Origin of the sequence: Pseudomonas sp. NPDC096925, assembly GCF_044762545.1 — a bacterium.
GTDB lineage: Bacteria > Pseudomonadota > Gammaproteobacteria > Pseudomonadales > Pseudomonadaceae > Aquipseudomonas.
The window spans coordinates 55,904-111,176 of sequence record NZ_JBIWEM010000008.1; the positions used below are offsets into that span (position 1 = coordinate 55,904).

Below are 55,273 nucleotides of genomic sequence, written 5' to 3' on the forward strand. Positions count from 1 at the left end.
TGGTGCTCAAGCCTGCCTCGCAGACCCCATACTCCGCCCTGGCTCTGGTCGAACTGGCCCACCGTGCCGGCATCCCGGCTGGCGTGCTGAGCGTGGTTACCGGCAGCGCTGGCGAAGTTGGCGGTGAACTGACCGGCAACTCCCTGGTTCGCAAGCTGTCCTTCACCGGCTCGACCGAAATCGGTCGCCAGCTGATGGAAGAATGCGCCAAGGACATCAAGAAGGTTTCCCTGGAGCTGGGTGGCAACGCCCCGTTCATCGTGTTCGACGACGCCGATCTGGACAAGGCGGTCGAGGGCGCGATCATCTCCAAGTACCGCAACAACGGTCAGACCTGCGTCTGCGCCAACCGTATCTACGTGCAGGACGGCGTCTACGACGCGTTCGCCCAGAAGCTGGCTGCCGCGGTTGCCAAGCTGAAGATCGGTAACGGCCTGGAAGAAGGCACCACCACTGGCCCGCTGATCGACGGCAAGGCTGTCGCCAAGGTCCAGGAGCACATCGAAGACGCCGTTGGCAAAGGCGCCAAGGTCCTGTCCGGTGGCAAGATCATCGAAGGCAACTTCTTCGAGCCGACCATTCTGGTCGACGTACCGAAGACCGCTGCCGTCGCCAAGGAAGAGACCTTCGGCCCGCTGGCGCCGCTGTTCCGCTTCAAGGACGAGGCCGAAGTCATCGCCATGTCCAACGACACCGAGTTCGGCCTGGCCTCGTACTTCTACGCCCGCGACATGAGCCGTGTGTTCCGTGTTGCCGAAGCCCTGGAATACGGCATGGTGGGTATCAACACCGGCCTGATTTCCAACGAAGTAGCACCGTTCGGTGGCATCAAGGCTTCGGGCCTGGGCCGCGAAGGTTCCAAGTACGGTATCGAGGACTACCTCGAAATCAAATACCTGTGCATCAGCGTCTGATCGCACGGTAACGGCTTTACCTCTGCCAGCGGGGCGCGAGAGCGACGTCTCGCTGGCCTTTTTTACATCGCAGTACCTGGTGGCCAGGGCGTTCACGGCAGTCGATCAACGAATACTGTTCGCGAGCACTCCCAGCCACCCCCGAATAAAAGCGCCACTCCAGACCGGCGCAATGAGGGCATTATGAGCAAGACCAACGAATCCTTGATGCAACGTCGTGTCGCCGCCGTCCCACGTGGCGTTGGCCAGATCCACCCGATCTTCGTCGATACCGCGAAGAACTCGACCGTGATCGACGTTGAAGGCCGCGAACTGATCGACTTCGCCGGCGGCATCGCAGTACTGAACACCGGCCACCTGCACCCGAAAGTGGTTGCGGCCGTGCAAGAGCAGCTGACCAAGGTCAGCCACACCTGCTTCCAGGTGCTGGCCTACGAACCCTATGTAGAGCTGTGCGAAAAGATCAACAAGCTGGTCCCTGGCAACTTCGACAAGAAGACCCTGCTGGTCACCACCGGCTCCGAAGCCGTTGAAAACGCCGTCAAGATCGCCCGTGCCGCCACTGGCCGCGCTGGCGTCATCGCCTTCACCGGCGGCTACCACGGCCGTACCATGATGACCCTGGGCCTGACCGGCAAGGTCGTGCCGTACTCCGCTGGCATGGGCCTGATGCCAGGTGGCATCTTCCGCGCCCTGTTCCCGAGCGAACTGCACGGCATCAGCGTTGACGACGCCATCGCCTCGGTCGAGCGCATCTTCAAGAACGACGCCGAGCCGCGCGACATCGCCGCGATCATCCTCGAGCCGGTACAAGGCGAAGGCGGCTTCCTGCCAGCGCCGAAAGAGCTGATGCAGCGCCTGCGCGCCCTGTGCGACCAGCACGGCATCCTGCTGATCGCCGACGAAGTACAGACCGGCGCTGGCCGTACTGGCACCTTCTTCGCCATGGAACAGATGGGCGTTGCGCCTGACCTGACCACCTTCGCCAAATCCATCGCTGGCGGCTTCCCGCTGGCCGGTGTGTGCGGCAAGGCCGAGTACATGGACGCCATCGCTCCGGGCGGCCTGGGCGGCACCTACGCCGGTTCGCCGATCGCTTGCGCCGCGGCCCTGGCCGTGATCGAAGTGTTCGAAGAAGAGAAACTGCTGGACCGCAGCAAAGCTGTGGGTGAGCGCCTGACCACTGGCCTGCGCGAAATCCAGAAGAAGTACCCGATCATCGGTGACGTCCGTGGTCTGGGCTCGATGGTCGCTGTCGAAGTCTTCGAGAAAGGCACTCACACCCCGAACGCTGCTGCTGTTGGCCAGGTTGTCGCCAAGGCTCGCGAGAAGGGCCTGATCCTGCTGTCCTGCGGCACCTACGGCAACGTCCTGCGTATTCTGGTTCCGCTGACCGCTGAAGACGCACTGCTGGACAAAGGCCTGGCTATCATCGAAGAGTGCTTCGCTGAAATCGCCTGATGTGATGTGCTTCAGAAAAAACCCGCTTCGGCGGGTTTTTTTTGTGCCCAGACATCCCACCTGGCGCTATCGTTGTGGCAGGACTCGCTTAGGAAGCTGCGACGGACTGCGTGTCAGGGAATTTCAGGAGTTGGCGATGAGCGCTGCAAACCCCACCCCACCAAGCGTGCTGATTGTCGAAGGCGACCCCTGGGTACGTGACATGCTCAGCGAAATGCTGCTCAGCGTGCGCTGTGATGCCCGCCTGCAGGTCTGCGCCGACGGTTCGCAGGCGCTCAGTGCCTTGTCCAGCAAACCCGACCTGATCATCGCCGCCCGCGAGCTGCCCGGCGTCGATGGCCTCGACCTGCTGCGCAAGGTGCGCGCCAAAGGCTCGGGTTTGCCGTTCATCCTCATGAGCAACCGCAGTGACAGCGCCAGTGTGCGCGAGGCGCTGCCCCTGCACCCCACGGCCTACCTGAGCAAGCCGCTTGACCTGGATAACCTGCGCAAGCGTCTGGAAGAGCTGCTGCTGGCGGTTGGCGAAGAGATCGCTTGCCCGGCACCGGCCTTGCAACCAGGCGCCAGCCTGCCGGCCTATCTGGAACAGCGCCGAGCCAGCGCCGATGGTGGGCCGCTGCTGGCCGATGTGCAGGTGGCGATCAAGCGCGCGCTCAACCCCCACGGCCTGAACCTGAGGGTGCTCGAAGAGGAAGTGCAGGAGGACCCGCAGATCACCGCCGTCCTGATCGCTGCGGCCAACAGCGCAGCGCTGCACCGCGAAGTACCGGTGCAGACGTTGTTGCAGGCCCTGAACAAGCTTGGCAGCACCCAGAGCATGAACCTGATCCTGGGCATGACCCTCAAGCGCAGCGCACGCCTCAGCGACCCGCTGCTGGCCGAGCATGCGGCCCGTTACTGGGACCTTTCGCTGCACGCTGCCGAATATGGGCGGACCTTGGCGCGCATGCTTGAACTGGATGAGGGACGTTGCTACTGCGCAGGACTGCTGCATTGCCTGGGCGACCTGGCGGTGCTGCGCTGCTTGCAGGAATGGCGACTGGCCGGGGGCGAACTGGATGAGGACCAGGTTCAGCTGTCGCTCAACGAGTTTGGCGCTGCGTTTGGCTCGGCGTTGCGTACGCGTTGGCGGCTACCGCTGGGATTGCGCGAGTTGATCGCGGCGATCTACCAGTTGGGCGGTGGGGTTTACTCGCGGGAGATCCTGGCCATGAACCTGGCCGGGCAGCTGTCGCGGCTGCCGGCTGGGCAGGGGCTGGAGAAGGTGGCCAGCAGCAAGACCGCGCGCCTGCTCAAGCTTGGCCTGCCGGAGCTGAGCCGGTTGCGTAAGGTGGAGAACCCGGAGGTGAAGCCGCAGGAAGAGCCGCCGGTAGCCGAGGCCGAGGTTTCCAGCTGAGATCCAGGGGCTGCTTTGCAGCCCTTTCGCGACACAAGGCCGCTCCCACAGGGACCGTACAGGCCAGCAAGTACTGTGTAAGGCAGTCAGCCGCGGACGATCTGGTTCTTGCCCTGTCGCTTGGCCTGGTACATCGCCGCATCGGCCCGGGCATACAGGGTGTCCAGCGCCACATCCTCGTCAGTCAGGCCGGTCACCCCTTGGCTCACCGTCACTCCGTAAGTCTGCTCCCCATGGCTGAAGCTCAGCCGCTGGATCTGCCGTTGCAAGCGCTCGGCAATCTGTTCCGCCACCTGGGCAGTGCAGCCCGGGAACACAGCCGCGAACTCCTCGCCACCAATGCGCCCGAACAGGTCACCACGCCGTAGCACGGCCTTGCCGCTATCGGCGATTTGCTGCAACACCTGGTCGCCTTCCTGGTGACCGTAGCTGTCGTTGATGCGCTTGAAGTCGTCGATGTCCAGCAGCAGGAAGGCCAGTGGCGTACCGTCTTCGCGGGCGCTGTCGAAGGCTTGCTGGGCGCACTCGAAGAAGTGACGGCGGTTGCTGCTCTGGGTCAGCACGTCGGTGGTGGCCAGGCGCTGCAGTTCGCCTTCGAGCTGCTTCTTCTCGGTGATGTCTTCGGCGATACCGACGATGATCACCCGGTCACCATCGCGTTGCTGGTTGATGTAGCACTTGTCGCTCAGCCAGCGCAGCTGGCCGTCGGCATTGAGGATGCGGTACTCGCGGTCTTCCACCGAACCCTTCAGCAGTACCTGGGCCAGGCTGCGCTCGGCGAACTCCAGGTCGTCTGGGTAAATGCTGTCGCGCCACTCGTTGTAGTCAGCCAGTACCAGGCTGGCCGGGCGACCGAAGATGCGCTCGTAGGCGGGGCTGACGTACAGCACCTGGCGGGTTTCCCAGTCGAAGGCCCACAGCACAGCGTTGACGCTGTCGAGCAGGGAGCTGAACAGCTGCTCGCGCTCGCTCAGGCGGGCAACCTCGCCCTGGGCGTGGAGCAGCGCAAGCAAGGTCTGGGCGGCCTCCGGAGGGGGGGTGCCAGGCAGTGTCGTTGGAATGTTCTTGGCCATGTGCACGGAGCGGGTCTCGGCGTGTAAGCGTGCGGCCAGCATCTGGCCCGCCACGCGGGCGATGTGCCGAGTTTGAGTGTAAACGAAGGGGCGAAGTTCCGGGCGGCACGCCCCGCCAAGGGGGCGTGCCGATCAACGGCGGTCAGGCGGCGGTCGGGCGCAGGGAGTAGGTCTTCAGTTGTGCCGCGAAGTCGCGCAGGGCTTGGATGCCGCTGGTTTCGGCCTCGTGTACCCAGTCCTTCATGGCGGCCAGCATGTCGTGGCCGTTGGCGCTGGTGCGCGCCCAGATCTGCTGCAGGGCCAGGCGTTTTTCGTAGATGGTCTTCAGCGCCTGGCTGTGGGCGAGCATCGACTCGATGCGCACATGATGACGGTCTTCCAGCAGGCTGGTCTCGCGTGACAACAGGCGCTTGGCGCGGCGGAAGTGGTGGCGCAGCGAGGCATCGACGCGGGCCAGCTCCTGCTTGACCAGCGGCCCGATCACCAGCTTGCGGTACTGGGCCATGATCTGGAAGCGGTTGTTGAGGATCGCCATGGCAGTGTCCATGTCCAGGCTTGCCTTGCCGGCCATCCGGTGGGCGATGGGGGCCACGCGCTGCACCTTGGCCAGGCGCAGCAGGCAGAACAGGCGGATCCACGCCCAACCCATGTCGAACTCCCAGCGCTTGACCGACAGCTTGGCCGAGTTGGGGTAGGTGTGGTGGTTGTTGTGCAGCTCTTCACCACCGATGACGATGCCCCACGGCACCAGGTTGGTGGCGGCGTCGCGGCACTCGAAGTTGCGGTAGCCGAGGGCGTGGCCCAGGCCGTTGACCACGCCGGCGGCCCAGAACGGAATCCACATCATCTGCACCGCCCAGATAGTGATGCCGATGGTGCCGAACAGCAGCAGGTCGATCACCGCCATCAGTGCGATGCCGCCCAGCTTGTAGCGCGAGTAGAGGTTGCGCTCGATCCAGTCGTCCGGGCAGTTCTTGCCGTAGATGCGCAGGGTTTCGGGGTTGCGTGCCTCTTCCCGGTAAAGCTCGGCACCTTTGCGCAGCACCGTGCCCAGGCCCTTGTACAGCGGGCTGTGCGGATCATCGGGGGTTTCGCATTTGGCATGGTGCTTGCGGTGCACGGCGGTCCATTCGCGGGTGTTCTGTGCCGTGGTCAGCCACAGCCAGAAACGGAAGAAGTGCTTGAGCGCGCCATTGAGTTCCAGGGCCCGGTGCGCGGAGTAGCGGTGCAGGTAGACCGTGACGCTGACGATGGTCACGTGGGTCATCAACAGGGTGATGCCGACCAGTTGCCAGGCCGACAAGTCGAGCAGGCCGTTGTACCACATAGGTGTAAATACCCTCGGAATGCAGGAGGAGGGGCTGATTATCCCTTGAGCGGGAAATAAATACAGTCACCCGTTCAGATAGGAGGTCACGACATGTTTCAGCCTTTATAATGCCCCATCACTTTCTATGGGCAATTGCACCCGACATGTCTGTTTCCGTTCGCGACGCCTTGCGCATGGCTGCGCTGTATGTGGTGCTCTCGATCCTCTGGCTGACGCTGGCCGAGGTGGTGCTGCGCGGCATGACTGACGACCCTCTGGCTCTGAACGTGGGCCGGCAGATCAACGTGGTGGTCTGGGTGCTGTTCAGTGCCTTGCTGATCTATGTGTCGCGGGTGCGTCTGCTCAATTTCATCGGCCGTGGCGCGCGTTTGCGTTGCGAAGACCGCGAACGGCTGCGTATGGCTGCCGCCGTGTTCGACAGCACCCTCGAGGGCGTGCTGGTGACCGACCGCCAGGGCCTGATCGTGCACGTCAACCGTGCCTTCATGCGTATTACCGGCTATCAGCAGGACGAGGTCATCGGCCAGCGCCCGAGCAAGTTCAAATCGGGCCGCCATGGCCTGGCGTTCTATCAGCAGATCTTCGCCACCCTGGCGGAAAGCGGCGAGTGGAGCGGTGAAATCTGGAACCGGCGCAAGAGCGGCGAAATCTACCCACAGTGGCAGACCATTTGTGCCATTCACGACGACGAAGGTGAGCTCAGCCATTACGTGGCAGTGTTCAGCGACATCAGCGCGATCAAGCATTCGGAACAGGAACTGGCCTACCTGGCCCACCACGACCCGCTGACCGGTCTGCCCAACCGCCTGCTGTTCACGGACCGGGTCGAGCAGGCCCTGGCCGCAGCCCAGGCCAACAAGCGCGGTTGTGCCCTGCTGTTACTGGACCTGGACCACTTTCAGAGTATCAACGACGGCCTTGGCCACACCATCGGCGACCAGTTGCTGAAGCTGGTCGGCGAGCGCCTGGGTGAAGTGCTGGGCAGCGGCGTGACTCTGGCGCGTCTGGGGGGCGACGAATATGGCGTGCTGGCGGAGAACTGCCAGGAGGTCGGCCAGGCGGGCAAGCTGGCGCAGGGCATCATCGAGCGCATGCGCGAGCCATTTCTGTTCGACGGCAACCGCCTGTTCATCAGTGTCAGCGCAGGCATCAGCCTGTTCCCAAGCGATGCCTTGAGTGCCGAGCAGTTGCTGCGCAACGCCGACTCGGCTTTGTACAAGGCCAAGAGCAGCGGGCGAGCCTGCTATGCGTTGTACACCGAAGAGCTGACTGCCCACGCCCAGCACCGGGTCGAAACTGCCGGCGAGCTGCGCCGGGCCCTGGAGCAGGACGAGCTGCGAGTGTTCTACCAGCCGGTGCACGACCTGGCGACCGGCCGCCAGGTCGGCGTCGAGGCCCTGGTGCGTTGGCAGCACCCCCAGCGCGGCCTGGTACCGCCAGGTGAATTCATCCCGATTGCCGAGCGCACCGGGCTGATTGCCGAGATCGACACCTGGGTATTGCGCCAGGCGTGTCGGCAGATGGTGCAATGGCAGGGCGAAGGCCGGCAGCTGGCCTTTGTGGCGGTGAACATTTCCAGCCGCCTGTTTGGCCAGCACGAGTTGTACCAGCAGGTGGCCGAAGCGCTGCACGACACCGGCCTGGCCCCGGCCTTGCTGGAGCTGGAGGTGACAGAGAGCGCGGTGATGGAAGACCCGGACGTGGCGCTGGAGCAGTTGCATCGCCTGCGTGAACTGGGGGTGACCCTGGCCATCGACGACTTCGGCACCGGGTATTCATCGTTGTTGCGTCTAAAGCGCTTGCCGGTGCAGAAGCTGAAGATCGACCAGGGCTTCGTTGCCGGGTTGCCGCTGGATGAGGACGACATCGCGATCGTCCGGGTGATCATCGCCCTGGCCCGCAGCATGGGCATGCAGGTGCATGCCGAGGGCATCGAGCAGGCAGAGCAGGCCAGCTTCCTGCTGCAGGAGCTGTGTCAGCTGGGGCAGGGCTACTGGTTCGGGCGACCGGTGCCTGCCGGGGATCTTCGCTGGGGTTGAAGGCCCCTTCGCGGGCAGGCCCGCTCCCACAGGGATATCGTTGTATTCAAACCTTGTGCAGTACCTGTGGGAGCGGGCGTGCCCGCGAAGAATTCAACGCTTGTTCAGGCCTTTCGCCAACCGGTCGCCACCGAGCTGGATCAACGCCACCAACGCCACCAGCATGGCAATCACGGTCAGCATGATCTGGCTGTCGAAGCGCTGGTAGCCATAGCGGTAGGCGATATCCCCCAGGCCCCCGGCACCGATCGCTCCGGCCATGGCCGAGGAATTGATCAGGGTCACCAGGGTAATGGTGAAGCCCCCCACGATCCCTGGCAGCGCCTCGGGCAGCAGCACATGCCAGACGATGTGCCAGCGCCGGCAGCCCATGGCTTGCGCAGCTTCCACCAGGCCGTGGTCGACTTCACGCAGGCTGACCTCGGCAATCCGCGCGAAGAACGGCGTGGCGGCAATGGTCAGCGGTACCACCGCCGCCCACACGCCGTAGGTGGTGCCCACCACCAGGCGGGTAAAGGGGATCAGCGCGACCATCAGGATCAGGAACGGGATCGAGCGGAACAGGTTGACGAAGGCGCCCAGCACCCGGTTCAGCAGCGGTGCCTCGAAGATCCCGCCCTTGTCGCTGGTGACCAGCAGCACCGCCATCGGTACCCCCACCAGCAGGGCGATCAGCGACGACACGCCGACCATCAGCAGGGTATCGAGCAAACCTTCCAGCAGGCGATCAAACCACATGGCCCAGTACCTCCACGTCCTCGGCCCAGCGGCGGGCGCGTTCCAGCAATTGATGGGGGTCGTGCGGCGAGTGCTGCACCGACAGGATCAGCTGCCCGAGGGCATGCTCACCAATGGTTTCCACACCGCCCTGCAGCAGGCGCACGCGGCCACCAAGGTCGTTGAACAGGGCAGACAGTTCGGGCTCGCCGAGCAGGGTCAGCCTCAGCACCACGGCACTGTCGCGGCTCGCCGGGCTGGCCCGCAGGCTGGCTTGCAGCGCGGCTGGCAACCTGGCTTGCAACGGCGCGAGCAGGGTGCGGGTGACCTCGTGGCGTGGTGAGCCAAACACCCGCCAGACCTCGCCCTGCTCGACCACTTCTCCGCGTTCCAGCACCACCACCCGGTGGCAGATATCGCGGATTACCGCCATCTCGTGGGTGATCAGCACAATGGTCAGGCCCAGGCGCTGGTTGATGTCGCGCAGCAGTTCGAGAATGGAAGCGGTGGTTTCCGGGTCCAGCGCCGAGGTGGCCTCGTCGCACAGCAGAATCTCGGGGTCATGCACCAGCGCCCGGGCAATGCCCACGCGCTGCTTCTGCCCGCCGGACAGCTGCGCCGGGTAAACGTGGTGCTTTTCCTGCAGGCCGACCAGTTCCAGCAGTTGGCGTACCTTGCGCTGGCGTTCGGCCTTGGCCACGCCGGCCACCTTCAGGGGCAGCTCGACGTTCTGCCACACGGTCTTGGCCGACATCAGGTTGAAGTGCTGGAAGATCATGCCGATGCGCCGGCGCAGGGCCACCAGGTGGTCCTCGTCGAAGGGTGCGATGTCCACCTGGTCGATCAACACCCGGCCCTGGCTGGGTTGTTCCAGGCGGTTGATGGTGCGCAGCAATGATGACTTGCCGGCGCCGCTGCGGCCGATGATGCCGAAGATCTCGCCACGGCGGATGTTCAGGTCGATGCCTTGCAAGGCCGGTTGCGCCTGGCCCGGGTAGGTCTTGCCCAGGCCGATGAAGCGCACGTGGGCTTCATTGACCTCCGGGCGCAGGGCCTGCTCCCTGGCCGTTGACGGCAGTGGTTGTAAGGTGGGCGCCCGGAGCGCGCTGGCCTGGCTCATGTCAGCCCTCCCAACCGGCCTGGTAAAGCTTGCCGTGGGCTTTGTCCAGGGCTGCGCGCACCGCTGGCGAGTGCTGGTAGATGTCGACGAACCTGGCCAGGCGCGGATCGTCCTTGCTTTGCGGGCGAATGACGAACTGGATCACGTACTCCTTGTTCTCCAGGCCGTCGAACAGCAGGGCCGAGCCTGCGTCGAAGCTGTTGGCCAGGCGGATGTAGGCCGGGTAGCCCTGCACTAGGTCGGCGTCGTCATAGGCACGTACCAGCTGCACGGCCTCCACCTGAAGAATTTTCAGCTTTTTCGGGTTGGCGACGATGTCGTCCTCGGTGGCCTTGTAGCCGACCCCCGGCTTGAGGGTGATCAGCCCGGCCTTGGCCAGCAACTGCAGGCCACGGCCGCTGTTGATCGGGTCGTTGGCGATGGCCACGCTGGCGCCTTCGGGCAGGTCGGCGAAGCTTTTGTACTTTTTCGAGTACAGGCCGACGTTGTTGATGATGCCCGGGGCGTAGGGCACCAGGTTGAAGCCCGCCGCCGCCTTGGCGTTTTCCAGGAACGGGATGTGCTGGAAGTAGTTCACGTCGATGTCGCCGCTGTTGAGGCTGACATTGGGCGCGATCCAGTCGCTGAACTCGACCAGCTTCACTTCCAGGCCTTGCTTGTGCGCTTCTTCCACTGCGGCTTCCAGCGGGATGGCAAATGCGGCGGTGGTGCCGATCTTCAGCGGTTCGGCAGCCAGGGCGCTGGCGGACAGGCCGAGGGTGAGGGCAATGGCCGCGACGGGCCGGAACAGTTTATCAAGCATGGTGCAGGGCTCCAGTCGGGGTAGAGGTATAGCGGTAAGCCGAGCCAGGGTGGTCGGCAGGCAGGTGCGGGTGGTCGGCCTGGAACAGTTTTTCGCGCAGGGTGCCTTCGGCGTAGGCGGTCTTGTAGCGGCCACGCTGTTGCAACTGCGGGATGACCAGGTCGATGAAGTCCTCGAAGCTTTCCGGGGTAACGGTGCGGGTCAGGTTGAAACCGTCCAGGCCGGTTTCATCGATCCAGGCGATCAGCTGCTCGGCCACCTGTTCGGGCGCGCCGACCAGGGTCACGTAGCGGCCACCCAGGGCGTGCTGCTGCAGCAGGCGCCGGCGGGTCCAGGCGTTGTCCTGCAACTGGCGCGTGGCGGACTGGATGGCGTTGCCCTGGCTGAAGGCAATCGGCTCGTCCAGCGCGTAGGCGGCGAAGTCGATGCCGGTGGACGCGGCGAAGTGCGCGACCCCGGCCTCGGCGCTGGCGTGGCGCAGGTACTCGGCGTGCCTGGCCTGGGCCTGCTGCTCGGTGGCGGCGACGATCACCGTGATGCCCATGAACACCTTGACCGCCTGCGGGTCACGGCCAGCGGCCTGGGCGGCGGCGCGCACCTTGTCGACCTGGGCACGGGTGGCGGCCTTGTCCTGGCCACTGATGAACACGCATTCGGCATGGTTGCCGGCGAAGGCCAGACCACGCTGCGAGCTGCCGGCCTGGAACAGTACCGGGGTACGCTGCGGCGAGGGTTCGCACAGATGGTAGCCGTCGACCTTGTAGAACTCGCCCTGATGGTGGATCTTGCGCACCTTGTCGGGCCTGGCATAGACGCGCTGCTGGCGGTCGGCGACCACGGCATCGTCGGCCCAGCTGCCTTCCAGCAGCTTGTACAGCACCTGCAGGTACTCGTCGGCCTGGTCGTAGCGGCGGTCATGCTCCGGTTGCTGCGCCAGGCCCATGGCCCGGGCGGCGCTGTCGAGGTAGCCGGTGACGATGTTCCAGCCCACCCGGCCATTGCTCAGGTGGTCCAGGGTGGAAAGGCGCCGGGCGAACAGGTACGGCGCCTCGTAGGTGAGGTTGGCGGTGAGACCGAAACCCAGGTGGCGGGTGACGGCGGCCATGGCCGAGACCAGCAGCAGCGGGTCGTTGACCGGCAGCTGGATCGACTCCTTGAGGGTGACGTCCAGCGACTGGCCGTAGATGTCGTAGGTGCCGACGATGTCGGCGATGAACAGCCCGTCGAACAGGCCGCGCTCCAGCAGGCGCGCCAGGCTGGTCCAGTAGTCCAGGGTCTTGTACTGGGTCGAGGTGTCCCGTGGGTGGGTCCACAGGCCGTGGTTGATGTGCCCGACGCAGTTCATGTTGAAGGCATTGAGCAGGATCTGCCTGGCCATCAGATAGTCCCCCGGCGTGGTGGGTTGGCATCGTTGAGGTAGTAGTTGCCGATGGCGTGGTACTTCCAGCGCACCGGGTCGTGCAGGGTGTGCACGCGGGCGTTGCGCCAGTGGCGGTCGAGGTTGTGTTCGGCCAGGGTGGCCTGGCTACCGCCCAGTTCGAACAGGGTGGTGCCGGCTGCGAGGGAAATTTCGGTGCTGATGGCGCGGGCCTCGGCCACCGCGATGGATGCGGCTGCCACGTTGTCGGCAGTGCTGTCGTCGCGGGCACGGTCCAGGTATTCACCGGCACGCTCCAGCAAGGCTTCGGCGGCATGCAGGCGGATCGCCAGGTGGCCGAAACTCTTCAACGTCAGCGGGTCATCGCTGGCTTTGTCCAGGCCGGAGTCGACCCAGGGGCGGCTGCGGGTGCGCACGAAGTGCAGGGCATCATCAAAGGCGGCGCGGGCGATGCCGGTGTCGATGGCAGCATGAAGGATCTGCGCCAGCGGGCCGACCGGGGTGGGGCGTTCGAAGGCGCTCTGGAAGGGCACCACGTCGGCGGCGCTGACGTATACGTTGTCGAACACCACCGAGCCGCTGCCGGTGGTGCGCTGGCCGAAGCCGCTCCAGTCGTCGATCACCTGCAGGCCCTTGCTGTCGGCCGGGACGAAGGCCAGGTGCTGTACGCCATGCTCATCGACCACCGATGTGGGAATGCGCTGGGCGTAGATGGCGCCGGTGGCGTAGAACTTGCGGCCATTGATGCGAAAGCCATCGCCGTCGCGGGTCAGGCGGGTGGTGCGCTCGTTGGCGGTCTTGGTGCCCAGTTCGGCCAGGGCGTTGCCGAAGCGCTTGCCCGCCAGTACTTCGGCGTACAGGCGCTGTTGCTGTTCGGGCGTGCCGTTTACCCGGAGTACTTCCAGGGCGTAGAAATGGTTTTGCGGGATCTGCCCGAGGGAGCCGTCGGCCTGGGCGATGCGGGCGATGACCTTGGCCAGGGTGACGTTGGACACGCCGGCGCCACCGAAGGCCTTGGGCACGCTGATGGCCCACAGGCCGGAGCGGGTGAACAGCTCGAGCTCGGTGTGTGGCAGGCGGCGTTCGCGGTCGCGCAGGGCGCTGTCGCGGCGCAGTTGTTGGGCGACTTCTTCGGCAACGTTCAGGGCTTGGGTGTCGTCGGTAATGATGCTTGTAGTCATGGTGTTCTCCGGGGGCCGCTGCGCGGCCCTTCGCGGGCTCGCCCGCTCCCACAGGTAAAGTGATGCCTGTTCAGGCGGTGGTTATCCTGTGGGGGCGGGCGAGCCCGCGAAGGGCTGCGCAGCAGCCCCAAAGGCAGCAAGTCAGATCCAGGAATGCCGCGCTGGCAAGGTGCCGTTAAGGTGGTAAGCGCCGACCGCGTGGTACTTCCAGCGCACCGGGTCATGCAGGGTGTGCACCCGGGCATTGCGCCAGTGGCGGTCGAGGTTGAACTCGGCGAGGGTGGCGCGGCTGCCGGCCAGCTCGAACAACTTCTCGCTGGCTTGCAGGGCAATCTCGGTAGTCAGCACCTTGGCCTCGGCCACCGCGATCGAGGCCCGCGCCGCGCTTGCTGCATCGATCGGCGCGGCATTGACCTCGTCGAGGACCCGCGCGGCCTTGCGCAGCAGCGCTTCGGCGGCGTGCAGCTCGAGCTTCAGGCGGCCAATGTCGGCGATTACATAGGGGTCGTCGCTGGCGCGGTCGACCTTGGCCTCGATCCATGGCCGGGCCTTTTCGCGCACGAAACTGATGGCATCTTCGATCGCCGCTTCGGCAATGCCGGCATCGATCGCCGCCTGGATCAGCTGCGAGGCCGCGCCCTGGATGTTGGGAGTGTCGCGCTGGCGCCAGTTGTCGATCACCAGGTCGGCATCCACCGGTACCTGGTCGAGCAGTACGGTGCCGCTGGCAGTGGTGCGCTGGCCGAACCCCGACCAGTCATCGACGATGCGCAGCCCCGGGCTGCCCCGGCGTACGAACGCCAGGCGCTGGCGGCCTTCGTCGTCCAGTGCCTTGACCGCCACCCAGTGGGCGAACAGGGCACCGGTGGAATAGAACTTCTCGCCGCTGATGCGATAGCTGTCACCGACGCGGGTGATCCTGGCCTTGAGAGTCAGGGTGTCCTTGGTGCCGCGCTCGGGGCCGGCATTGCCGATGCGCCAGCCGTCGAGCACGCTGCGGAAGATTACCGCCTGCTGTGCCTCGGTGGCGGTCAGGCGCAGCAGTTGCAGCATGCCGAACTGGTTCTGCGGGATTTGCCCCAGGGCCGGGTCGGCGGCGCTGATCAGGCGGAACACTTCGGCCACGGTCTCGAACGACACATCGGGGCCACCGTGGGCCTTCGGTACGCTGATGCTGCCCAGGCCGCTGCGGGTGAACAGTTCGATTTCGGCCCATGGCAGCTTGCGTTGCTGGTCGCGGCGGGCTGCCTGCTCGCGGGCGACCTCAGCCAGTTCGCGGGCCGCTTGCAGGGCTTCGGCGTCGTTGCGCAGTACCTTGGCCGGCAGCAGCAGGGGCGAGCTGTCGAGATCGCTGTGGAATTGGGTATTGGCTTGGCTGGACATCAGTACCGCTCCTTGGCTGCACTCAATGCCCTGGCGTTACGCACTGGGGTGATTGTGATCCTGACCATTCCTGACCTCACAAAAAAGTAATGCCGCTACAGCTGATCGCGGCAGATGTGTGCTGGTCCGGTGGTCCGGTATATATACCCTAATGCTTTATAAAAAGTTTATGAACTAACTCTTTGGAATATGTATAGAAGGAGGTATTTGCTCTGGATGTGCCGGCCTCTTCGCGGGCACGCCCGCTCCCACAGGTACAGCACAGATCTTGAAATCGGTGCCCCACCTGTGGGAGCGGGCGTGCCCGCGAGGAGGCCGCAACAGGTTTACTCGGAGGCAGCAGTCCCCAGGAACTTGCGCAGGAACTGCCGGGTACGCTCTTCCTTTGGCGCTGCAAACAGCGCCTTGGCCTCGCCCTGTTCCACGATCACGCCCTTGTCGAAGAAGATCACCCGGTTCGCCACATCCCGGGCAAAGCTCATCTCGTGGGTGACGATGATCATGGTGCGCTTCTCCTCGGCCAGGCCGCGGATGGTCGCCAGCACTTCACCCACCAGTTCGGGGTCCAGCGCCGAGGTCGGCTCGTCGAACAGGATCACCTCCGGCTCCATGGCCAGGGCGCGGGCGATAGCCACCCGTTGCTGCTGGCCACCGGACAGGCGCCGCGGGTAGGCGTCTTCCTTGCCTGCCAGGCCGACCTTGGCCAGCAGGCGCCGGCCCAGTTCGATGGCCTGCTCGCGGGGCGTCTTCTTGACGATCACTGGTCCCTCGATCACGTTTTCCAGAGCGGTGCGGTGAGGGAACAGGTTGAAGTTCTGGAACACGAACCCGGCCTGTTGGCGCAAACGGCGGATCGCACTTTGCTGGCCACCCAGCGGGCGGTTGGCGTCGATGCTGATGTCGCCAATCTGGATCTGCCCGGCATCGGGTGTTTCCAGCAGGTTGAGGCAACGCAGGAAGGTAGTCTTGCCCGAGCCACTGGGGCCGATAATGGCCACCACTTCGCCGGGCTGCACGGTCAGGTCGATACCGTCGAGCACGGTCTGGCCCTTGAACCGCTTGGTCAGGCCTTTGACTTCAATCATGCTCAATGCTCCTGGTCATGCTGGTTGACGCGCGCTTCCATGCGGTTCTGGAAGTGCGCGAGGATGCTGCACAGCACCCAGTAGATGACCGCCACCGCCACGTACATGGTGAACACTTCGAAGGTGCGCGCGGTAATCAGCTGGGCCTGGCGGAACAGCTCGGGCACCTGGATGGTCGCCGCCAGGGCGGTGTCCTTGACCAGCGAGATGAAGCTGTTGCCCAACGGCGGCAGGGCGGTGCGCAAGGCCTGGGGCAGGATCGCCCGACGCATGGCCTGGACGCGGGTCATGCCGATACTGGCGGCGGCTTCCCACTGGCCACGGTCGATCGAGGAAATCGCCGCGCGCAGGATCTCGCAGATATAGGCGGCCATGTTCAGCGACAGGCCGATCAGCGAGGCCGGGATCGGGTCGAGCTCGATACCGATCTGCGGCATGCCGAAGTAGATGACGAACAGCTGCACCAGCAGCGGCGTGCCGCGGAAGAACGACACGTAGACCCGCGCCAGCCAGTTCAGCGGCAGAATCTTCGACAAACGCATCAGCGCCAGGGCGAAGCCCAGCAGCAGGCCGAAGAACATGCCGCCAACACTGAGCAGCACTGTATAACCCGCGCCCTTCAGCAGGAAGGGCGTGGAGTCGACAACGAGTTGCAGGCTTTCAGCGATCATTTGGTGACATCGGCACCGAAGTATTTCTCGGACAGCTTGGCCAGCGTGCCGTCAGCCTTGAGCTTGTCCAGCGCCTTGTTGATCGCTGCCAGCAGTTCCGGCTCGCCCTTGCGCAGGGCTACGCCGCTTTCCAGGCGCGAGAAGGCATCGCCGGCCAGTTCGGTGTCCTTGGCTTTCTGTGCGTATTCCAGCGCAGCAAGGCGGTCGATCAGGATGGCGTCGATGCGGCCGTTGCGCAGGTCGGCGAACTTGCTCGGGTCGTCTTCATAGGTGCGCACATCGGCTTGCGGCACGTCCTGCTTGACCCACTGCTCGTAGTTGGTGCCCAGGCCTACGCCGACCTTTTTGCCGGCCAGGTCGGCAGCCTTGTGGATGTTCAGCTGCTCGGCCTTCTTCTTCAGGATCAGCGCCTGGATGCCGGAGATGGTGTAAGGCTCGGAGAAGTCGTACTTCTTCTTGCGCTCTTCGGAAATGGTCACCTGGTTGATCACCACGTCCAGGCGCTTGGATTCCAGTGCGGCGAGGATGCCGTCCCACTTGGTCGGCTGTACCTTGGCCTTTACCCCCAGCTCTTTGGCCAGCAGTTCGGAAAGCTCCACTTCGAAGCCGGTCAGCTTGCCGTTTTCGTCCTGGAAGCTGAACGGTGGGTAGGTGCCTTCGAGGCCGACGTTGATCACGCCTTTTTCCTGGATGGTCTTCAATTGCTCGCCGGCGAAGGCCTGGCTGAGCAGGCCGGCACCCAGCAGGAGTGCCAGGCTGGCGTTGAGTAGCGGTTTGGCGAATTTCGACATGACAGAGCCCCGCGCTTGTTGTGGAAGTAGTGGGTGGCGAATATAGAGTTGGCTGCTTAGGCCAGGAAATACTAAAAAATTATTTTGTTATTTCCTTTTTGGTTTTTGCCAGTTGCTGGCTGCTTTGAGGGTAGGCGAGGTTGCCTGCTCCGTCATCGCGGCTTATGCCTGACTTAGCGCAGGATGGAATAAAGCGTTGTTTTTTCCAAGAGACGGATTTGCCGTAGAGTGGATTACATGTAAGCAGGTCCGGCCCTTACGCGGGTGAACCCGCCCCCACAGGGACTACACAGATCTTGAGCCTTGTGGTGTACCTGTGGGAGCGGGTTTACCCGCGAAGAGGCCTGACCTGCCGATAAAAAAAGTTGGCCTCTTCAGGCAGGAGAAAACCGTGAGCGAACAACCTTCATCCGGGCACTGGCAGTTGCAGAGCATCGTCACCGGCCTGCGCGGTGCCCGTGAACAATGGCGTACCCGCAATGGCCGCAGCATTGGCGAGCAGGGCGGGCGTGAGCTGCCTTCGCGCGAGGCGATGCGGCAGATTCTGGAACAACTGTGCGGCGCGCTGTTTCCCATGCGCCTTGGCCCGGTCGACCTGCGCGAAGAAAGCGAAGACTTCTACGTTGGCCATACCTTGGATGCCGCGCTGACTGCCTTGCTGGCCCAGGCCCGCCTGGAGCTGCGCTACGCCGCGCGGCAAAGCAAGGGCGACCTGGCCGGCGTCGATGCCCATGCGCTGAGCCTGGTGCAGGGCTTCGCCGCCGCCCTGCCGGGCCTGCGCGTGCTGCTCGACACCGACGTGCTGGCCGCCTACCACGGCGACCCGGCGGCGCGCAGCGTCGATGAAGTGCTGCTGTGCTACCCGGGCATCCTGGCGATCATCCACCACCGCCTGGCGCACCACCTGTACCAGGCCGGCCTGCCGTTGCTGGCGCGGATCAGCTCGGAGCTGGCGCATTCGGCCACGGGGATCGACATTCACCCCGGAGCGCAGATCGGCCCGAGCTTCTTCATCGACCACGGCACCGGCGTGGTGATCGGCGAAACCGCGATCATCGGCGAACGTGTGCGCATCTACCAGGCGGTGACCCTGGGCGCCAAGCGCTTCCCCAGCGATGAGTCGGGCACGCTGCACAAGGGCCTGCCACGCCACCCGATCGTCGAGGACGATGTGGTGATCTATGCCGGGGCCACGGTGCTGGGGCGGATTACCATCGGCAAAGGCTCGACCATTGGCGGCAATGTGTGGCTGACCCGCAGTGTGCCGGCCGAGAGCAACATTACCCAGGCCAACCTGCAGCTGGATTGCCAGGACAAGAACTGATCTAGCATCTCTTTAGCCTGTACTGGCCTCTTCGCGGGCTTGCCCGCTCCCACAGGAACCCCACAGATTTTGAATCTTGTGCAGTATCTGTGGGAGCGGGTTTACCCGCGAAAGGGCCAGAACAGGAGGGCACCAATCAGCGCCCCAATTCGCATTGAAATCCGATCCATGTTTAACTTGAACGCTTGTTCAATGAAAAACGCTGGTCCGCTGCCGGTGTTCAACAGGAGGATTCCTTTGCTGAACCCGTTCATTCCGAACCTTACGTCATTCGACGAGGTGCACCCCCAATGAGTGCATCGACCTCTTCACTTGCCAACGGCAAGATCCGCATGAACCCCCCGGTGTTCTATTTCGCGGCAAGTTTCATCCTCATCTTCGGCCTGGTGGTCATTTCCTATCCGCAAGCAGCAGGCGACTGGTTGCTGGCGGCGCAGAACTGGGCGGCCAACACGGTCGGCTGGTACTACATGCTGGCAATGACGCTGTACCTGGTCTTCGTGGTGGTCACCGCCTTGTCCGGCTACGGCAAGATCAAGCTCGGTGCCGACCACGACGAACCCGAGTTCAGCTACCTGTCGTGGGCCGGCATGCTGTTCGCCGCCGGCATCAGCATCACCTTGTTCTTCTTCTGCGTTTCCGAACCCTTGACCCACATGCTGCAGCCGCCCCAGGGCGAAGCGGGCACGGCCGAGGCCGGGCGCCAGGCGATGCAGATCCTGTTCCTGCACTGGGGCCTGCATGGCTGGGGCGTGTTCGCCTTCGTCGGCATGGCGCTGGCCTACTTCGCCTACCGGCACAACCTGCCGCTGGCCTTGCGTTCGGCGTTGTACCCGCTGATCGGCAAGCGCATCAACGGGCCGATCGGTTATGCGGTGGACGGCTTCGGCATCATCGCCACGGTGTTCGGCCTGGGTGCCGACATGGGCTTTGGCGTGCTGCACCTGAACGCCGGCCTCGACTACCTGTTCGGCATCGACCACAGCCAGTGGGTGCAGGTACTGCTCATCACCCTGATGATGGGCGCGGCGGTGGCCGTGGCCGTCGCCGGGGTGGAGAAGGGCGTGCGGGTGATGAGCGACATCAACCTGTTCCTGGCCTGCGCGCTGTTGCTGTTCGTGTTGTTCGCCGGGCCTACCCAGCACCTGTTCAACACGCTGATCCAGAACCTCGGCGACTACCTGGGGGCCTTGCCGCGCAAGAGCTTCGACGTCTATGCCTACGGCGAGAACCGCGACTGGCTGGGCGGCTGGACGGTGTTCTACTGGGCCTGGTGGATTGCCTGGGCGCCGTTCGTGGGCCTGTTCATCGCCCGCATTTCCCGTGGCCGCACCATCCGCGAGTTCGTCTTTGGCGTGCTGTTGATTCCGCTGGGCTTCACCTTGGCGTGGATGTCGATCTTCGGCAACAGCGCCCTGGACCAGGTCATCAACCACGGCATGACCGCGCTGGGCCAGTCGGCGCTGGATAACCCGTCGATGAGCTTGTACCTGCTACTGGAGACCTACCCCTGGAGCAAGACGGTGATCGCCGTGACGGTGTTCATCAGTTTCGTGTTCTTCGTCACCTCGGCCGACTCGGGCACCGTGGTGCTGTCGACCTTGTCGGCCAAGGGTGGTGACACCGACGAGGACGGGCCGAACTGGCTGCGCATCTTCTGGGGCGCGATGACGGCGCTGATCACCAGTGCGTTGTTGTTCGCCGGTAGCATCGATTCGCTGAAGTCGGCGGTGGTGCTGACCTCGTTGCCATTCTCGCTGATCTTGCTGTGCATGATGTGGGGGCTGCACAAGGCGTTCTACCTGGAGTCGCAACGGCAGATCGCGCAGATGCATTCGCTGGCCCCGTTCGCCCAGTCACGCCGCGGCCGTGGTGGCTGGCGCCAGCGCCTGAGCCAGGCGGTGCACTTCCCGTCGCGTGATGAGGTGTACCGCTTCATGGACGACGTGGTACGCCCGGCGATTGCCGATGTGCGTGAGGTGTTCGAGCAGAAGGGGTTGGTGCTGATTACCCAGGACGACCCGAGCCATGACAACGTCAGCCTGAAGATTGGCCATGGCGAGGAACAGCCGTTCATTTACCAGGTACAGATGCGTGGTTACTTCACACCATCGTTCGCCCTGGGTGGGCTGGGTACGCAGGAGTTGAAGAACCGCCGTTACTACCGGGCGGAGGTGCACCTGAGCGAAGGCAGCCAGAACTATGACCTGGTGGGCTACAGCAAGGAGCAGATCATCAACGACATCCTCGACCAGTACGAAAGGCACATGCAGTTCCTGCATCTGGTCAGATAGTAACCTGTACCGGCCTCTTCGCGGGCTCGCCCGCTCCCACAGGTTCAACACAGTTTCTGAAATCTGTGCCGGACCTGTGGGAGCGGGCAAGCCCGCGAAGAGGCCGGCACTGCTGATGCATCTCTATCAGAAGGGCGCATCCCCGAGGATGGTCGCCCGATGCATCACCCGCCGGTTCGGCCGGTAGTCATCCACGGCAAAATGCTGGGTCACGCGGTTGTCCCAGAAGGCCACGTCATTCTCCTGCCACCGCCAGCGAATACTGAATTCCGGCCGCGTCGCATGGGCGAACAGCAGTTTCAGCAGCGCCTCGCTTTCCAGCTCGCTCAGCTCATTGATGCGCGTGGTAAACCCCTCATTGACGAACAACGCCTTGCGCCCGCTCACCGGATGCGTACGCACCACCGGGTGCGACAGTGGCGGGTTGTTGCGCCGGGTGGCTTCCCAGCGCGCCAGGTCTTCCGGCGTGGTGCCAAAGCGCTCCAGCGGGAACGACTTGGTGAAGTCATGGGTGGCGGTCAGCCCGTCGAGCATCTCGCGCAGCGGCGCCGACAAGGCTTCGAAGGCAGCGATGCCGCTGGCCCACAGGGTGTCGCCACCATAGGCCGGCAACTGCTTGGCGCTGAGCACCGCGCCCAGGGCCGGGGTCGGCAGGAAGGTCACGTCGGTGTGCCATACGGCGTTGTCGCGCACGTCGGTAACCGCCGTGTCGAGGATCAGCACCTGCGGGGTTTCCGGCACATTGGGGTAGATCGGGTGGATGTGCAGGTCGCCGAAGCGGGCGGCAAAACGCGCCTGCTGCTGCGGGTTGATCGGCTGGTCGCGGAAGAACAGCACCTGGTGCTGCAGCAGCGCCTGCTCGATGGCGTCACGTTCTTCGGCGGTGATATCGCGGCTGATGTCCACGCCGCTGATCTGGGCGCCGAGCGCCGGGCTGAGGGGGGTGATGGTCAGGCTCATGTCGGTCTCTTCAATCAGGCGCCAGGCTGCTGGCGTGGTCAACAGGATTCAGTGGCTCTGCCCGTGCCAAGGCACCAGTTTGCGTTGCAGGGCACGCAGGCTCATTTCCAGGGCGAAGGCGATCAGGGCGATCAGCAGAATGCCCAGCACCACCACATCGGTAACCAGGAACTGCGCCGCCGACTGCACCATGAAGCCCAGGCCGCTGGTGGCGGCGATCAGCTCGGCGGCCACCAGGGTCGACCAGCCGACCCCCAGGCCAATGCGGATGCCGGTGAGGATGTCGGGCAGGGCGCTGGGCAGGATCACGTGGCGGATCAGCTGGGCCTTGGTCGCGCCCAGCGACTGCGCGGCACGCAGCTTGGCCGGGTCGACCGTGCGCACGCCGGTGGCAGTGGCAATGGCGATGGGGGCGAAGATCGCCAGGTAGATCAGCAGCACCTTCGACAGCTCGCCGATGCCGCACCAGATGACGATCAGCGGCAAGTAGGCCAGCGGTGGGATCGGCCGGTAAAACTCGATCAGCGGGTCGAGAATGCCGCGGGCCACGCGGTTGTAGCCGATGGCGATGCCCACCGGGATGGCGGTGAGGGTGGCGGCCAGCAGGGCCACGCCGATGCGTCCCAGGCTGGCACCCAGGTGCTGCCACAGGCTGGCATCCATGTAGCCCTGGGTCAGCAGGGTCCCGGCCTTGCTCAGGATATCGGCGGGCGAGGGCAGGAACAGTGGTTCGATCCAGCCGGCCGCGGTCACCAGCCACCAGGCCAACAGCAGGCTGGCCAGGGTCAGGGTGCTGATCCAGCGAGTGGGCAGGGGGCGGCGCAGCTTGGCGGCTGGTCGGTGATGGGCGTTGCGTTTGCCGGTGACCGGCAGGTCCAGGCTGCTCATGCGCGCTCCTGCAGGCTTTGACGTTGAGAGAACACCCGCGCCAGTACATGCTCGCGGGTTTCGATGAAGGCGGGGTCGGATTTGATCGCCCGCGCCGATTCGCCGGCTGCATAGCGTTGGCCGAAGTCCAGTTGCAGGCGCTCCACCACGCGCCCCGGGTTGGGCGCCAGCAGCACCAGCTCGCTGGCGAGGAACACGGCTTCTTCGATGTCGTGGGTAATCAGGAACACCGGCTTGGCGGTGCGCTGCCACACCTGCAGCAACAACTCCTGCATCTGCTCGCGGGTGAAGGCATCGAGTGCGCCAAACGGCTCGTCCATCAGCAGCACCCGTGGGTCGGCTGCCAGCGCCCGGGCCAGGCCCACACGCTGTTTCTGGCCACCGGACAATTGCCATATACGCCGCTCGCCAAACCCGTCGAGGTCGACCAGGGCCAGCATTTCGCGGGCCTTGGCTTCACGCTCGGCGCGTGGCACACCGGCCAGTTCCAGGCCAAAGGCGACGTTGCCCAGCACGTTCTGCCAAGGCAGCAGCGCATCGTCCTGAAACACCACGCCGCGCTCGGCGCCGGGGCCCTGCACGGGTACGCCGTCCAAAGTGATGCGCCCGCCGCTGGGGGCGACGAAGCCAGCGATCAGGTTGAGCAGCGAGGTCTTGCCGCTGCCGGAAGGCCCCAGGGCCACCAGCAGTTGGCGCGGCCCCAGGCTCAGGTTGATGTCGGCCAGTACCGGGGTTTCGGCACCGGGGTACTGTGCGCTGATGCGCTCCAGTTCGAGCAAGGCCATGGCAGGCTCCCGTCGGTTTCTACAGGCTTAGTTGGGGAGGTACTGGGCGCTGACGTACGGCGAGTAGTCCGGCAGCACCGCGTCGACCTTGCCTTGCTGCTTGAGGAAGGTGGCCGTGTCGGTCAGCGCCTGGGTGGTCGGTGCGCCCAGTGCGTTGGCCTGGTCGGCGGCCAGCGGGTAGACGTTGCCCTGCAGCAGCACCGGGATGTCGGCAGGCTTGGCGCCCGACAGTTTGGCCAGCTTGCTCACGTTGTCGGGGTTGGCCAGCCAGGCTTGCGGGTTCTTGCGGTAGTCGGCGTAGGCATCGAGGGTGACCTTGGCAAAGGCCTTGACCACGTCGGGGTGCTTGGCGGCGAAGTCCTTGCGCACGATCCAGGCGTCGAAGGTCGGTGCGCCTTTCTTGGCCAGCTCGCCGGAGGTGATCAGCACCTTGCCGTTTTCCTTGGCCACGCCCAGGGCCGGGTCCCAGACATAGGTGGCGTCGATGTCGCCGCGCTTCCAGGCGGCAATGATCGCCGGCGGCGCCAGGTTGAGGATCTGCACCTTGGCCGGGTCGATGTTCCAGCTTTTCAGCGCGGCCAGCAGGCTGTAGTGGCCGGTGGAGACGAACGGCACGGCGACTTTCTTGCCAACCAGGTCTTGCGGCGTCTTGATGCTGTCGCGGGCAACCAGGGCTTCACCGGCGCCAATCTGCGTGGCGATCAGGAAGGTCTCGACTGGCAGCTTGCGGGTGGCGGCGGCGGCCAGCGGGCTGGAGCCCAGGTAGCCGATCTGCACATCGCCGCTGGCTACGGCAGTGATCACGTCGGCGCCGTTGTCGAATTTGCGCCAGTCGATGCTGGCCTTGCTGGCTTTTTCGTAGTCGCCATCGACCTGCGCCACCTTGGCCGGGTCGACAGTGGTCTGGTAAGCCACGGTCAGGTCGGCAGCCTGGGCCAACCAGCTGGCGCTGGCGAGGGTCAGGGCGGCGAACAGGCGCAGCGGAGCGTGCGGGATCATGGTGAACCTCTCGTCAGGCAATCGATGTGATGGATGGCGAGAAGGCTAAATGATCTAAGAAAAGTAAAATAAATAACTTTTTTGCATTAGCTTAGGAGCCAATTGCTTTAACGGTGCCGCCTTTATGCGCTCCCACATCGACCGCACAAAGGTTGCAACGTAGGTGATCTTGCGCAATGGCGAAATCACAGACGGCTGCTAGGCTTTTTCGTCCCTATAGAACGATACGGAATTAGGTTATGAGCAAACGTTTGCAAATAACCAATGGTTATTAGAGGCGAGCTGCTGCTAACGAATGGCAGTAACAGTTCCTAACATATTCCGTAAAAATCTTACCAATTCATAAAACGGTCATTTTGGATTTATAGGATTGTCATTATCCTGTAGCGCAGGTGGCGTCTTAGACCAAAGTCGCGAAACGTTTAGAAACGATTGACTTAACGGTCACGCTTTGGGACTAAATCGCCAATCCACGGTGAGCGGGGCAGCAGATCCCACCGCCAGAGATACACAAGAATTAGAACGTAGAGGAGCAAAATATGTACAAGTCCAGCCTGGCCCTGGCCGTGGCACTGGGGGTTCTCGCCCAACAAGCAGGCGCTGCCGGTTTCGTTGAAGACAGCAAACTGTCGCTCAGCTCGCGCACCATGTACTTCAACAACGACAACCGTGAAGACCACGCAAAACCTGGCGCAGAACGTCCAGATCAGCGTGAATCCGGCCAGGGCTTCAAGCTCGACTACCTCTCCGGTTTCACTGAAGGTACCGTTGGCTTTGGTGTTGATGCCCAAGCGCTGTGGGGTATTCACCTGGATGGTGGCGAGGGTTACCACAAGGGTGGTTTCTTCCCGGATGACGGCAAAGGCTCCGCAGCCCAGTGGGCTCGTTTCGGTGCCAACGCCAAGGCTCGCTTCTCGAAGACCGAAGCGCACTTCGGTAGCGCGCTCGCGCCGAACCTGCCGATCCTGGTCTCCAACGATGGTCGTCTGCTGCCGCAGACCTTCGAGGGTGGCACCATCACCTCGAAGGAAATCGACAACCTGACCATCAACGCCGGTCAGCTGACCCACGCCATGGGCCGTGCCTCGAGCAACCGTACCGGCCTGTCCGTAGCGGGCGCTACCGCTGAAAGCAACAAGTTCCGCTACGGCGGCCTGGACTACAAGCTCACTCCAGACCTGACCCTGCAGTACTACTACTCGAACCTGGAAGACTTCTACAAGCAGCACTTCCTGGGTGCTACCCACGTCTTCAAGATTGCTGACGACCAGTCGTTCAAGACCGACCTGCGCTACTTCGATAGCAGCAGCGACGGCAAAAACGGCAACGACAGCACCTACAACTTCAACAACAACGGTGGCTACGCCAAGAACACCGGCGAAATCGACAACAAAACCTGGTCCGCCATGTTCACCTATACCCTGGGTGGCCACGCGCTGATGCTCGGTCACCAGCAGGTTGGCGACGACGGTGGCTTCGTATGGCTGAACCAGGGCAGCCTGGTCAACGACAGCGGTACTTCGGAAGGTGCTGGTGGTTCCAGCTTCTACCTGTTCACCGACAGCATGATCAACCAGTTCGCCCGTGCTGGCGAGAACACCACCTTCGGTCAGTACTCCTACGACTTCGCGGCTCTGGGCGTTCCAGGCCTGAAGGCATCGCTGGCCTACCTGCGTGGTGACGATATTCGCAACAAGTCGGGCAACGGCACCTACAACGAGTGGGAACGTGACGCACGCGTCGACTACACCATTCAGCAAGGCACCTTCAAAGGCCTGGGCTTCAGCCTGCGTCAAGGCGTCTACCGTGGTAGCGGCGAGAGCAGCTCTGACCAGGATCAGGCACGCTTCATCGTGAACTACACTTACGCCTTCATGTAAGTTCCAGCGTTACCAAAAGAGCCTCGCCTAGTGCGAGGCTTTTTTGTACCTGCGATTTATTATGATCAGTGGTTATAAATAAATCAGTATATATTCTTTTTATTTTTAATCGAATGCAGGCACATTGAACCCACACGGTACAGAACCCAGCACAGGAGCCGCAGCCCATGAGCCTTAAACTCGGCGATATCGCCCCCGATTTCGAACAGGATTCCAGCGAAGGCAAAATCCGCTTCCACGAGTGGCTGGGCAACAGCTGGGGGGTGTTGTTCTCCCATCCGGCCGACTTCACCCCGGTGTGCACCACCGAGCTGGGGCTGACCGCCAAGCTCAAGGACGATTTCGCCAAACGCGGGGTCAAGGCCATTGCCCTGTCGGTGGACCCGGTCGATTCGCACCACCGCTGGATCGATGACATCAACGAAACCCAGAACACCGTGGTCAACTTCCCGATCATTGCCGACGCCGACCGCAAGGTGTCCGACCTGTACGACCTGATCCACCCGAACGCCAGCGACACCCTGACCGTGCGCTCGCTGTTTGTCATCGACCCGAACAAGAAGGTGCGCCTGACCATCACCTACCCGGCCAGTACCGGGCGCAACTTCAACGAAATCCTGCGGGTGATCGACTCGCTGCAGTTGACCGACAACCACAAGGTCGCCACGCCAGGTAACTGGCAGGACGGTGACGACGTGGTGATCGTGCCCTCGCTGAAGGACGAGGAAGAGATCAGGCAGCGCTTCCCCAAAGGTTACCGGGCGGTCAAACCCTATCTGCGGCTGACCCCGCAGCCTAATCGTTAAAGGATTCCTCGTTGCATTGCTCTTAGCCAAGCAGGGATATTCGGGCCGTTTCGACGGCCCTTTTTTATGCCTGCTGAAACCCGCATGGCCCTCTTCGCGGGTAAACCCGCTCCCACAGCGATAGCGCAGTCTCAGGCCTTGCGCGGTCCCTGTGGGAGCGGGTTCACCCGCGAAAGGGCCGGCACGGGAGATTGATTAAATTAGAATAAACAAATGAAAAAATATGATTTCTAGATATATGTGGCGGCTGTTAATGTCACCTCCAACAAAACACAAGGAAGCGCTGCAATGCTGGTCGTCTCAATCGGTGGTAGCCCCAGTACCCGTTCACGCTCCGGCGTGCTGCTGGAGCGTTCGCGCCAGTGGCTGCAGGACCGTGGCGTCGAGGTGGTGACGTTCCAGGTACGTGACTTTCCCGCCGAAGACCTGCTGCATGCCCGTTTCGACAGCCCGCAGGTGCAGCACTTCCAGCAGCTGGTGGCCCAGGCCGATGGCCTTATCGTCGCCACGCCGGTGTACAAGGCCTCGTTCGCCGGGGCCCTGAAAACCTTGCTCGACCTGCTGCCCGAACGCGCCCTGGCACACAAGATCGTGTTGCCGATCGCCACCGGCGGCAGCATCGCCCACATGCTGGCGGTGGATTACGCACTGAAGCCCGTGCTGTCGGCACTCAAGGCGCAGGAGACCCTGCAAGGGATCTTCGCCGACGACAGCCAGGTCGCCTACGCAGAAGGCACCAGGCACGCGCAGCTGGTAGCAGCGCTGGAAGAACGCCTGCACGACGCGCTGGAAACCTTCCACGTTGCCTTGGCCCGCCGGCCGCGCCCCGTGGCCCCCGGCGTATTGAACGAACGTCTGATCAGCGCTCGCTGGAGCATCTGACCGGCTCAACCCGCTTCACCACCTTACTCGCCCGACAACGAGGCAAGCAGGTGCAACCCGAACCCACTCGCACAGGAGAGCGCCATGCGCACAGTCTTCTTGCGTCGCGGTCTGGTCGCCCTGTTTGCGGCGGCTGTGTCCTTCGGCGCCATCACCCAAGCCCAGGCCGAGAGCCTGCGTATCGGTTACCAGAAATACGGCACCCTGGTGCTGCTCAAGGCCAAAGGCACGCTGGAAAAGCGCCTGGCCGAGCAGGGCGTGCAGGTGCAATGGACCGAGTTCCCCGGCGGCCCGCAGCTGCTTGAAGGGCTGAACGTCGGCTCCATCGATTTTGGTGTCACTGGCGAAACCCCACCGGTGTTCGCCCAGGCCGCCGGTGCCGACCTGCTGTACGTCGCCTACGAACCGCCAGCGCCGCACAGCGAGGCGATCCTGGTGCCGAAGGGCTCGCCGATCCAGTCGGTCAAAGACCTCAAGGGCAAGAAAGTCGCCCTCAACAAAGGCTCCAACGTTCACTACCTGCTGGTTCGCGCCCTGGAAGACGCAGGCCTGAAATACAGCGACATCCAGCCGGTGTACCTGCCCCCGGCCGATGCCCGCGCGGCCTTCGAGCGTGGCAGCGTGGATGCCTGGGTGATCTGGGACCCGTACCAGGCTGCCGCCGAGAAACAGCTGCAGGCTCATACCCTGCGCGACGGCAAGGGCCTGGTCGACAACCATCAGTTCTACCTGGCCACCCGCAACTACGCGACCCAGCACCCGGCGGTGATCAACACCCTGATCGAAGAAGTGCGCGCCGTGGGTGAATGGTCCCGGGCCAACCCGCAGGAAGTAACCGACCAGGTCGCGCCGCTGCTCGGCCTGCCCACCGACATCACCCTGACCTCGGTCAAGCGCCAGGGCTACGGTGCCGCGCCGCTCACCGCCGACGTGGTGGCCGCGCAGCAGAAGATTGCCGACACGTTCCAGGCGCTGAAGCTGATTCCCAAGCCGCTGAGCATCAAGGACGTGATCTGGACACCCCCGGCCAAGGTCGCCAGTGCGCCTTGATTGATTTGCCTACGCCAGGGCGCCGCCCTGGCTGAGCCCCCCTTGAGGAGACAACTCCAATGAGCCTTAACATTTTCTGGTTCCTCCCTACCCATGGTGACGGCAAGTACCTGGGCACTTCCGAGGGCGCCCGCGCCGTCGACCACGGCTACCTGCAGCAGATCGCCCAGGCAGCCGACCGGCTCGGCTTTGGTGGTGTGCTGATCCCTACCGGGCGTTCCTGCGAGGACTCCTGGCTGGTCGCGGCATCGCTGATCCCGGTGACCCAGCGCCTGAAGTTCCTGGTCGCCCTGCGCCCCGGGATCATTTCGCCGACCGTGGCGGCACGCCAGGCGGCAACCCTTGATCGCCTGTCCAACGGCCGTGCGCTGTTCAACCTGGTGACCGGTGGCGACCCGGACGAGTTGGCCGGTGACGGCCTGCACCTGAACCATCAGGAACGTTATGAAGCCTCTGTGGAGTTCACCCGTATCTGGCGCAAGGTGCTGGAAGGCGAGGTGGTCGACTACGACGGCAAGCACATCCAGGTGAAGGGTGCCAAACTGCTCTACCCGCCGATCCAGCAACCACGCCCGCCACTGTATTTCGGCGGTTCCTCCGAAGCCGCACAGGACCTTGCCGCCGAGCAGGTCGAGCTGTACCTGACCTGGGGCGAGCCGCCGAGCGCGGTCGCCGAAAAAATCGCCCAGGTGCGTGAGAAAGCCGCTGCCCAGGGCCGCGAAGTGCGCTTCGGCATCCGCCTGCACGTGATCGTGCGGGAAACCAACGAAGAGGCCTGGGCCGCTGCCGACAAGCTGATCTCGCATCTGGACGACGACACCATAGCTCGCGCCCAGGCCTCGCTCGCGCGCTTCGACTCGGTCGGCCAGCAACGCATGGCCGCCCTGCACAACGGCAACCGTGACAAGCTGGAAGTCAGCCCCAACCTGTGGGCCGGTGTCGGCCTGGTACGTGGCGGTGCCGGCACCGCCCTGGTCGGCGATGGCCCGACCGTGGCGGCACGGGTCAAGGAATACGCCGAGCTGGGCATCGATACCTTCATCTTCTCCGGTTACCCGCACCTTGAAGAGTCGTACCGGGTGGCCGAGCTGCTGTTCCCGCACCTGGATGTGCAACGCCCGGAGCAAGCCAAGACCAGCGGGTATGTGAGCCCGTTTGGCGAAATGGTGGCCAACGACATCCTGCCCAAGTCCGTCGCGCAGAGCTGAGGGCCAGGCCATGAGTCGTGCAACTTCCAACAACCTTGGCCAGCGCCTGGCGCCATGGGCGCTGCCGGTACTGCTGCTGGCCGCCTGGCAGCTGGCGGTCAGCGCCGGTTGGCTGTCGACGCGCATCCTGCCGGCGCCCAGCGCCGTGGTCAGCGCCGGCGTGGAGCTGGTGCGCAGTGGCGAGATCTGGACCCACCTGGCCATCAGTGGCTGGCGTGCCGGGCTGGGCTTTGTCATCGGTGGCAGCATCGGCCTGGTGCTGGGCTTCATCACCGGCCTGTCGAACTGGGGTGAACGCCTGCTCGACAGCTCGGTGCAGATGATCCGTAACGTGCCACACCTGGCGCTGATCCCGCTGGTGATCCTGTGGTTCGGTATCGACGAGTCGGCAAAGATCTTCCTGGTCGCGCTGGGCACGCTGTTCCCGATCTACCTGAACACCTACCACGGCATCCGCAACGTTGACCCGGCGCTGGTGGAAATGGCGCGCAGCTACGGCCTGTCCGGCTTCGGGCTGTTCCGTCAGGTGATCCTGCCCGGGGCACTGCCTTCGATCCTGGTCGGCGTGCGTTTTGCCCTGGGTTTCATGTGGCTGACCCTGATCGTTGCCGAAACCATCTCGGCCAACGCCGGCATTGGTTACCTGGCAATGAACGCTCGTGAATTCCTGCAGACCGACGTGGTGGTGCTGGCCATCGTCCTGTATGCCGTGCTCGGCAAGCTTGCCGACCTCGCCGCCCGCGGCCTGGAGCGTGTGTGGCTGCGCTGGCACCCGGCCTATCAAGTGGCCAGGAAGGAGGGCGCATGACCGTGCTCAAGGAACAGCCGCCACGCCTGCTGCGTGGCATCCCGCTGGCGTCCAGCGGCCTGCGCAAGACCTTTGGCCAGCGCGAAGTGCTCAAGGGCATCGAGCTGCACATTCCGGCCGGCCAGTTTGTCGCCATCGTCGGCCGCAGTGGCTGCGGCAAGAGCACCTTGCTGCGCCTGCTGGCTGGTCTCGACCAGCCCACTGCAGGCCAGTTGCTGGCCGGAGCTGCACCGCTGGAACAGGCCCGCGAAGAGACCCGCCTGATGTTCCAGGACGCGCGCCTGCTGCCGTGGAAGAAAGTGATCGACAACGTTGGCCTGGGCCTGTCTGGCGACTGGCGCCCGCGTGCGCTGGAAGCGTTGGAATCGGTTGGCCTGGCCGACCGCGCCAATGAATGGCCGGCGGCACTCTCGGGTGGCCAGAAGCAGCGCGTCGCCTTGGCCCGGGCGCTGATCCACCAGCCGCGCCTTTTGCTGCTGGACGAGCCGCTCGGGGCGCTGGATGCATTGACCCGTATCGAGATGCAGCAACTGATCGAACGCCTGTGGCGTCAGCACGGCTTCACCGTGTTGCTGGTTACCCACGATGTCAGCGAGGCAGTCGCCGTGGCTGACCGGGTGATCCTGATCGAGGACGGCGAGGTCGGGCTCGACCTCACAGTCGACCTGGCACGTCCCCGGGCGCGCGGTTCGCACCGCCTGGCCGCGCTGGAAAGCGAAGTGCTCAACCGTGTTCTGTCGGCCCCGGGCGCTGCGCCCGAGCCGGATCCTGTAGCCCCTTTGCCCACGCAGTTGCGTTGGGCGCACTGAATGACTCACTCACCAAACTGAAGCCATAGAGAAGGAATCAAATCATGACCATCAAAGCCATCAACGTTCGCAACCAGTTCAAAGGCACCGTGAAGGAAATCCTCGAAGGCCCGGTACTGTCGGAAATCGACGTGCAGACTGCCTCGGGCATCGTCACTTCGGTCATCACTACCCGCTCCGTACGTGAGCTGGAGCTGCAGGTGGGGAGTGAAGTGATTGCTTTCGTGAAATCGACTGAAGTGTCCATTGCCAAGCTGTGATGGGTGTGGGCCATGGGGCTGTTTTGCAGCCCTTCGCGGGCACGCCCGCTCCCACAGGTACTGCGCAGGTTTCAGGTTTTGCGCGGACCCTGTGGGAGCGGGCGTGCCCGCGAAGGGCCGCACAGCGGCCCCGATGATCTCAGCCGGAACGCTTGGCCAGAAACGGCGGTAGATACAACCCCAGGTACGCCTCGAACACCCGCTTGCCTTCCTCGGCCATGCGCGGGGTGATCGCCTCATGCAGCTGCACCGACCGCGCATACACCCGGTCGCTCAATTCCATGGCCAGGGCAAACACATCCACATCCACCGGCACTACCGGCAGATGAAAGTGCTGGTCAAACAACTTGTGCATCAAGTCGCCCAGCTCCATGTCGTGCTGCCGATCGGCCTGCACCACTTCGCTCAGGCCATGCTGGGCCAGGATCAGCTGCCGCGCTGCGGCATCCTCGTTGTAGATATCCAGCATGCGCTGCTCGATCAGCCGTGACAGTTCGTGCCAGGTGTTGAACGCATTGCTGTCGATCGGCGCGCTCAGCGCTTCACGGAAGGCCCGGTGCACATCGGCCGTCAACGCCTCCAGCAGCGCCGGCACGCTGGCGAAGAAGTGGTACACCGAAGACGGTGGAATCTGCGCGCGCTCGGCCACGCTGTAGATCGACAGGCCCGCCACCCCCAGTTCGGCCAGCAACTCGCGTGCAGCCGCCAGGATCGCCTCGATCCTGGCCTGGCTGCTGGCGCGCGGTTTGCGCGGGGTGGCAGTGCGGGTCATCAGTTGCTGATCGCCAGGATGCTGGCCTGGTAGGCGCCGACGAACAGGTCGAAGTCGCCGACTTCCTGCTGCTCCAGGCGGGACTGTTCGGCCAGTGATTCGCGGGCCAGGGTTTCGAAGGCTTGCTGACGTTCGGCGGGCAGTGGCTGCTCGCGGAAGGTTTCAGCGTGAATACGGCTCTGGCGCAGGGCGAACTTGACGAAGCTTTCGTCATGCTCGGTCATGCGTGCCAGCACCTGGGCCGATGGGGTCAGCGAGGCGTCGTCGACCTTGGCCTGCTGGGCATCCAGGGCCTTGCCGTGTTCTGCACCGCCTTGCGCCTGGTCCAGCAGCTCGGCCAGTGGCCGGATGCGCTCGATCAGCTCGCTGGCCCAGTCCTTAAGGCCGATCGGCTGGCCATTGCGGCGCAGTTCCAGGCCCGGGCGACGGCCTTCCTTGACCACGGTCAGGAAGTTGTTGGTGCACTGGCCGCATTCGCCGTTGTCCAGTTGCGGGCTGTCTTCCAGCGCGCAGAACAGCAGGAACGCGTCGAGGAAGCGCGCTTCGGTCAGGTCGATGCCTACCGGCAGGAACGGGTTGATGTCCAGGCATCGCACTTCCACATACTGCACGCCGCGTGAGGTCAGGGCCTGGATCGGCCGCTCGCCGGTGTAGGTGACGCGCTTGGGGCGGATGTTCGAGTAGTACTCGTTTTCGATCTGCAGGATGTTGGTGTTCAGCTGTACCCACTCGCCGTCCACGTGCGTGCCGACTTCAACGTAGGGCGGATAGGGCGTACCCACCGCCTTGCGCAGGCTGTCGGTGTAGCTGGCCAGGTTGTTGTAGCACGGCGTCAGGCCAGCCTGGGCATTGCTCTGGTAGCCCAGGTCGCTCATGCGCAGGCTGGTGGCGTAGGGCAGGTACAGGGTTTCGGCGTCCAGCTCTTCGAGCTGGTGCGGGCGGCCACGCAGGAAGCCTTTGTCCAGGGCTGGCGAGGCGCCGAACAGGTACATCAGCAACCAGCTGTAACGGCGGAAATTGCGGATCAGCGCGATATAGGCCGACGACTGGTAGTCGCGGTCGCTCTCGCTGCCGCCTTCGGCAGCGCGCAGCAGTGGCCACAGTGCTTCGGGCAGCGAGAAGTTGTAATGGATACCGGCGATGCACTGCATGGTGCGGCCGTAGCGCAGGGCCAGGCCCTTGCGGTAGACGTGCTTGAGCTTGCCGATGTTCGAGCTGCCGTACTCGGCGATCGGGATGTCCTCCTCGGCCGGTAGCGTGCAGGGCATCGACGGGCTCCACAGGTATTCGTCGCCCAGCTTGCTGTAGACGAAACGGTGGGTCTCTTCGAGGCTTTCCAGCACCTTGGCCGGGTCGGGCAGGGCCGGGGTGATGAACTCCAGCAGCGACTCGGAATAATCGGTGGTGATCTGCTCGTTGGTCAGCGCCGATCCCAAGGCTTGCGGATGCGGGGTCTGGGCCAGGCGACCTTCGTCGGTCACGCGCAGGCATTCGCGCTCAATACCGTGCAGGCACTGCTTGAGCAGGGGGAGATTGGCGCCGAGCAGGCTCAGGCGGCGGTTGAGGAGGTCGCTCAAGATGTATTCCTTCACGCGTCAGTCGCCCCAATATGGGGGTAGAGATAACGGTCTACAAGGGTAGGAAGAAAGGAACTGGCGTTGTCGCCTGGTTAACGCGGATCCAGCAGTGCCAGCGCACTGCTGAAAATACCGCAGATACTGCTTGGTGAGCTAGAGAACCGCGAAGGTTCCTTGCGCTTTCGCCACCAGCTTGTCGCCCTGGACTACGTCGGCGTCGACTACCAGGGTGCGCCGCCCGGCATGCAGCACACGGGCGGTGCACAGCACCTCGCCGTCACTGACGGCGCGCATGTAGTTGATCTTGCACTCGATGGTGACGCTTTGCTGGTCGAAGCCATGGCTGGCCGAGCAGGCCAGGCCCATGGCGATGTCCACCAGGCTGAAGATCGCCCCGCCATGCAGCTTCTGGCCACGGTTGCGCAAGTGTGGCTCGAGCGCCAGGGCTACCTCGGCAACACCTGTTTCCAGGCGTTGCAGGCGGCAGCCGAGGAGCTGGCTGAAGGCGCTTTCGACGTATTCGCGTGGAACGTCCATCACTTCTTCTTCAGCTGCTTGGCGTTGGCGAACAGGGCGGCCATGGCGTTGTTGGCCGGGGCCGCAGTGGTGGTTTCGCGCTGGCGCGGCGCCTGCTGTTGGCGGTTGCCGCCATTGCCACGGTTACTACCGCGGTTGCCGTCGACCTTCTCGCCCGGGGTGTCACTCATGCGCATGGACAGGCCCACGCGCTTGCGCGGGATGTCCACTTCCATGACCTTGACCTTGACCACGTCGCCGGCCTTGACCGCTTCACGCGGGTCCTTGACGAACTTCTCCGACAGCGCCGAGATGTGCACCAGGCCGTCCTGGTGCACGCCGATGTCGACGAAGGCGCCGAAGTTGGTGACGTTGGTCACCACGCCTTCGAGGATCATGCCCGGCTCCAGGTCCTTGAGGTCTTCGACGCCGTCCTGGAAGGTGGCGGTCTTGAACTCGGGGCGTGGGTCGCGGCCAGGCTTGTCCAGTTCCTGCAGGATGTCGGTGACGGTCGGCAGGCCGAAGGTTTCGTCGGTGAATTTCTTCGGGTCCAGGCGCTTGAGGAAACTGCTGTCGCCGATCAGCGAGCGAATGTCGCGGTCGGTGTCGGCGGCAATGCGCTGCACCAGCGGGTAGGCCTCGGGGTGCACTGCGGAGGCGTCCAGCGGGTTGTCGCCGTTCATCACGCGCAGGAAGCCGGCGGCCTGTTCGAAGGTTTTCTCGCCCAGGCGGCTGACCTTTTTCAGCGCTGCACGGGTGGCGAACGGGCCGTTGGCATCGCGGTGGGCGACGATGTTCTGCGCCAGGGTGGCGTTAAGGCCGGAGATGCGCGTCAGCAGCGCCACCGAGGCGGTGTTGACATCCACGCCCACGGCGTTCACGCAGTCCTCGACCACGGCGTCCAGGCCGCGTGCCAGTTTCAGCTGGGACACGTCGTGCTGGTATTGGCCGACACCGATGGATTTCGGGTCGATCTTCACCAGCTCGGCCAGCGGGTCCTGCAGGCGGCGGGCAATCGACACGGCGCCACGGATCGACACGTCCAGGTCCGGGAATTCGCGGGCAGCCAGTTCCGATGCGGAATACACCGAAGCGCCGGCCTCGGAGACCATGACCTTGGTGATCTTCAGAGCTGGGTACTTTTTAACCAGCTCTGCCACCAGCTTGTCGCTTTCGCGGCTGGCGGTGCCGTTGCCGATGGCGATCAGCTCCACCGAGTGCTTGGCGCACAGCGCGGCCATGATGGAAATGGTGCGGTCCCAGTCGTTCTTCGGCGCGTGCGGGTAGACCGTGGTGTGGTCCAGCAGCTTGCCGGTGGCATCTACCACGGCGATCTTGCAGCCGGTGCGCAGGCCCGGGTCGAAGCCCAGGGTGGCGCGCGGGCCGGCCGGGGCGGCCAGCAGCAGGTCGTGCAGGTTGTGGGCGAACACGTTGATCGCCTCGCCTTCGGCGTTGTCGCGCAGCTCGCCGAACAGGTCGGTTTCCAGGTGAGTGTACAGCTTGACCTTCCAGGTCCAGCGCACCACTTCGCCGAGCCACTTGTCGGCCGGGCGGTTGCGGTTCTCGATACCGACGTGGTTGCCGATCATCAGCTCGCACGGGTGCAGGGTGCCGGGCAGTTCTTCGCCGACTTTCAGCGAGGCGCTCAGCACGCCCTCGTTGCGCCCGCGGAAGATCGCCAGGGCACGGTGAGAGGGCGCATTGCGCAGCAGTTCGTCATGGGCGAAATAATCGCGGAACTTGGCGCCTTCTTCTTCCTTGCCGGGCACCACGCGGGCGCTGAGCACGGCTTCCTGCTTGAGGAAGCTGCGCAGCTTGTCGAGCAGGGCGGCGTCTTCGGCGAAGCGCTCCATGAGGATGTACTTGGCGCCTTCCAGCGCGGCCTTGACGTCGGCCACGCCTTTGTCGGCGTTGACGAAGCGTGCAGCTTCGCTTTCCGGGGCCAGGTCGGGGTTGTTGAACAGGCCGTCGGCCAGTTCGCCGAGGCCGGCTTCCAGGGCGATCTGGCCCTTGGTGCGGCGCTTCTGCTTGTACGGCAGGTACAGGTCTTCGAGGCGGGTCTTGGTGTCGGCCAGCTTGATCTCGCGGGCCAGTTCCGGGGTCAGCTTGCCCTGCTCCTCGATGCTGGCCAGGATGCTGGCGCGGCGCTCGTCGAGTTCGCGCAGGTAGCGCAGGCGCTCTTCCAGATGGCGCAGCTGGGTGTCGTCCAGGCTACCGGTCACTTCCTTGCGGTAGCGGGCGATGAAGGGCACGGTCGAGCCTTCGTCCAACAGGCCCACGGCCGCCTCGACCTGCTGGGGGCGTACGCCCAGTTCCTCGGCGATACGGCTGTTGATGCTGTCCATGTAAACCACCTGACATTTGTGAATACGGGGGTCGCCTGTGGGCCTGTCGCCCGGCGGCGCTGGATGAAAGCCGCGCATTATACCCATCGCAAACGGCTTGCGGTGATGGCGCCCGGCCAGCCGGAACTGGCGCCGGGGGAAAAATCTGCTAACAATGCTCACGCAACGTGCAGCAATGGCTACGCCATAATGCGCGGCGATATCAGAGGAGTTATTCATGACCGGCACGCCAAACACCGCTGAAGGTGACAAGATTCTCATCGTCGACGACGACCCGGGGCTGAGCAGCCTGCTGGAACGTTTCTTCACCAGCAAGGGCTACCGTGCCCGCGCGGTGCCCAACACCGAGCAGATGGACCGCCTGCTGCAGCGTGAAGTGTTCAACCTGGTGGTGCTCGACCTGATGCTGCCCGGCGAAGATGGCCTGTCGGCGTGCAAGCGCCTGCGCCAGCAGAACAACCAGATCCCGATCATCATGCTCACCGCCAAGGGCGACGAGCTCAGCCGTATCAAGGGCCTGGAACTGGGCGCCGACGACTACCTGGGCAAGCCGTTCAACCCGGACGAGCTGATGGCCCGGGTCAAGGCCGTGCTGCGCCGTCAGGCACCGAGCGTGCCGGGTGCGCCTGGTAGCGAAGACGAGTCGGTCACCTTCGGCGACTACGAGCTGTCGCTGGCCACCCGTGAACTCAAGCGTGGCGACGAAGTGCACATGCTCACCACCGGCGAGTTCGCTGTGCTCAAGGCACTGGTGATGCACGCACGCGAGCCGCTGACCCGCGACAAGCTGATGAACCTGGCCCGTGGCCGCGAGTGGGATGCGCTGGAACGCTCCATCGACGTGCAGATCTCGCGTCTGCGCCGCATGATCGAACCGGACCCGTCCAAGCCGCGTTATATCCAGACTGTCTGGGGCGTGGGCTACGTGTTCGTGCCGGACGGAAACGCCGGTAAATGATGCCGCGCAGTCGATGAAGACACCGCTCTGGTTTCCGCAAAGTTTCTTCGCCCGCACCCTGTGGCTGGTGTTGATCGTCGTCCTGTTCTCCAAGGCCTTGACCCTGGTCTACCTGTTGATGAACGAGGACGTGCTGGTCGACCGTCAGTACAGCCACGGTGTGGCGCTGACCCTGCGCGCCTATTGGGCGGCCGACGAAGAAAACCGCGACAAGATCGCCGAAGCGGCTGGCCTTATCCGGGTCACCGGCTCGGGGGTGCCCGAGGGTGAGCAGCACTGGCCCTACAGCGAAATCTACCAACGGCAGATGCAGGCCGAGCTGGGCGAAGACACCGAGGTACGGCTGCGCATTCATGCGCCGCCGGCGTTGTGGGTCAATGCGCCAAGCCTGGGCCCGGGCTGGTTGAAGGTACCGCTGTACCCGCACCCGCTGCGTGGTCAGAAAATCTGGAACGTGCTGGGTTGGTTCCTGGCCATCGGCCTGTTGTCCACCGCCTCGGCCTGGATCTTCGTGCGCCAGCTGAACCAGCCGCTCAAGCGCCTGGTGTTCGCCGCCCGCCAGCTGGGCCAGGGGCGCAGCGTGCGCCTGCCGATCAGCGACACGCCCAGCGAGATGACCGAGGTGTACAAGGCCTTCAACCAGATGGCCGAGGATGTCGAGCAGGCCGGGCGTGAGCGTGAGCTGATGCTGGCCGGGGTTTCCCATGACCTGCGTACACCGCTGACGCGCCTGCGCCTGTCGCTGTCGTTGCTGAACAGCGACAGTGAACTGAGTGACGACATGGTCCGTGATATCGAGGACATGGACGCGATCCTCGACCAGTTCCTGGCCTTTATCCGCGATGGCCGAGACGAGCCGGTGGAGGAGGTGGACCTGGCCGACCTGGTGCGCGAGGTGGTGGCGCCGTACAACCAGCCGGAAGAACGGGTGCGGCTGTGCCTGGAGCCGATTCCACCGTTCCCGCTGCGCCGGGTTTCGCTCAAGCGCATGCTGGGCAACCTGATCGGCAACGCCCTGCACCACGCCGGCAAGGGGGTCGAGGTGGCCGCCTATGTGTCGGGCGACGAGAGTGCGCCGTATGTGGTGCTGAGCGTGCTGGACCGCGGGACGGGGATCGACGAGTCGGAGCTGGAGACCATCTTCAACCCGTTCATTCGTGGCGACCGGGCGCGCGGCGGCAAGGGCACCGGGCTGGGGCTGGCGATCGTCAAGCGGATCGCGGCGCAGCATGGCGGGAATGTGGAACTGCGCAATCGCTCTGGTGGCGGGATCGAGGCGCGGGTACGGTTGCCTTTGGGGTTGTTGCTGCCGCGTAATGCCGTGTGATTGCCAGGGCCGCTTTGCGGCCCTTTCGTGACACAAGGCCGCTCCTACGGAGGATCGCGTAACCCTGTAGGAGCGGCCTTGTGTCGCGATGGGCTGCGCAGCAGCCCCAAAATCTCAGCCCTTACCCTTGGTCCGGGTCTGATTAGGCCCACCGTTCTTCTCCAGGTGCTCGATGATCATGCCGGCCACGTTCTTGCCGGTGGTCACTTCGATACCTTCCAGCCCCGGCGACGAGTTCACCTCCATCACCAATGGCCCATGGTTGGAGCGCAGGATATCCACACCCGCCACGCTCAAGCCCATCACCTTGGCCGCGCGAATGGCGGTCATGCGTTCTTCCGGGGTGATCTTGATCAGGCTGGCCACCCCGCCGCGGTGCAAATTGGAACGGAATTCCCCCGGCTTGGCCTGGCGCTTCATCGACGCGATGACTTTGTCGCCGACCACGAAGCAGCGGATGTCCGCGCCACCCGCTTCCTTGATGTATTCCTGCACCATGATGTTCTGCTTCAGCCCCATGAACGCCTCGATCACCGATTCGGCGGCCTTGGTGGTTTCGCACAGCACCACGCCGATGCCCTGGGTGCCTTCCAGCACCTTGATCACCAGCGGGGCACCGTTGACCATCTGGATCAGGTCGGGGATGTCGTCCGGCGAGTGGGCGAAACCGGTAATCGGCAGGCCGATGCCGCGCCGCGACAGCAGTTGCAGCGAACGCAGCTTGTCGCGGGAGCGGGCAATCGCTACCGACTCGTTGAGCGGATACACGCCCATCATCTCGAACTGGCGCAGCACCGCGCAGCCATAGAAGGTCACCGAGGCACCAATGCGCGGGATCACCGCGTCGAAGCCTTCCAGCGGCTTGCCGCGGTAGTGGATCTGCGGCTTGTGGCTGGCAATGTTCATGTAGGCCCGCAGGGTATCGATCACCACCATTTCGTGGCCCCGCTGGGTACCGGCTTCGACCAGGCGGCGGGTGGAATACAGACGCGGATTGCGCGACAGCACAGCGATCTTCATGCAGCACCTGTGACAGGGGAAAGGGTGGCCGGGAAGGCCGGTTTGTCTTGGACGTACTTCAGGCCAGGGTTGACCACCAGCTGGCCATGGATCAGGGCCTTGGAGCCCAGCAACAGGCGGTAACGCATGTTCTTGCGGCAGGCCAGGGTGAACTCCACCTCCCACACACCATCGCCCAGGGCCAGTGACGTGCGGATGACATAGCGGGTCTGGGCCTGGCCGTTGGAGCTCTTGATGGTTTTCATGGTCACCAGCGGTGCCTCGCAGCGGCGGTGGCGCAACTGCACCACCGAGCCCAGGTGTGCGGTGAAGCGGACCCAGGGTTGGCCGTCGCGCTCGAACGGTTCCACCTCGGTGGCATGCAGGCTGGAGGTGCTGGCGCCGGTGTCGATCTTGGCGCGCAGCCCGGCCACGCCAAGGTCGGGCAGGGCGACCCACTCGCGCAGGCCGATCACAGTCAAATGGTCAAATGTCTTCACGAAACGCACCCTGCGGATGAGGTGTTGAACTGTAAGCACGGCGGGGATTTTTTGCATCCGATCGTTACGGTAGTACAGTTCGATGAAACACAGCGTTCGAGGTAACGGGATGGCACAAAAAGCCGAAGACGACGACAAGGTTCGCCTGGACAAATGGCTGTGGGCGGCACGCTTCTACAAGACCCGCGCGCTGGCCAAGGCGGCGATCGAGAGCGGCAAGGTGCATTGCCGGGGCGAGCGCTGCAAGCCGGGCAAGGAACCGCGGGTGGGTGACGAGTTCGTGCTGCGTACCGGGTTCGATGAACGTACCGTGGTGGTGAAGGCGCTGTCGGTGGTGCGGCGTGGGGCGCCAGAGGCGCAGACGTTGTACGAAGAGACCGAGGACAGCGTGCGTCGGCGTGAGCAGGCGGCAGAAATGCGCAAGGCCGGGGCGATGGGTGTGACCACCGATGGGCGGCCGACCAAGAAGCAGCGGCGGCAGATTCACCAGTTGCATGGCAGCTTCGAATAGCCGGGGCCGCGTTGCGGCCCTTTCGCGACACAAGGCCGCTCCTACAGGAAATCGCGTTCCGCTGTAGGAGCGGCCTTGTGTCGCGATGGGCTACGCAGTAGCCCCAAGGATCTAGCGGGTCACCGCCAAGCGCCCGACCAACGGTAACTTGGCCGCGATCGCGAACAACGGCGCCGTCCAGCGCATCAGCACCGCACTCCCCTTGGCCGCCAGCGGTGTGTAGCAGCTCCAGCCCAACGCCAGTACCGCCATCAGCAGCCCGCCGATATAGTCATCCTGCCCCCAGTGGGCACCTGCCACCAGGCGCGGCAACATGAACAGTACCGCCAGCCCCCAGACCACCAGGTACTGCACCAGGCGGCGGCTGAACACGCTCATGAACAGCGCCCAGACCAACAGCACCGAGGCATGGTCCCCCGGGAAACTCTTGCTGGAACGGTCCTTGAGCTCCCAGGCCGCCTCCAGGTTCGGGTAGTAGTCGCTGAGGTGCACCACCTCGTCGAACATCATCGACGGGCTCTTGTGCTGCCAGCCGGCTGCATCCACCCACTTGGAAAACAGCGCGCGAATCACCACTAAGAGGGTTAGCGTGACCAGAAAGCCGAAAAAGGCCTGGCGAACCTGGGTTGCCTTGAACACCCAGTCGCCACGGATAAGCACTGCCAGAAGGATCAGGCCGACGACGATGTCGAACGGGCGCAGGCTGCCGATGGTCCAGATGTAGCGCCATGTGGTGTTGTCGGCTAGCGGCGCATTCAGGCTGTGGAACAGCCACTCGTCGAAAGTCAGGCACAGGATCTGGCCAATGGGCCATAACCAGAAAGACAGTAGAGCGATGGGAAGCAGCGTACAGGCTGCCAATGGCCCCCAGGACCACCTTGCTTGGAACAGTGGTCGATTGTCCATAAAATACCTCTATTGCAAACAGGAATCGGAGCGCCTTGTGAGCGCTCTGTCACGGGGTTCTCGCAAGTTTTCGACAACCCTTGTAACCATTTTGTCATCATTTTTTAGATAGCCAAAACCTATGAGCGACCTGCCTGATACCGATTTCACCCAACGTTTCATCTTCGACGAGCGCGATGTGCGCGGCGAGTGGGTGTCTCTCGACGACAGCTACGCCGCGGTGCTGGCGCGTCATGAATACCCGCAGCCGGTACAGGCGCTGCTCGGTGAGCTGATGGCCGCCACCGCCTTGCTGGTGGGGGCGCTGAAGTTCGACGGCCTGCTGATTCTGCAGGCGCGTTCGGAAGGGCCGATCCCGCTGCTGATGGTGGAGTGCTCGGGCGAGCGCGACATCCGAGGCATGGCGCGTTATGACGTCGAGCAGATCCCTGACGGCGCCACCCTGTCGCAACTGATGCCGGACGGCCACCTGACCCTGACCATCGATCCGGTCAAGGGCCAACGCTACCAGGGCACCGTGGATCTCGATGGCGCCACCCTGTCGGAGTGCTTCACCAACTACTTCGTCCAGTCGCAACAGCTCAATACCCGCTTCTGGCTCAACGCCGAAGGCGGCAAGGCCCGTGGTCTGCTGCTGCAGCAACTGCCGCGCGATCGCCAGCCGGACGATGAAGAGCGTGAAGAAAGCTGGCAGCACGTTGTGGCATTGGCTACCACGCTCAAGGCTGATGAGTGGGCGCTGGACAACGAAACCCTGCTGCACCGCCTGTACCACGAAGACGCCGTGCGCCTGTTCGACATCCAGCCGCTGCGCTTCAATTGCAGCTGCTCGCGCGAACGTTCCGGCAATGCGCTGGTCAGTTTGGGCGAGCACGACGCCAAGGCGCTGGTGGAAGAATGCGGCGGGCAGGTGGAGATCGATTGCCAGTTCTGCAACGAGCGCTATTTCTTCGACGCCAGCGATGTGGCGCAACTGTTTGCCGGTGGCGGCACTGACGTAGCCTCAGAAACTCGTCACTGAAACGTTTAACCACAGGACAATCTCCTGTCTAATTGCGCAAAAGCGCAGTTCTGACAGGAGGGGCCTACTTTTTTTGGGCGTTTCTGGCATAATCCGGCCACTTTTTTCGCTGTAGTAGTTTTTTCAAGACAACTACAAAACGTTTGGAGCACTCGGCCTCGGGCCGGATGGGGTATCTCATGACGCAAGCCAACAACACCGTGTACACCGACCTGAGCGTCGATGAGCTGGTAAAAGAAGCGCTGCAACGCGGTGAAGGCGTACTAGCCGATACTGGTGCACTGGTCGTGGAGACTGGTCACCGTACTGGCCGTTCGCCGGCTGACCGTTTCATCGTCGAAGAACCTTCCACCCAGGACGCCATTGCCTGGGGCCCGATCAACCGCAAGTTCCCGGCCGACAAGTTCGATGCCCTGTGGGACCGCGTCGAGGCGTTCAACAACGCCCAGGATCACTTCGTTTCCTACGTCCACGTAGGGGCGGCCGCCGAGCACTACCTGCCGGTGAAGATGACCACCCAGACTGCCTGGCAGAACCTGTTCGGTCGTTGCCTGTTCATCAACCCGGAGCAGTACAACCCGGCTGGTCGCGGCGAGTGGCAGGTCCTCAACGTCGCCAACTTCGTGTGCGAACCTGAGCGTGACGGCACCAACTCCGATGGTTGCGTGATCATCAACTTCGCCCAGAAGAAGGTGCTGATCGCTGGCATGCGCTACGCCGGCGAAATGAAAAAAGCCATGTTCTCGGTGCAGAACTTCCTGCTGCCGGCTGCCGACGTACTGCCGATGCACTGCGCCGCCAACATCGGCGAAGCAGGCGATGTGACCCTGTTCTTCGGCCTGTCCGGCACCGGCAAGACCACCCTGTCGGCCGACGAAAGCCGTTACCTGATCGGTGACGACGAGCACGGCTGGGGCGAGGGCGTGGTCTTCAACATCGAAGGCGGTTGCTACGCCAAGTGCATCGACTTGTCCGAGAAGAATGAGCCGGTCATCTGGAAAGCCATCAAGCATGGCGCCGTGCTGGAAAACGTTGTTCTCGACGCCAACAAGCACGCCGACTACAGCGATGTCAGCCTGACCCAGAACAGCCGCGCGGCCTACCCGCTGGAGCACGTTGCCAAGCGTTCCGAAGCGAACCTGGGCGGCGAGCCGAATGCAGTCATCTTCCTGACCTGCGACCTGACGGGTGTTCTGCCTCCGGTTTCGATCCTGAACAACGAGCAGGCGGCCTACCACTTCCTGTCCGGCTATACCGCGCTGGTCGGTTCCACCGAAATGGGTTCGGGCAGCGGCATCAAGTCGACCTTCTCCACCTGCTTCGGCGCTCCGTTCTTCCCGCGCCCGGCTGGTGAATACGCCGAGCTGCTGATCAAGCGTATCAAGGGCTTCGACTCGAAGGTCTACCTGGTCAACACCGGCTGGACCGGCGGTGGCTACGGCGTTGGCAAGCGCTTCAGCATCCCGACCACCCGTGCCGTGATCGCTGCGATCCAGAGCGGCGCGCTGATCGGTGCCGAAACCGAGCACCTGGACATCATCAACCTGGACGTGCCGAAGGCCGTTCCGGGCGTTGAAACCGAGCTGCTCAACCCGCGCACCAACTGGGCTGACAAGGCTGCCTACGACGAGGCCGCCAAAGGCCTGGCCAAGCTGTTCATCGAAAACTTCAAGAAGTTCGAAGTTTCCGACGCCATCAAGGCCGCTGGCCCGCAGCTGTAAGCTGAGCCTGCCTGTAACGAAAAGGCCGCCCCAACGGGCGGCCTTTTCGTTTTCTACTGCCTGTACCGGCCTCTTCGCGGCTAAAGCCGCTCCCACAGGTACTGCACTGCATTCAACGTTGGTGGTGTACCTGTGGGAGCGGCTTTAGCCGCGAAGAGGCCGGCACAAGCAGCGAAAACCCGGTTTTTCTGTTTCACTGTCAGCATCCATTGCGAAGACAAGAGCCAGCCAGATGACCGAATCCCCCCAGCGCACTGCCTTCTCCCACTTCCACCCCATCCTCACCCGTCCCCAGGACAATGACCTGAACGGCCACATCGCCGGTGCCACCGTGCACGGCTTCTTCGAAACCGCCATCCAGGCGTTCCTCGTCGAACAGGCCGAACTGGACCTGCGTGACGGCGAGCTGGCGGCTTTCGTGGTCAGTTCGGCGGCGGATTTCTATGCCTTACCGGGCTTTCCGGACGTGCTGGAAGTGGGGCTGGGGGTAGCGCGCCTGGCGGGCAGCACGGTGGAATACCGCCTGGCGCTGTTCCGCCCAAGGGAGCCGGAGGCGTGTGCGGCAGGCACGGTGGTGCAGGTGTTCATCGAACGCACCAGCGGCCGGCCTGTGGCGTTGCCAGCGGCGTTGCAGGTGATCCTGTCTGGCATCCTGCTGGAACAGCAGGCATAAAAAAGCCCCGCTGGCAGGGGCGGGGCTTTTGTTGCCGGGGCAGGGCCCTCAGGCGTTAGTCGCGCCAGTGGCGCTTGTGCTTGCGGTGGCCGTAGTGGTGGCCACGGTCCCAGTGGCGACGGTCGTCGTCATAGCCACGACGGTAGCGGCGGCCATCGTGGTAATCGTCTCTGTCGGCCTCTTTACCCATGTAGTTACCCAGTGCGCCACCGGCGCCACCGCCGGCTGCCGCGCCAATGTAGCTACCGGTAGTGCCGCCCATGGAGCGGCCGACCACGTTGCCGCCTGCGGCGCCCAATGCGCCACCGATGGCTGCCTCACCACGCTGGTGCTTGTTGGCACCGACTGCACTGCCAGCTGCGCCGCCCAGGCCAGCGCCGATCGCGCCGCCTGTGCTACCACCAATGGACTGGCCTACGACAGAGCCCAGTACCCCACCCAATGCGCCGCCAATGCCGGCCTCGGTGGTGCCGCCTGCCATGGCAACGCCGCTGAGCAAGCTGAAAGACAACAACAGTATCGAGGAGTACTTCTTCATCAAGAGAGCCTCATAGGGATGACGAGGCGAATTTGAGCCTTGCAGGCGCGCCTGGCAACGGAAATCCGACGAGTAACACGACTTGTACACAATTCTCTAACTTACTGTATTTACTATGAAACTTTATCGTTTTTTCGCTGTCTGAGCTCTTTATGACGAAGCCCTGAACCGCTATGGAACAGGGCTTTTTTGTTTTTTGCGGTAGGGCTTCCGGCCTCTTCGCGGTGTACGACCGCTCCCACAAGGTACAGCACAGGAATCGAAACATGTGGACTTCCTGTGGGAGCGGGCGTGCCCGCGAAGAGGCCAACACGATTCCTACAGGATACGCCCCTGGTCCCGCGCACGCTCCAGCTTGATGGCAATGAACTTCGACGTCGGCGTATGGCTGCCATCGCCAATGCTTTCCAGCGGCACCAGCGGGTTCACCTCCGGGTAGTAAGCCGCCGCCTGCCCGGCCGGGATGTCGAAGGCCAGCAGGGTAAAGCCGTGCACACGGCGCACATGCTCATCCCCCCACAACGACACGATGTCGACCTGTTGCCCCGGCTGGAAGCCCAGGCGGATGATGTCGGCTTCGTTGGCGAACAGCACCTCGCGCTGGCCGCGCACGCCGCGGTAACGGTCATCCAGGCCGTAGATGGTGGTGTTGTACTGATCGTGCGAGCGCATCGACTGCAGGATCAGGTCCGGCACCTGGCCGCTGGCGCGTACGCGCTCGTGGAGCAGCGTGTCGGGCAGCAGGTTGGCCTTGAAGTTGGCGCGGCCGGTGCTGGTCTTCCATTCGCGGCTGGCGGCGCTGTTGCCCAGGTAGAAACCGCCCGGCTCGCGCAGGCGCTGGTTGAAGCCGCTGAAGCCGGCGATGGTGTCGCCGATCAGCTCGCGAATACGGTCATAGTCCGCCACCAGCCAGTGCCAGTCCACGGGCTTCTTGCCCAGGGTGGCGGCGGCGATACCAGCGATCACCGCCGGCTCCGAGCGCATCTGCGTCGACAGCGGTTTCAGCTGGCCATTGGAGGCGTGGACCATGCTGAACGAGTCCTCTACCGTTACCGCCTGGGGCCCTTCGGCCTGCAGGTCGATGTCGGTGCGGCCCAGGCACGGCAGGATCAGTGCCTGCTTGCCGTGCACCAGGTGGCTGCGGTTGAGCTTGGTGCTGATGTGCACGGTCAGCTCGCAGTTGCGCAATGCCTGGGCGGTGCGTTCGGTGTCCGGCGTGGCCTGGGCGAAGTTGCCGCCCAGGCCGATGAACACCTTGGCCCGGCCTTCGAGCATGGCGTGGATCGCCTCGACGGTGTTGTGGCCGTTGTGCCGGGGCACGGGGAAGCCGAAGCGCTGCTCGATGGCGTCCAGCAGGGCCACCGGTGGGCGTTCGTTGATGCCCATGGTGCGGTCACCCTGCACGTTGCTGTGCCCGCGCACCGGGCACAGGCCGGCGCCTGGTACGCCGATGTTGCCGCGCAGCATCTGCAGGTTGACGATTTCCTGGATGGTCGGCACCGAATGGCGGTGCTGGGTAATGCCCATCGCCCAGCACATGATCACCCGCTTGCCGCGGCAGTACATGCGCGCGGCCAGTTCGATGTCGGCCAGTGCCAGGCCGGACTGGGCCTGGATGTGCTCCCACGGGGTGGCATCCACCACCGCCAGGTAGTCGTCGACGCCATGACCATGTTCGGCAATGAAGGCGTGGTCGAAGACGGCCGGTTCGCCCTTGGCCTGGGCTTCGCGTTCCCATTGCAGGACGAACTTGGCCATGCCGCGCAGCATCGCCATGTCGCCGCCCAGCGCCGGGCGGAAGAATGCGGTGTTGGTCGGCCGGTCGCTGTTGGTCAGCATTTCCAGCGGGTTCTGCGGGTGCTGGAAGCGCTCCAGGCCACGTTCCTTGAGCGGGTTGATGCACACCACCTGCGCCCCGCGTTTGACCGCATCGCGCAGCGGGTCGAGCATGCGCGGGTGGTTGGTGCCGGGGTTCTGGCCCCAGACGAAAATCGCGTCGGCATGTTCGAAGTCGTCGAAGGTGACCGTGCCCTTGCCGACCCCGACGCTTTGCCCCAAGGCCACGCCACTGGCCTCGTGGCACATGTTCGAGCAGTCGGGGAAGTTGTTGGTGCCGTAGGCGCGCACGAACAACTGGTACAGGTATGCCGCTTCGTTGCTGGCACGCCCCGACGTGTAGAACTCGGCCTGGTCAGGGTTGGCCAGCTTGTTCAGCTCGCGGGCAATCAGGGCGAAAGCGGCATCCCAGCTGATCGGCTGGTAGCGATCGCTAGGCGCGTCATAGACCAGCGGCTCGGTCAGGCGCCCCTGATACTCCAGCCAGTAGTCGCTCTGCTGCAGTAACGAGCTGACGCTGTAGCGGGCAAAAAAGGCAGCATCGACGCGGCGCTTGGTCGCCTCCCAGTTCACCGCCTTGGCACCGTTCTCGCAGAACTTGACCATGCCGCTTTCCGGCGAATCGCCCCAGGCGCAGCCGGGGCAGTCGAAACCGCCGTTCTGGTTGGTCTTGAGCAGGGCGCGAATATTCTTCAGTGCGTTGTCGCTGCCGACCCAGGCCTTGGCCACGCTGCGCAGCGCGCCCCAGCCACCGGCGGGGCCGTGGTAGGGCTTGTAGCGAGGGGAGGAGGCTGGGGTGTTGTCCGGGAGGTGTTGGTACGAGGTCACGAGTGTTACGACTCCGCCGCTGGGCTGTAGACCCGCGGTGCGCTGTGCTTGGGCAGATGGATAAGGTTGAGGTTGTGCTTGCGCGCCCATTGCAGGGCAAGGCCGGTGGGCGCTGACAGGCTGACCAGGGTCTGGATACCAGCCCGCAACACTTTCTGGATCAGCTCCAGGCTGCAGCGGCTGGTGACGATGGCCAGGCCGCCCTGGCTGTCGATGCCTTGGCGCAGCAGGGCACCGATCAGCTTGTCGAGGGCGTTGTGCCGGCCGATGTCTTCGCGGCCGAGCAGCAGTTCGCCATGGCGGTCCATGAACAGCGCCGCGTGCACCGCGCCACAGTGCTGGCCGAGGGGCTGGAAGGCATCGATGCGCTCACGCAGGCCGACCAGCCATTGCGCCGGTGGCAACGGCGCGCCAGGCAGCTCGGCCAGCTCTGGCAGCGCCTGCTCCAGTGCCTCCACCCCGCACAGGCCGCAACCACTGGTGCCGGCCAGCTGGCGGCGCTGGTTTTTCAGGTTCCAGAATGCACGGCTGGAAATCTCCAGGTCGGCATACATCGCCGAGCCGCTGCCGGAGAGCTTCAGGTCGTAGATTTCCGTGGTGCCTTCGACAATGCCGCTGCCGACACTGAAGCCGACGGCGAAGTCTTCCAGGTCGGTTGGGCTGACCAGCATCACCGCCTGGTTGAGGCCGTTGTAGGCGATTGCCAGCGCCACTTCTTCGGCCAAGGGCGTACTGTCGCGTCTGGCATCGCTGAGCTGGACGTAGTCGTAGCTGTTGCTGGCGGCGGGCATGGACAAGGGCGATGAGGCCGCGCAGACCGGAGGTTTGCTGTTCATCGGGGTGGGGCTATCGGCAGCTTTCGGATAGCACAAGCCTAGGCGTGCGGGCCGACGGCGTCTAATCGCTAGGGTCTATGCCTTGATAGACCGCGTCGATGGGTCGCACGGGGCAAGAGGGGAAAAGCTGGCCTAGACTGCTGTGTCCGAGGTTTCGTCAACAAGGAGAGCGCTATGAGCTTGTTCAGTTTCGTCAAGGAAGCGGGCGAGAAGTTGATCGACCTGCTGACCCCCGGCAATGCCAATGCCGAAGAGCAGCTGAAGAAACACGTGGAAAGTGTCGGCCTGGGCAATCCGAATATCACGGCCACTGTAGAGGGAGACAAGATCATCCTCAAGGGCGAGGTGGCCAGCCAGGAGGAGAAAGAGAAGATCATCCTGGCGGCGGGCAACATCGCTGGCGTGGCCAGTATCGATGACCAGATCACCGTGACCGGGCCGGTGGCCCAGGCGGCGCGGTTCGTGACGGTGGAGAAGGGCGATACGTTGAGTGCCATTTCGAAGAAGGTGTATGGCGACCCCAACAAGTACCAGAAGATCTTCGAAGCCAACAAACCGATGCTCAAGCACCCTGACAAGATCTATCCGGGGCAGGTGTTGCGTATTCCTGACTGATCTCTGCAGCCTGTACCGGCCTCTTCGCGGGTAAACCCGCTCCCACAGGGATCGCACACAGTTCAGGCCTGTGGTGATCCTGTGGGAGCGGGTTTACCCGCGAAAGGGCCTTCACAGGCCTGCCAACAATTCCCGGTAATCCTCGACCGCCGCAAACTCTTCGGTATCCCGCGGCCCTGCCTGGCTATCCGGTTGGCGCACCGCCAGCAGATGCCCCACGCCAAACCGTCGCGCACTGCGCAGGATCGCCAGGGTGTCATCGATGAACAGGCTGCGCTCCGGTTCAAAGCCAATGTCTGCCTGCAAGGCATCCCAGAACTGCGGGCTTTCCTTCGGGTAGCCATAGTCATGCGAGCTGATCAGCCGCTCGAAATACGGCGCCAGCTCCACCCGCTCCAGCTTCAGCGACAGCGAATCCCGGTGCGCATTGGTGATCATCACCACGCGCTTGCCTGCGTCGCGGATCGCTGCCAGGAAGGTGTCGGCATCCGGGCGCAGGGCGATCAGGTCGGCGATTTCCTGTTTCAGCTCGCGGATCGGCAGCCGCAGCTCGCGGCTCCAGAAGTCCAGGCAATACCAGTTCAGCGTGCCGGCATTGCGTTCGAACAGCGGCTGCAGCTCCATTTCCGCCATGGCCCGGCTTACCCCGTGCAGCTCGGCATAGCGCTGGGGCAAGTGGTCCAGCCAGAAGCGGTTGTCGTAATGCAGGTCGAGCAGGGTGCCGTCCATGTCCAGCAGGACGGTATCGATGGCAGACCAGGGAAGAACAGGCATGGGAAATTCTCGATCAGTCGGCAAGCCACGGTATAGTAACCCGTTCACGCCAAGGAGCCGCCCCATGCGCCAGAAACCCACCGTCCTCAGCCGCGAAATCGTCGCCAGCAGCCGCCTGTTTCGCGTCGAAGCCGTGCAATTGCGCTTCAGCAATGGCAATGAGCGCACCTACGAGCGCCTGGTGGGCCGGGGTAATGGCTACGGCGCGGTGATGATCGTGGCCATGCTCGATGCCGAGCATGCGGTGTTGGTGGAGGAATACTGCGGCGGCACCGACGAATATGAGTTGTCGTTGCCCAAGGGCCTGATCGAGCCGGGCGAGGACGTGCTGGCGGCAGCCGACCGGGAGCTCAAGGAAGAAGCCGGTTTTGGCGCGCGCCAACTGGAGCACCTGACCGAGCTGTCGCTGTCGCCGGGCTACATGAGCCAGAAGATCCAGGTGGTGCTGGCCAGCGACCTGTACGAGGAGCGCCTGGAAGGCGACGAGCCGGAGCCGATGCGGGTCGACAAGGTCAACCTGCGCGAACTCTCGGCCCTGGCCATGCACCCGCAGTTCACCGAGGGGCGTGCCCTGGCGGCGTTGTACCTGGCGCGTGACCTGCTGATTCAGCGGGGGCTGCTGGAAGCATGAACGACCTGCAATTGATGCACGAAGTGGTCAAGCTGGCCCGGTTGGCGGGCGAGGCGATCCTGCCGTTCTGGCGCGCCGATGTGGCCGTGACCAACAAGGCCGACGATTCGCCGGTCACCGCCGCCGACCTGGCGGCGCACCGGGTGATTGCCGATGGCCTGCTGGCGCTGGCACCGCAGATCCCGGTGTTGTCCGAAGAGGACTGCAACATTCCGCTGGCCGAGCGCCAGGGCTGGAGCCGCTGGTGGCTGGTCGATCCACTGGACGGCACCAAGGAATTCATTGCCGGCAGTGAGGAGTTCACGGTCAACATCGCCCTGGTCGAAAACGGCGAGGTGGTATTTGGCGTAGTATCCATGCCGACCAACGGGCGCTGCTACTTTGGTGGTCGCGGTTTGGGGGCCTGGCGTGCGGAGGCCGGTGAAGCAGCCCAACCGATCCAGGTACGTAACGCGCCGCCTACGGGGGGGCGCTTTACCGTGGTTGCCAGCCGTCGGCATTCCAGCCCGGAACAGGAAGCACTGTTGGCGGGGCTGGGGGCGGCGGTGGGGGAGCTGGAACTGGCCAATATCGGCAGTTCGTTGAAGTTCTGCCTGTTGGCCGAGGGTAGCGCCGATTGCTATCCGCGCCTGGCCCCGACCTCGCAGTGGGACACTGCGGCGGCGCAGGGGGTGGTGGAAGGAGCAGGTGGCGAAGTGATCGGGCTGGATGGCTTGCCGTTCCGGTACCCTGCGCGGGAGTCGTTGCTCAACCCGCATTTCCTGGCGTTGCCGGCCAATGCTGCCTGGCGTCAAGCCTTCCTGAACCTGATCTGACGATTCCACAGGTGCAGCAATTCTTCGTAGCTACGCAGAACCTGTGGGAGCGGGCGCGTCGAGGCGTCGAACCGCCGCGAACACCGGCGGAGCCGGTGCCATACACCGCGGTGTCTGCTTCGCGGGCGCGCCCGCTCCCACAGGGATCACGACAGCCTTCCAGTTTCAGCGGTGCAGGACGTACTGGCCGCTGAATTTCACCGCAGGCTCGTCGCTTCCGGCATTGCTCACCGTGGTCTCCAGCGTCAGCCGTGCCCGCCCGCGGCGCTGGTACATGGTCAAGAACCGCTCCCAGGTCTTCTCATCCGGGGCCGCACAGCGCGCCACCGCCGCTCCGGTAACCGGCAGCGGGTAGCTGATCTGCCCTTCCTGGATGACGATATGCCCGTCATCGACACCCGATTCGCGCAGGCGCAGGTGCAGCCAGCCCCACCCCACCAGCACCGCGGCGCAGTACAGGCTACCGCCGAACATGGTGCTCTTGTGGTTGACGTTGGCCGCCAGCGGCAATTGCAGGCGCAGGGTGTGCTGCTGCCAATCGAGCACTTCCAGGCCCATTTCGCGGGTCAGGGGGATGTCGCCGTGCAGGATGGACTGCAGGTACTGGCTATCGCTGTTCATTGACGGTTGTCCTCTTGATCGTCATGCCCGCCGCTACCACCGTCGAAGCTCAAGCCGTGCTTGCGCAGCTTGTCGTGCAGGGTCTTGCGGGGGATACCCAGGGCCTCGGCCAGGCTGCGCATGGAGCTGTGTGGCTGGGCCAGTTCGGCAGCGATCAGCGAGCGTTCGAACTGCTCGACCTGTTCGCTGAGGTTGCCGCTCGGCATCGGTGCCGAAGGCATTGCCGCAGCTGGTGCCTGGCCGTCCAGGGCCAGTTCCAGGCCCAGGGCGAAACGCTCGGCGGCGTTCTGCAACTCGCGCACGTTGCCGGGCCAGTCGTGGCGCAGCAGCAGGGCGCGCTGGGGCGGCTGCAGGGTGTGCGGCGGCAGGCCGTGGCGCTGGCTGGCGGCGTCGGCGAAGTGCTGGAACAGCACCAGGATGTCATCGCCGCGTTCGCGCAGCGGTGGTATACGCAGCGGCGCCACGTTCAGGCGGTAATACAGGTCGGCGCGGAAGCGCCCCTGGTCGGCAGACTGGCGCAGGTCCTCCTTGGTCGCTGCGATGATGCGGATGTCCAACGGGATCAGCTGGTTGCCGCCCAGGCGCTCGACCACCCGTTCCTGCAGCATGCGCAGCAGTTTCACCTGCACATCCAGGCTCATGCTCTCGATTTCGTCGAGGAACAGCGTGCCGCCGTTGGCGAACTCGAACTTGCCGATGCGGCGTTTCTGCGCGCCGGTGAACGCACCGGGCTCATGCCCGAACAGCTCGCTTTCGACCACCGACTCGGCCAGTGCGCCAGCGTTGATCGCCACGAACGGCCCGTCGCGGCGGCTGGACAGGTCGTGCAGGGCGCGGGCCACCACTTCTTTGCCGGCACCGGTCTCACCCAGGATCAGCACATCGGCGCGGGTGCCGGCCAGGGCGCCGATCTGCTCGCGCAGGCGCTGCATGGCCGGCGACTGGCCAACCAGGCGGGTGGCCAGTTGCTGGCGGTCGCTAAGGGCCAGGCGCAAGCTGCGGTTGTCCAGCACCAGGCGGCGCAGGGCCAGGGCACGGCGCACGCTGTCGAGCAGGGCGTCGCTGGCAAAGGGCTTTTCCAGGAAGTCATAGGCGCCGGCGCGCATCGCCTGCACCGCCAGCGGCACATCACCGTGGCCAGTGATCAGCAACACCGGCAGCTCGTTGTCACGACCGTGCAGTTGTTCCAGCAGCTGCAGGCCATCGATGCCCGGCATGCGGATGTCGCTGACCACCACGCCGGGCCAGTCGGCCTCGATGCGGTCTGCCAGGCCCTGGGCATCAGCCAGGGCGACCACCTTGAGCCCGGCCAGGTCCAGGGTCTGGCTCAGGGCCTGGCGCAGGTGGGGGTCGTCGTCGACCAGGATGACCTGGGCTCGGCTGTCGATCAGTGTCTCGGTGGTCATGCCGAGGGGTCCTCCGAATTGGGCAAAGTAGCGCCAGGCGCGGCCACACGCAGCTGCAGGGTCAGCAGTGCGCCACCTTCCGGGTGGTTGGCCAGCAGCAATTCACCGCCCAGGGCGCGCATCAGGCTTTCGCAGATGGCCAGGCCCAGGCCCAGGCCCTGGGTGCGGGTCTTGGTGGTGAAGAACGGCTCCTTGGCGTGCTCCAGGGCCTGGCGGCTGAAGCCGGGGCCGTTGTCGCGAATGTACAGGTAGA

General features: G+C 64.0%; 52 protein-coding genes (2 of these 52 cut by a window edge). 23 read left to right on the plus strand and 29 right to left on the minus strand.

Annotated elements, in window-relative coordinates:
• The 3 genes from gabD to ACIQYU_RS20805 form a co-directional block, all read left to right on the plus strand.
• Window positions 1–914, plus strand: the 3' portion of a protein-coding gene (gene gabD, locus ACIQYU_RS20795) for an NADP-dependent succinate-semialdehyde dehydrogenase (RefSeq protein ID WP_015268576.1). Its footprint begins 529 nt before the window's first position; 914 of the gene's 1,443 nt are visible here — the last part of the coding sequence; its start codon lies off the left edge, out of view; its stop codon occupies window positions 912–914.
• 183 nt (window positions 915–1,097) lie between these two features.
• Window positions 1,098–2,375, plus strand: a complete 1,278-nt coding sequence (gene gabT, locus ACIQYU_RS20800) for a 4-aminobutyrate--2-oxoglutarate transaminase (protein WP_063914434.1) — start codon at window positions 1,098–1,100, stop codon at window positions 2,373–2,375.
• 136 nt (window positions 2,376–2,511) lie between these two features.
• Window positions 2,512–3,771: a response regulator gene (locus ACIQYU_RS20805; protein ID WP_207833090.1), complete on the plus strand. Its 1,260-nt coding sequence runs from the start codon at window positions 2,512–2,514 to the stop codon at window positions 3,769–3,771.
• A gap of 86 nt (window positions 3,772–3,857) precedes the next feature.
• On the opposite strand, the gene ACIQYU_RS20810 is transcribed toward ACIQYU_RS20805, so the two are convergent.
• Window positions 3,858–4,886, minus strand: a complete 1,029-nt coding sequence (locus ACIQYU_RS20810) for a sensor domain-containing diguanylate cyclase (RefSeq protein ID WP_233688051.1) — start codon at window positions 4,884–4,886, stop codon at window positions 3,858–3,860.
• Between the two features lie 100 nt (window positions 4,887–4,986).
• Window positions 4,987–6,171 carry a delta-9 fatty acid desaturase DesA gene (gene desA / locus ACIQYU_RS20815; protein WP_402801924.1) on the minus strand — a complete coding sequence of 395 codons (1,185 nt, stop codon included), beginning with the start codon at window positions 6,169–6,171 and terminating at the stop codon, window positions 4,987–4,989.
• A gap of 146 nt (window positions 6,172–6,317) precedes the next feature.
• Here desA and dibA point away from each other — a divergent pair, with 146 nt between their 5' ends.
• Window positions 6,318–8,213 carry a phosphodiesterase DibA gene (dibA, locus tag ACIQYU_RS20820; RefSeq protein WP_233688053.1) on the plus strand — a complete coding sequence of 632 codons (1,896 nt, stop codon included), beginning with the start codon at window positions 6,318–6,320 and terminating at the stop codon, window positions 8,211–8,213.
• A 93-nt stretch (window positions 8,214–8,306) separates the two neighbouring features.
• Here the strand turns inward: dibA and ACIQYU_RS20825 are convergent, their stop codons facing one another.
• The 9 genes from ACIQYU_RS20825 to tcyJ all read right to left on the minus strand — a co-directional run bounded on the left by ACIQYU_RS20825 (window position 8,307) and on the right by tcyJ (window position 17,341).
• A complete protein-coding gene (locus ACIQYU_RS20825) occupies window positions 8,307–8,951 on the minus strand; it encodes a methionine ABC transporter permease (protein ID WP_008096606.1) in 645 nt (214 codons plus the stop codon).
• Window positions 8,941–10,050: a methionine ABC transporter ATP-binding protein gene (locus tag ACIQYU_RS20830; RefSeq protein WP_233688054.1), complete on the minus strand. Its 1,110-nt coding sequence runs from the start codon at window positions 10,048–10,050 to the stop codon at window positions 8,941–8,943. Before ACIQYU_RS20830 ends, ACIQYU_RS20825 begins: the two co-directional genes overlap by 11 nt.
• Before the next feature lies 1 nt (window position 10,051).
• Entirely contained in the window at window positions 10,052–10,852 is an 801-nt protein-coding gene (locus ACIQYU_RS20835) for a MetQ/NlpA family ABC transporter substrate-binding protein (RefSeq protein WP_063914440.1), read from the minus strand.
• The gene (locus tag ACIQYU_RS20840) at window positions 10,845–12,230 is read right to left on the minus strand and encodes an LLM class flavin-dependent oxidoreductase (RefSeq protein ID WP_207833102.1); all 1,386 of its coding nucleotides are present in this window, start codon (window positions 12,228–12,230) and stop codon (window positions 10,845–10,847) included. The genes ACIQYU_RS20835 and ACIQYU_RS20840 overlap by 8 nt, the downstream gene beginning before the upstream one ends.
• Complete coding sequence (locus ACIQYU_RS20845; RefSeq protein WP_207833104.1) at window positions 12,230–13,411, minus strand: SfnB family sulfur acquisition oxidoreductase; 1,182 nt, start codon at window positions 13,409–13,411, stop codon at window positions 12,230–12,232. Before ACIQYU_RS20845 ends, ACIQYU_RS20840 begins: the two co-directional genes overlap by 1 nt.
• Window positions 13,412–13,552: 141 nt before the next feature.
• A complete protein-coding gene (locus ACIQYU_RS20850; RefSeq protein WP_207833106.1) occupies window positions 13,553–14,794 on the minus strand; it encodes an SfnB family sulfur acquisition oxidoreductase in 1,242 nt (413 codons plus the stop codon).
• 326 nt (window positions 14,795–15,120) lie between these two features.
• Window positions 15,121–15,879, minus strand: coding sequence for an L-cystine ABC transporter ATP-binding protein TcyN (gene tcyN, locus ACIQYU_RS20855; RefSeq protein WP_063914444.1), 759 nt, complete (start codon window positions 15,877–15,879; stop codon window positions 15,121–15,123).
• Window positions 15,880–15,881: 2 nt separating this feature from the next.
• A complete protein-coding gene (tcyL, locus tag ACIQYU_RS20860) occupies window positions 15,882–16,550 on the minus strand; it encodes a cystine ABC transporter permease (protein WP_063914445.1) in 669 nt (222 codons plus the stop codon).
• A complete protein-coding gene (gene tcyJ, locus ACIQYU_RS20865) occupies window positions 16,547–17,341 on the minus strand; it encodes a cystine ABC transporter substrate-binding protein (protein ID WP_063914446.1) in 795 nt (264 codons plus the stop codon). Before tcyJ ends, tcyL begins: the two co-directional genes overlap by 4 nt.
• Window positions 17,342–17,732: 391 nt before the next feature.
• On the opposite strand from tcyJ, the gene epsC reads away from it, so the two are divergent.
• Window positions 17,733–18,665 (plus strand): serine O-acetyltransferase EpsC, encoded by a 933-nt coding sequence (epsC, locus tag ACIQYU_RS20870; protein ID WP_207833108.1) that lies wholly within the window; start codon window positions 17,733–17,735, stop codon window positions 18,663–18,665.
• Window positions 18,666–18,997: 332 nt separating this feature from the next.
• On the plus strand, window positions 18,998–20,959 hold the full coding sequence (gene betT / locus ACIQYU_RS20875; RefSeq protein ID WP_207833172.1) for a choline transporter BetT: 1,962 nt from the start codon (window positions 18,998–19,000) through the stop codon (window positions 20,957–20,959).
• Between the two features lie 126 nt (window positions 20,960–21,085).
• On the opposite strand, the gene tauD is transcribed toward betT, so the two are convergent.
• From tauD to tauA, 4 genes are read right to left on the minus strand one after another with little or no spacing between them, the layout of a single operon-like run.
• A complete protein-coding gene (gene tauD, locus ACIQYU_RS20880) occupies window positions 21,086–21,919 on the minus strand; it encodes a taurine dioxygenase (protein WP_207833112.1) in 834 nt (277 codons plus the stop codon).
• Between the two features lie 48 nt (window positions 21,920–21,967).
• Complete coding sequence (tauC, locus tag ACIQYU_RS20885; protein WP_233688056.1) at window positions 21,968–22,807, minus strand: taurine ABC transporter permease TauC; 840 nt, start codon at window positions 22,805–22,807, stop codon at window positions 21,968–21,970.
• Window positions 22,804–23,592 carry a taurine ABC transporter ATP-binding subunit gene (gene tauB, locus ACIQYU_RS20890; protein ID WP_023660883.1) on the minus strand — a complete coding sequence of 263 codons (789 nt, stop codon included), beginning with the start codon at window positions 23,590–23,592 and terminating at the stop codon, window positions 22,804–22,806. The genes tauC and tauB overlap by 4 nt, the downstream gene beginning before the upstream one ends.
• A gap of 27 nt (window positions 23,593–23,619) precedes the next feature.
• Window positions 23,620–24,591: a taurine ABC transporter substrate-binding protein gene (gene tauA, locus ACIQYU_RS20895; protein WP_063914450.1), complete on the minus strand. Its 972-nt coding sequence runs from the start codon at window positions 24,589–24,591 to the stop codon at window positions 23,620–23,622.
• A 539-nt stretch (window positions 24,592–25,130) separates the two neighbouring features.
• Here tauA and ACIQYU_RS20900 point away from each other — a divergent pair.
• The 8 genes from ACIQYU_RS20900 (at window position 25,131) to ACIQYU_RS20935 (ending at window position 32,294) form a co-directional block, all read left to right on the plus strand.
• Window positions 25,131–26,471 (plus strand): OprD family porin, encoded by a 1,341-nt coding sequence (locus ACIQYU_RS20900; protein ID WP_063914451.1) that lies wholly within the window; start codon window positions 25,131–25,133, stop codon window positions 26,469–26,471.
• Between the two features lie 167 nt (window positions 26,472–26,638).
• Entirely contained in the window at window positions 26,639–27,277 is a 639-nt protein-coding gene (locus tag ACIQYU_RS20905; protein ID WP_015268594.1) for a peroxiredoxin, read from the plus strand.
• A gap of 288 nt (window positions 27,278–27,565) precedes the next feature.
• Window positions 27,566–28,159 (plus strand): NAD(P)H-dependent FMN reductase, encoded by a 594-nt coding sequence (ssuE, locus tag ACIQYU_RS20910; RefSeq protein WP_402801942.1) that lies wholly within the window; start codon window positions 27,566–27,568, stop codon window positions 28,157–28,159.
• An 84-nt stretch (window positions 28,160–28,243) separates the two neighbouring features.
• Window positions 28,244–29,209 (plus strand): sulfonate ABC transporter substrate-binding protein, encoded by a 966-nt coding sequence (locus ACIQYU_RS20915; RefSeq protein ID WP_087501910.1) that lies wholly within the window; start codon window positions 28,244–28,246, stop codon window positions 29,207–29,209.
• Between the two features lie 59 nt (window positions 29,210–29,268).
• Window positions 29,269–30,417, plus strand: a complete 1,149-nt coding sequence (ssuD, locus tag ACIQYU_RS20920; RefSeq protein WP_402801945.1) for an FMNH2-dependent alkanesulfonate monooxygenase — start codon at window positions 29,269–29,271, stop codon at window positions 30,415–30,417.
• A gap of 10 nt (window positions 30,418–30,427) precedes the next feature.
• Window positions 30,428–31,225 carry an aliphatic sulfonate ABC transporter permease SsuC gene (ssuC, locus tag ACIQYU_RS20925; protein ID WP_207833120.1) on the plus strand — a complete coding sequence of 266 codons (798 nt, stop codon included), beginning with the start codon at window positions 30,428–30,430 and terminating at the stop codon, window positions 31,223–31,225.
• Window positions 31,222–32,034, plus strand: coding sequence for an aliphatic sulfonates ABC transporter ATP-binding protein (gene ssuB, locus ACIQYU_RS20930; protein WP_013970450.1), 813 nt, complete (start codon window positions 31,222–31,224; stop codon window positions 32,032–32,034). Before ssuC ends, ssuB begins: the two co-directional genes overlap by 4 nt.
• Window positions 32,035–32,078: 44 nt before the next feature.
• Window positions 32,079–32,294: a molybdopterin-binding protein gene (locus ACIQYU_RS20935; protein ID WP_003255829.1), complete on the plus strand. Its 216-nt coding sequence runs from the start codon at window positions 32,079–32,081 to the stop codon at window positions 32,292–32,294.
• 139 nt (window positions 32,295–32,433) lie between these two features.
• Here ACIQYU_RS20935 and ACIQYU_RS20940 read toward each other — a convergent pair whose 3' ends face one another.
• From ACIQYU_RS20940 to ACIQYU_RS20955, 4 genes are all read right to left on the minus strand, one after another.
• On the minus strand, window positions 32,434–33,066 hold the full coding sequence (locus ACIQYU_RS20940; RefSeq protein ID WP_207833122.1) for a TetR/AcrR family transcriptional regulator: 633 nt from the start codon (window positions 33,064–33,066) through the stop codon (window positions 32,434–32,436).
• Complete coding sequence (gene gshA, locus ACIQYU_RS20945) at window positions 33,066–34,643, minus strand: glutamate--cysteine ligase (RefSeq protein ID WP_233688058.1); 1,578 nt, start codon at window positions 34,641–34,643, stop codon at window positions 33,066–33,068. Before gshA ends, ACIQYU_RS20940 begins: the two co-directional genes overlap by 1 nt.
• A gap of 153 nt (window positions 34,644–34,796) precedes the next feature.
• Complete coding sequence (locus ACIQYU_RS20950) at window positions 34,797–35,180, minus strand: PaaI family thioesterase (RefSeq protein ID WP_003257433.1); 384 nt, start codon at window positions 35,178–35,180, stop codon at window positions 34,797–34,799.
• Window positions 35,180–37,504, minus strand: a complete 2,325-nt coding sequence (locus ACIQYU_RS20955) for a Tex family protein (protein ID WP_207833124.1) — start codon at window positions 37,502–37,504, stop codon at window positions 35,180–35,182. Before ACIQYU_RS20955 ends, ACIQYU_RS20950 begins: the two co-directional genes overlap by 1 nt.
• 217 nt (window positions 37,505–37,721) lie before the next feature.
• Between ACIQYU_RS20955 and ompR the strand changes: the two genes are divergently transcribed.
• Together ompR and ACIQYU_RS20965 are read left to right on the plus strand one after the other, a co-directional pair.
• Window positions 37,722–38,462 (plus strand): two-component system response regulator OmpR, encoded by a 741-nt coding sequence (gene ompR / locus ACIQYU_RS20960; RefSeq protein ID WP_012270052.1) that lies wholly within the window; start codon window positions 37,722–37,724, stop codon window positions 38,460–38,462.
• 13 nt (window positions 38,463–38,475) lie between these two features.
• Window positions 38,476–39,789, plus strand: coding sequence for an ATP-binding protein (locus tag ACIQYU_RS20965; protein WP_063914459.1), 1,314 nt, complete (start codon window positions 38,476–38,478; stop codon window positions 39,787–39,789).
• A gap of 114 nt (window positions 39,790–39,903) precedes the next feature.
• On the opposite strand, the gene rimK is transcribed toward ACIQYU_RS20965, so the two are convergent.
• Both rimK and ACIQYU_RS20975 read right to left on the minus strand, forming a co-directional pair.
• On the minus strand, window positions 39,904–40,809 hold the full coding sequence (rimK, locus tag ACIQYU_RS20970; protein ID WP_015268602.1) for a 30S ribosomal protein S6--L-glutamate ligase: 906 nt from the start codon (window positions 40,807–40,809) through the stop codon (window positions 39,904–39,906).
• Window positions 40,806–41,255 carry an ATP-dependent zinc protease gene (locus ACIQYU_RS20975; RefSeq protein WP_170931083.1) on the minus strand — a complete coding sequence of 150 codons (450 nt, stop codon included), beginning with the start codon at window positions 41,253–41,255 and terminating at the stop codon, window positions 40,806–40,808. The genes rimK and ACIQYU_RS20975 overlap by 4 nt, the downstream gene beginning before the upstream one ends.
• Window positions 41,256–41,397: 142 nt before the next feature.
• On the opposite strand from ACIQYU_RS20975, the gene ACIQYU_RS20980 reads away from it, so the two are divergent.
• On the plus strand, window positions 41,398–41,799 hold the full coding sequence (locus ACIQYU_RS20980; RefSeq protein ID WP_207833126.1) for an RNA-binding S4 domain-containing protein: 402 nt from the start codon (window positions 41,398–41,400) through the stop codon (window positions 41,797–41,799).
• A 111-nt stretch (window positions 41,800–41,910) separates the two neighbouring features.
• Here ACIQYU_RS20980 and ACIQYU_RS20985 read toward each other — a convergent pair whose 3' ends face one another.
• Window positions 41,911–42,705 carry a phosphatase PAP2 family protein gene (locus tag ACIQYU_RS20985; protein ID WP_063914460.1) on the minus strand — a complete coding sequence of 265 codons (795 nt, stop codon included), beginning with the start codon at window positions 42,703–42,705 and terminating at the stop codon, window positions 41,911–41,913.
• Window positions 42,706–42,826: 121 nt separating this feature from the next.
• On the opposite strand from ACIQYU_RS20985, the gene hslO reads away from it, so the two are divergent.
• From hslO to ACIQYU_RS21000, 3 genes are all read left to right on the plus strand, one after another.
• Window positions 42,827–43,726, plus strand: coding sequence for an Hsp33 family molecular chaperone HslO (hslO, locus tag ACIQYU_RS20990; protein WP_207833130.1), 900 nt, complete (start codon window positions 42,827–42,829; stop codon window positions 43,724–43,726).
• A gap of 179 nt (window positions 43,727–43,905) precedes the next feature.
• Complete coding sequence (locus tag ACIQYU_RS20995) at window positions 43,906–45,447, plus strand: phosphoenolpyruvate carboxykinase (protein WP_063914462.1); 1,542 nt, start codon at window positions 43,906–43,908, stop codon at window positions 45,445–45,447.
• Between the two features lie 232 nt (window positions 45,448–45,679).
• Window positions 45,680–46,120 (plus strand): acyl-CoA thioesterase, encoded by a 441-nt coding sequence (locus ACIQYU_RS21000; RefSeq protein WP_402801958.1) that lies wholly within the window; start codon window positions 45,680–45,682, stop codon window positions 46,118–46,120.
• Between the two features lie 55 nt (window positions 46,121–46,175).
• On the opposite strand, the gene ACIQYU_RS21005 is transcribed toward ACIQYU_RS21000, so the two are convergent.
• The 3 genes from ACIQYU_RS21005 to fdhD all read right to left on the minus strand — a co-directional run bounded on the left by ACIQYU_RS21005 (window position 46,176) and on the right by fdhD (window position 50,158).
• On the minus strand, window positions 46,176–46,658 hold the full coding sequence (locus tag ACIQYU_RS21005) for a glycine zipper domain-containing protein (protein ID WP_063914464.1): 483 nt from the start codon (window positions 46,656–46,658) through the stop codon (window positions 46,176–46,178).
• Window positions 46,659–46,976: 318 nt separating this feature from the next.
• Window positions 46,977–49,322 (minus strand): FdhF/YdeP family oxidoreductase, encoded by a 2,346-nt coding sequence (locus ACIQYU_RS21010; RefSeq protein WP_402801963.1) that lies wholly within the window; start codon window positions 49,320–49,322, stop codon window positions 46,977–46,979.
• A 5-nt stretch (window positions 49,323–49,327) separates the two neighbouring features.
• On the minus strand, window positions 49,328–50,158 hold the full coding sequence (fdhD, locus tag ACIQYU_RS21015; protein ID WP_207833136.1) for a formate dehydrogenase accessory sulfurtransferase FdhD: 831 nt from the start codon (window positions 50,156–50,158) through the stop codon (window positions 49,328–49,330).
• Between the two features lie 174 nt (window positions 50,159–50,332).
• Here fdhD and lysM point away from each other — a divergent pair, with 174 nt between their 5' ends.
• On the plus strand, window positions 50,333–50,773 hold the full coding sequence (gene lysM, locus ACIQYU_RS21020; protein WP_207833138.1) for a peptidoglycan-binding protein LysM: 441 nt from the start codon (window positions 50,333–50,335) through the stop codon (window positions 50,771–50,773).
• 111 nt (window positions 50,774–50,884) lie between these two features.
• Here the strand turns inward: lysM and yrfG are convergent, their stop codons facing one another.
• Window positions 50,885–51,547, minus strand: a complete 663-nt coding sequence (gene yrfG / locus ACIQYU_RS21025; protein WP_063914468.1) for a GMP/IMP nucleotidase — start codon at window positions 51,545–51,547, stop codon at window positions 50,885–50,887.
• Between the two features lie 64 nt (window positions 51,548–51,611).
• Between yrfG and nudE the strand changes: the two genes are divergently transcribed.
• Together nudE and cysQ are read left to right on the plus strand one after the other, a co-directional pair.
• On the plus strand, window positions 51,612–52,178 hold the full coding sequence (nudE, locus tag ACIQYU_RS21030; RefSeq protein ID WP_015268611.1) for an ADP compounds hydrolase NudE: 567 nt from the start codon (window positions 51,612–51,614) through the stop codon (window positions 52,176–52,178).
• Window positions 52,175–52,993, plus strand: coding sequence for a 3'(2'),5'-bisphosphate nucleotidase CysQ (gene cysQ, locus ACIQYU_RS21035; protein ID WP_402801969.1), 819 nt, complete (start codon window positions 52,175–52,177; stop codon window positions 52,991–52,993). The genes nudE and cysQ overlap by 4 nt, the downstream gene beginning before the upstream one ends.
• A 165-nt stretch (window positions 52,994–53,158) precedes the next feature.
• On the opposite strand, the gene ACIQYU_RS21040 is transcribed toward cysQ, so the two are convergent.
• The 3 genes in view from ACIQYU_RS21040 to ACIQYU_RS21050 are tightly spaced (each overlapping or abutting the next) and all read right to left on the minus strand, a layout consistent with a single transcriptional unit that may run on beyond the window.
• A complete protein-coding gene (locus ACIQYU_RS21040; RefSeq protein WP_402801972.1) occupies window positions 53,159–53,614 on the minus strand; it encodes a YiiD C-terminal domain-containing protein in 456 nt (151 codons plus the stop codon).
• Window positions 53,611–55,020, minus strand: coding sequence for a sigma-54 dependent transcriptional regulator (locus ACIQYU_RS21045; protein ID WP_207833144.1), 1,410 nt, complete (start codon window positions 55,018–55,020; stop codon window positions 53,611–53,613). Before ACIQYU_RS21045 ends, ACIQYU_RS21040 begins: the two co-directional genes overlap by 4 nt.
• A protein-coding gene (locus tag ACIQYU_RS21050) for an ATP-binding protein (RefSeq protein WP_063914472.1) crosses the window boundary here: on the minus strand, window positions 55,017–55,273 show its 3' end. 1,558 nt of this gene lie beyond the right edge of the window; 257 of the gene's 1,815 nt are visible here — the last part of the coding sequence; its start codon lies beyond the right edge, outside the window — the gene reads right to left on this strand; it ends in the stop codon at window positions 55,017–55,019. The genes ACIQYU_RS21045 and ACIQYU_RS21050 overlap by 4 nt, the downstream gene beginning before the upstream one ends.

What these genes read in the sequence shown, in the direction of transcription:
- rimK (WP_015268602.1), bottom strand. Translation starts at nt 40,809, where the DNA reads ATGAAGATCGCTGTGCTGTCGCGCAATCCGCGTCTGTATTCCACCCGC.
- cysQ (WP_402801969.1), top strand. Translation starts at nt 52,175, where the DNA reads ATGAACGACCTGCAATTGATGCACGAAGTGGTCAAGCTGGCCCGGTTG.
- ACIQYU_RS20955 (WP_207833124.1), bottom strand. Translation starts at nt 37,504, where the DNA reads ATGGACAGCATCAACAGCCGTATCGCCGAGGAACTGGGCGTACGCCCC.
- ACIQYU_RS20935 (WP_003255829.1), top strand. Translation starts at nt 32,079, where the DNA reads ATGACCATCAAAGCCATCAACGTTCGCAACCAGTTCAAAGGCACCGTG.
- tauD (WP_207833112.1), bottom strand. Translation starts at nt 21,919, where the DNA reads ATGAGCCTGACCATCACCCCCCTCAGCCCGGCGCTCGGCGCCCAGATC.
- ACIQYU_RS20950 (WP_003257433.1), bottom strand. Translation starts at nt 35,180, where the DNA reads ATGGACGTTCCACGCGAATACGTCGAAAGCGCCTTCAGCCAGCTCCTC.
- ACIQYU_RS20995 (WP_063914462.1), top strand. Translation starts at nt 43,906, where the DNA reads ATGACGCAAGCCAACAACACCGTGTACACCGACCTGAGCGTCGATGAG.
- ssuB (WP_013970450.1), top strand. Translation starts at nt 31,222, where the DNA reads ATGACCGTGCTCAAGGAACAGCCGCCACGCCTGCTGCGTGGCATCCCG.
- tauB (WP_023660883.1), bottom strand. Translation starts at nt 23,592, where the DNA reads ATGGCCTTGCTCGAACTGGAGCGCATCAGCGCACAGTACCCCGGTGCC.
- tcyN (WP_063914444.1), bottom strand. Translation starts at nt 15,879, where the DNA reads ATGATTGAAGTCAAAGGCCTGACCAAGCGGTTCAAGGGCCAGACCGTG.
- tauA (WP_063914450.1), bottom strand. Translation starts at nt 24,591, where the DNA reads ATGATCCCGCACGCTCCGCTGCGCCTGTTCGCCGCCCTGACCCTCGCC.
- ACIQYU_RS20835 (WP_063914440.1), bottom strand. Translation starts at nt 10,852, where the DNA reads ATGCTTGATAAACTGTTCCGGCCCGTCGCGGCCATTGCCCTCACCCTC.
- ACIQYU_RS20985 (WP_063914460.1), bottom strand. Translation starts at nt 42,705, where the DNA reads ATGGACAATCGACCACTGTTCCAAGCAAGGTGGTCCTGGGGGCCATTG.
- tauC (WP_233688056.1), bottom strand. Translation starts at nt 22,807, where the DNA reads ATGAGCAGCCTGGACCTGCCGGTCACCGGCAAACGCAACGCCCATCAC.
- ACIQYU_RS20830 (WP_233688054.1), bottom strand. Translation starts at nt 10,050, where the DNA reads ATGAGCCAGGCCAGCGCGCTCCGGGCGCCCACCTTACAACCACTGCCG.
- ssuC (WP_207833120.1), top strand. Translation starts at nt 30,428, where the DNA reads ATGAGTCGTGCAACTTCCAACAACCTTGGCCAGCGCCTGGCGCCATGG.
- ssuD (WP_402801945.1), top strand. Translation starts at nt 29,269, where the DNA reads ATGAGCCTTAACATTTTCTGGTTCCTCCCTACCCATGGTGACGGCAAG.
- betT (WP_207833172.1), top strand. Translation starts at nt 18,998, where the DNA reads ATGAACCCCCCGGTGTTCTATTTCGCGGCAAGTTTCATCCTCATCTTC.
- gabT (WP_063914434.1), top strand. Translation starts at nt 1,098, where the DNA reads ATGAGCAAGACCAACGAATCCTTGATGCAACGTCGTGTCGCCGCCGTC.
- tcyL (WP_063914445.1), bottom strand. Translation starts at nt 16,550, where the DNA reads ATGATCGCTGAAAGCCTGCAACTCGTTGTCGACTCCACGCCCTTCCTG.
- fdhD (WP_207833136.1), bottom strand. Translation starts at nt 50,158, where the DNA reads ATGAACAGCAAACCTCCGGTCTGCGCGGCCTCATCGCCCTTGTCCATG.
- ACIQYU_RS20810 (WP_233688051.1), bottom strand. Translation starts at nt 4,886, where the DNA reads ATGCTGGCCGCACGCTTACACGCCGAGACCCGCTCCGTGCACATGGCC.
- ssuE (WP_402801942.1), top strand. Translation starts at nt 27,566, where the DNA reads ATGCTGGTCGTCTCAATCGGTGGTAGCCCCAGTACCCGTTCACGCTCC.
- ACIQYU_RS20940 (WP_207833122.1), bottom strand. Translation starts at nt 33,066, where the DNA reads ATGACCCGCACTGCCACCCCGCGCAAACCGCGCGCCAGCAGCCAGGCC.
- yrfG (WP_063914468.1), bottom strand. Translation starts at nt 51,547, where the DNA reads ATGCCTGTTCTTCCCTGGTCTGCCATCGATACCGTCCTGCTGGACATG.
- desA (WP_402801924.1), bottom strand. Translation starts at nt 6,171, where the DNA reads ATGTGGTACAACGGCCTGCTCGACTTGTCGGCCTGGCAACTGGTCGGC.
- ACIQYU_RS20850 (WP_207833106.1), bottom strand. Translation starts at nt 14,794, where the DNA reads ATGTCCAGCCAAGCCAATACCCAATTCCACAGCGATCTCGACAGCTCG.
- ACIQYU_RS21005 (WP_063914464.1), bottom strand. Translation starts at nt 46,658, where the DNA reads ATGAAGAAGTACTCCTCGATACTGTTGTTGTCTTTCAGCTTGCTCAGC.
- tcyJ (WP_063914446.1), bottom strand. Translation starts at nt 17,341, where the DNA reads ATGTCGAAATTCGCCAAACCGCTACTCAACGCCAGCCTGGCACTCCTG.
- nudE (WP_015268611.1), top strand. Translation starts at nt 51,612, where the DNA reads ATGCGCCAGAAACCCACCGTCCTCAGCCGCGAAATCGTCGCCAGCAGC.
- ACIQYU_RS21000 (WP_402801958.1), top strand. Translation starts at nt 45,680, where the DNA reads ATGACCGAATCCCCCCAGCGCACTGCCTTCTCCCACTTCCACCCCATC.
- ACIQYU_RS20965 (WP_063914459.1), top strand. Translation starts at nt 38,476, where the DNA reads ATGAAGACACCGCTCTGGTTTCCGCAAAGTTTCTTCGCCCGCACCCTG.
- ACIQYU_RS21040 (WP_402801972.1), bottom strand. Translation starts at nt 53,614, where the DNA reads ATGAACAGCGATAGCCAGTACCTGCAGTCCATCCTGCACGGCGACATC.
- hslO (WP_207833130.1), top strand. Translation starts at nt 42,827, where the DNA reads ATGAGCGACCTGCCTGATACCGATTTCACCCAACGTTTCATCTTCGAC.
- ACIQYU_RS20915 (WP_087501910.1), top strand. Translation starts at nt 28,244, where the DNA reads ATGCGCACAGTCTTCTTGCGTCGCGGTCTGGTCGCCCTGTTTGCGGCG.
- ACIQYU_RS20840 (WP_207833102.1), bottom strand. Translation starts at nt 12,230, where the DNA reads ATGGCCAGGCAGATCCTGCTCAATGCCTTCAACATGAACTGCGTCGGG.
- dibA (WP_233688053.1), top strand. Translation starts at nt 6,318, where the DNA reads ATGTCTGTTTCCGTTCGCGACGCCTTGCGCATGGCTGCGCTGTATGTG.
- ACIQYU_RS20845 (WP_207833104.1), bottom strand. Translation starts at nt 13,411, where the DNA reads ATGACTACAAGCATCATTACCGACGACACCCAAGCCCTGAACGTTGCC.
- ACIQYU_RS20905 (WP_015268594.1), top strand. Translation starts at nt 26,639, where the DNA reads ATGAGCCTTAAACTCGGCGATATCGCCCCCGATTTCGAACAGGATTCC.
- ACIQYU_RS20980 (WP_207833126.1), top strand. Translation starts at nt 41,398, where the DNA reads ATGGCACAAAAAGCCGAAGACGACGACAAGGTTCGCCTGGACAAATGG.
- ACIQYU_RS20825 (WP_008096606.1), bottom strand. Translation starts at nt 8,951, where the DNA reads ATGTGGTTTGATCGCCTGCTGGAAGGTTTGCTCGATACCCTGCTGATG.
- ACIQYU_RS21045 (WP_207833144.1), bottom strand. Translation starts at nt 55,020, where the DNA reads ATGACCACCGAGACACTGATCGACAGCCGAGCCCAGGTCATCCTGGTC.
- ACIQYU_RS20900 (WP_063914451.1), top strand. Translation starts at nt 25,131, where the DNA reads ATGTACAAGTCCAGCCTGGCCCTGGCCGTGGCACTGGGGGTTCTCGCC.
- ompR (WP_012270052.1), top strand. Translation starts at nt 37,722, where the DNA reads ATGACCGGCACGCCAAACACCGCTGAAGGTGACAAGATTCTCATCGTC.
- ACIQYU_RS20805 (WP_207833090.1), top strand. Translation starts at nt 2,512, where the DNA reads ATGAGCGCTGCAAACCCCACCCCACCAAGCGTGCTGATTGTCGAAGGC.
- lysM (WP_207833138.1), top strand. Translation starts at nt 50,333, where the DNA reads ATGAGCTTGTTCAGTTTCGTCAAGGAAGCGGGCGAGAAGTTGATCGAC.